The sequence below is a fragment of the Nocardia alni genome (assembly GCF_019038435.1).
In the GTDB taxonomy this organism is placed as follows: Bacteria; Actinomycetota; Actinomycetes; order Mycobacteriales; family Mycobacteriaceae; genus Nocardia; species Nocardia alni.
The window spans coordinates 1-54913 of the sequence record NZ_JAGPOX010000057.1 but is presented as its reverse complement, the minus strand read 5'-3'; the positions used below and the strand labels follow the sequence as shown (position 1 = coordinate 54913).

The 54913-nt window shown below is 66.4% G+C and carries 45 protein-coding genes; 24 read left to right on the top strand and 21 right to left on the bottom strand.

Going from position 1 to position 54913, the window contains the following annotated elements; genetic code table 11:
* The first annotated feature begins 183 nt into the window (after positions 1-183).
* Entirely contained in the window at positions 184-1089 is a 906-nt protein-coding gene (locus JZ791_RS22085) for a UTP--glucose-1-phosphate uridylyltransferase (RefSeq protein ID WP_216897088.1), read from the top strand.
* A 10-nt stretch (positions 1090-1099) separates the two neighbouring features.
* Here JZ791_RS22085 and JZ791_RS22080 read toward each other — a convergent pair whose 3' ends face one another.
* A complete protein-coding gene (locus JZ791_RS22080; protein WP_216897087.1) occupies positions 1100-2941 on the bottom strand; it encodes a KAP family P-loop NTPase fold protein in 1842 nt (613 codons plus the stop codon).
* A 142-nt stretch (positions 2942-3083) separates the two neighbouring features.
* Positions 3084-4004, bottom strand: a complete 921-nt coding sequence (locus JZ791_RS22075; RefSeq protein WP_216897086.1) for a MerR family transcriptional regulator — start codon at positions 4002-4004, stop codon at positions 3084-3086.
* Between the two features lie 108 nt (positions 4005-4112).
* On the opposite strand from JZ791_RS22075, the gene acpM reads away from it, so the two are divergent.
* On the top strand, positions 4113-4418 hold the full coding sequence (gene acpM, locus JZ791_RS22070; protein ID WP_216897085.1) for a meromycolate extension acyl carrier protein AcpM: 306 nt from the start codon (positions 4113-4115) through the stop codon (positions 4416-4418).
* Between the two features lie 51 nt (positions 4419-4469).
* On the opposite strand, the gene JZ791_RS22065 is transcribed toward acpM, so the two are convergent.
* Positions 4470-5354 (bottom strand): class I SAM-dependent methyltransferase, encoded by an 885-nt coding sequence (locus tag JZ791_RS22065; protein ID WP_216897084.1) that lies wholly within the window; start codon positions 5352-5354, stop codon positions 4470-4472.
* A gap of 385 nt (positions 5355-5739) precedes the next feature.
* Here JZ791_RS22065 and JZ791_RS22060 point away from each other — a divergent pair, with 385 nt between their 5' ends.
* Positions 5740-6237 carry a hypothetical protein gene (locus JZ791_RS22060; RefSeq protein WP_216897083.1) on the top strand — a complete coding sequence of 166 codons (498 nt, stop codon included), beginning with the start codon at positions 5740-5742 and terminating at the stop codon, positions 6235-6237.
* Here JZ791_RS22060 and JZ791_RS22055 read toward each other — a convergent pair.
* A complete protein-coding gene (locus JZ791_RS22055) occupies positions 6180-7622 on the bottom strand; it encodes a metallophosphoesterase (protein WP_216897082.1) in 1443 nt (480 codons plus the stop codon). The two genes, JZ791_RS22060 and JZ791_RS22055, sit on opposite strands and share 58 nt — an antisense overlap.
* A gap of 254 nt (positions 7623-7876) precedes the next feature.
* Here JZ791_RS22055 and JZ791_RS22050 point away from each other — a divergent pair, with 254 nt between their 5' ends.
* Positions 7877-8800, top strand: a complete 924-nt coding sequence (locus tag JZ791_RS22050; RefSeq protein ID WP_216897081.1) for a TIGR03564 family F420-dependent LLM class oxidoreductase — start codon at positions 7877-7879, stop codon at positions 8798-8800.
* Between the two features lie 18 nt (positions 8801-8818).
* Here the strand turns inward: JZ791_RS22050 and JZ791_RS22045 are convergent, their stop codons facing one another.
* Positions 8819-9478, bottom strand: a complete 660-nt coding sequence (locus tag JZ791_RS22045; RefSeq protein ID WP_216897080.1) for a Clp protease N-terminal domain-containing protein — start codon at positions 9476-9478, stop codon at positions 8819-8821.
* A 292-nt stretch (positions 9479-9770) separates the two neighbouring features.
* On the opposite strand from JZ791_RS22045, the gene car reads away from it, so the two are divergent.
* The 5 genes from car to JZ791_RS22020 all read left to right on the top strand — a co-directional run bounded on the left by car (position 9771) and on the right by JZ791_RS22020 (position 18500).
* A complete protein-coding gene (car, locus tag JZ791_RS22040; RefSeq protein WP_216897079.1) occupies positions 9771-13307 on the top strand; it encodes a carboxylic acid reductase in 3537 nt (1178 codons plus the stop codon).
* 326 nt (positions 13308-13633) lie between these two features.
* The gene (lpdA, locus tag JZ791_RS22035; RefSeq protein WP_216897078.1) at positions 13634-15091 is read left to right on the top strand and encodes a dihydrolipoyl dehydrogenase; all 1458 of its coding nucleotides are present in this window, start codon (positions 13634-13636) and stop codon (positions 15089-15091) included.
* Between the two features lie 10 nt (positions 15092-15101).
* Positions 15102-16196, top strand: coding sequence for a pyruvate dehydrogenase (acetyl-transferring) E1 component subunit alpha (gene pdhA, locus JZ791_RS22030; protein ID WP_216897077.1), 1095 nt, complete (start codon positions 15102-15104; stop codon positions 16194-16196).
* A gap of 18 nt (positions 16197-16214) precedes the next feature.
* Positions 16215-17207 (top strand): alpha-ketoacid dehydrogenase subunit beta, encoded by a 993-nt coding sequence (locus JZ791_RS22025; protein WP_216897092.1) that lies wholly within the window; start codon positions 16215-16217, stop codon positions 17205-17207.
* 12 nt (positions 17208-17219) lie between these two features.
* Positions 17220-18500, top strand: a complete 1281-nt coding sequence (locus JZ791_RS22020) for a dihydrolipoamide acetyltransferase family protein (protein WP_216897076.1) — start codon at positions 17220-17222, stop codon at positions 18498-18500.
* Positions 18501-18566: 66 nt separating this feature from the next.
* Here the strand turns inward: JZ791_RS22020 and JZ791_RS22015 are convergent, their stop codons facing one another.
* Positions 18567-19568 carry a GlxA family transcriptional regulator gene (locus JZ791_RS22015; protein ID WP_216897075.1) on the bottom strand — a complete coding sequence of 334 codons (1002 nt, stop codon included), beginning with the start codon at positions 19566-19568 and terminating at the stop codon, positions 18567-18569.
* 53 nt (positions 19569-19621) lie between these two features.
* Between JZ791_RS22015 and JZ791_RS22010 the strand changes: the two genes are divergently transcribed.
* Complete coding sequence (locus JZ791_RS22010; RefSeq protein ID WP_216897074.1) at positions 19622-20920, top strand: APC family permease; 1299 nt, start codon at positions 19622-19624, stop codon at positions 20918-20920.
* Positions 20921-20949: 29 nt separating this feature from the next.
* Here JZ791_RS22010 and JZ791_RS22005 read toward each other — a convergent pair whose 3' ends face one another.
* From JZ791_RS22005 to JZ791_RS21960, 10 genes are all read right to left on the bottom strand, one after another.
* Positions 20950-21903, bottom strand: coding sequence for a hypothetical protein (locus tag JZ791_RS22005; RefSeq protein WP_216897073.1), 954 nt, complete (start codon positions 21901-21903; stop codon positions 20950-20952).
* Positions 21875-23431, bottom strand: a complete 1557-nt coding sequence (locus JZ791_RS22000; RefSeq protein ID WP_216897072.1) for a class I tRNA ligase family protein — start codon at positions 23429-23431, stop codon at positions 21875-21877. The genes JZ791_RS22005 and JZ791_RS22000 overlap by 29 nt, the downstream gene beginning before the upstream one ends.
* A 17-nt stretch (positions 23432-23448) precedes the next feature.
* Positions 23449-23949 (bottom strand): serine O-acetyltransferase, encoded by a 501-nt coding sequence (locus JZ791_RS46565; RefSeq protein WP_216897071.1) that lies wholly within the window; start codon positions 23947-23949, stop codon positions 23449-23451.
* A gap of 67 nt (positions 23950-24016) precedes the next feature.
* Positions 24017-25174, bottom strand: a complete 1158-nt coding sequence (locus JZ791_RS21990; protein ID WP_216897070.1) for an NAD(P)/FAD-dependent oxidoreductase — start codon at positions 25172-25174, stop codon at positions 24017-24019.
* Complete coding sequence (locus JZ791_RS21985; protein ID WP_216897069.1) at positions 25171-25521, bottom strand: cupin domain-containing protein; 351 nt, start codon at positions 25519-25521, stop codon at positions 25171-25173. The genes JZ791_RS21990 and JZ791_RS21985 overlap by 4 nt, the downstream gene beginning before the upstream one ends.
* A gap of 20 nt (positions 25522-25541) precedes the next feature.
* A complete protein-coding gene (locus JZ791_RS21980) occupies positions 25542-26870 on the bottom strand; it encodes a SidA/IucD/PvdA family monooxygenase (protein WP_216897068.1) in 1329 nt (442 codons plus the stop codon).
* Positions 26867-28258 (bottom strand): aspartate aminotransferase family protein, encoded by a 1392-nt coding sequence (locus JZ791_RS21975; RefSeq protein WP_216897067.1) that lies wholly within the window; start codon positions 28256-28258, stop codon positions 26867-26869. The genes JZ791_RS21980 and JZ791_RS21975 overlap by 4 nt, the downstream gene beginning before the upstream one ends.
* Before the next feature lie 13 nt (positions 28259-28271).
* Positions 28272-29582 carry a SidA/IucD/PvdA family monooxygenase gene (locus JZ791_RS21970; protein WP_216897066.1) on the bottom strand — a complete coding sequence of 437 codons (1311 nt, stop codon included), beginning with the start codon at positions 29580-29582 and terminating at the stop codon, positions 28272-28274.
* A 970-nt stretch (positions 29583-30552) separates the two neighbouring features.
* Complete coding sequence (locus tag JZ791_RS21965; protein WP_216897065.1) at positions 30553-31764, bottom strand: PucR family transcriptional regulator; 1212 nt, start codon at positions 31762-31764, stop codon at positions 30553-30555.
* Positions 31765-32102: 338 nt separating this feature from the next.
* Positions 32103-33086: a sigma-70 family RNA polymerase sigma factor gene (locus JZ791_RS21960; RefSeq protein WP_308163031.1), complete on the bottom strand. Its 984-nt coding sequence runs from the start codon at positions 33084-33086 to the stop codon at positions 32103-32105.
* Between the two features lie 119 nt (positions 33087-33205).
* Here JZ791_RS21960 and JZ791_RS21955 point away from each other — a divergent pair, with 119 nt between their 5' ends.
* Positions 33206-33598 (top strand): PPOX class F420-dependent oxidoreductase, encoded by a 393-nt coding sequence (locus tag JZ791_RS21955; protein ID WP_216897063.1) that lies wholly within the window; start codon positions 33206-33208, stop codon positions 33596-33598.
* A gap of 9 nt (positions 33599-33607) precedes the next feature.
* Here the strand turns inward: JZ791_RS21955 and JZ791_RS21950 are convergent, their stop codons facing one another.
* Positions 33608-35107, bottom strand: coding sequence for a PucR family transcriptional regulator (locus JZ791_RS21950; RefSeq protein WP_216897062.1), 1500 nt, complete (start codon positions 35105-35107; stop codon positions 33608-33610).
* Between the two features lie 266 nt (positions 35108-35373).
* On the opposite strand from JZ791_RS21950, the gene JZ791_RS21945 reads away from it, so the two are divergent.
* The 6 genes from JZ791_RS21945 (at position 35374) to JZ791_RS21920 (ending at position 43254) form a co-directional block, all read left to right on the top strand.
* Positions 35374-36246, top strand: a complete 873-nt coding sequence (locus tag JZ791_RS21945) for an FAD binding domain-containing protein (RefSeq protein ID WP_216897061.1) — start codon at positions 35374-35376, stop codon at positions 36244-36246.
* A complete protein-coding gene (locus JZ791_RS21940; RefSeq protein ID WP_216897060.1) occupies positions 36246-36719 on the top strand; it encodes a (2Fe-2S)-binding protein in 474 nt (157 codons plus the stop codon). The genes JZ791_RS21945 and JZ791_RS21940 overlap by 1 nt, the downstream gene beginning before the upstream one ends.
* Positions 36716-38080: an 8-oxoguanine deaminase gene (locus JZ791_RS21935; protein ID WP_216897059.1), complete on the top strand. Its 1365-nt coding sequence runs from the start codon at positions 36716-36718 to the stop codon at positions 38078-38080. Before JZ791_RS21940 ends, JZ791_RS21935 begins: the two co-directional genes overlap by 4 nt.
* Position 38081: 1 nt before the next feature.
* Positions 38082-40406, top strand: coding sequence for a molybdopterin cofactor-binding domain-containing protein (locus JZ791_RS21930; protein ID WP_254206094.1), 2325 nt, complete (start codon positions 38082-38084; stop codon positions 40404-40406).
* A gap of 96 nt (positions 40407-40502) precedes the next feature.
* Positions 40503-41942 (top strand): NCS2 family permease, encoded by a 1440-nt coding sequence (locus tag JZ791_RS21925; RefSeq protein ID WP_216897058.1) that lies wholly within the window; start codon positions 40503-40505, stop codon positions 41940-41942.
* 10 nt (positions 41943-41952) lie between these two features.
* The gene (locus JZ791_RS21920; protein ID WP_254206093.1) at positions 41953-43254 is read left to right on the top strand and encodes an XdhC family protein; all 1302 of its coding nucleotides are present in this window, start codon (positions 41953-41955) and stop codon (positions 43252-43254) included.
* Positions 43255-43323: 69 nt separating this feature from the next.
* Here the strand turns inward: JZ791_RS21920 and JZ791_RS21915 are convergent, their stop codons facing one another.
* Positions 43324-43809, bottom strand: a complete 486-nt coding sequence (locus JZ791_RS21915; protein WP_216897057.1) for a MarR family winged helix-turn-helix transcriptional regulator — start codon at positions 43807-43809, stop codon at positions 43324-43326.
* A gap of 87 nt (positions 43810-43896) precedes the next feature.
* Here JZ791_RS21915 and JZ791_RS21910 point away from each other — a divergent pair, with 87 nt between their 5' ends.
* Positions 43897-45660, top strand: coding sequence for an ABC transporter ATP-binding protein (locus tag JZ791_RS21910; RefSeq protein ID WP_216897056.1), 1764 nt, complete (start codon positions 43897-43899; stop codon positions 45658-45660).
* A gap of 163 nt (positions 45661-45823) precedes the next feature.
* Here JZ791_RS21910 and JZ791_RS21905 read toward each other — a convergent pair whose 3' ends face one another.
* On the bottom strand, positions 45824-46798 hold the full coding sequence (locus JZ791_RS21905) for an FAD-dependent oxidoreductase (protein ID WP_216897055.1): 975 nt from the start codon (positions 46796-46798) through the stop codon (positions 45824-45826).
* A 386-nt stretch (positions 46799-47184) separates the two neighbouring features.
* Between JZ791_RS21905 and JZ791_RS21900 the strand changes: the two genes are divergently transcribed.
* From JZ791_RS21900 to JZ791_RS21880, 5 genes are all read left to right on the top strand, one after another.
* Positions 47185-47640, top strand: a complete 456-nt coding sequence (locus JZ791_RS21900; protein WP_216897054.1) for a hypothetical protein — start codon at positions 47185-47187, stop codon at positions 47638-47640.
* A gap of 111 nt (positions 47641-47751) precedes the next feature.
* A complete protein-coding gene (locus JZ791_RS21895) occupies positions 47752-48711 on the top strand; it encodes a metal-dependent hydrolase (RefSeq protein ID WP_216897053.1) in 960 nt (319 codons plus the stop codon).
* Positions 48711-49811: a PDR/VanB family oxidoreductase gene (locus tag JZ791_RS21890; RefSeq protein ID WP_216897052.1), complete on the top strand. Its 1101-nt coding sequence runs from the start codon at positions 48711-48713 to the stop codon at positions 49809-49811. The genes JZ791_RS21895 and JZ791_RS21890 overlap by 1 nt, the downstream gene beginning before the upstream one ends.
* A 30-nt stretch (positions 49812-49841) precedes the next feature.
* Positions 49842-51608 (top strand): SDR family oxidoreductase, encoded by a 1767-nt coding sequence (locus JZ791_RS21885; protein WP_216897051.1) that lies wholly within the window; start codon positions 49842-49844, stop codon positions 51606-51608.
* A gap of 155 nt (positions 51609-51763) precedes the next feature.
* On the top strand, positions 51764-51985 hold the full coding sequence (locus JZ791_RS21880; protein WP_216897050.1) for a hypothetical protein: 222 nt from the start codon (positions 51764-51766) through the stop codon (positions 51983-51985).
* A gap of 13 nt (positions 51986-51998) precedes the next feature.
* Here JZ791_RS21880 and JZ791_RS21875 read toward each other — a convergent pair whose 3' ends face one another.
* Complete coding sequence (locus JZ791_RS21875) at positions 51999-52988, bottom strand: TerC/Alx family metal homeostasis membrane protein (protein ID WP_256461931.1); 990 nt, start codon at positions 52986-52988, stop codon at positions 51999-52001.
* 260 nt (positions 52989-53248) lie between these two features.
* Here JZ791_RS21875 and JZ791_RS21870 point away from each other — a divergent pair, with 260 nt between their 5' ends.
* Complete coding sequence (locus tag JZ791_RS21870; protein ID WP_308163030.1) at positions 53249-54274, top strand: zinc-binding dehydrogenase; 1026 nt, start codon at positions 53249-53251, stop codon at positions 54272-54274.
* Between the two features lie 19 nt (positions 54275-54293).
* Here JZ791_RS21870 and JZ791_RS21865 read toward each other — a convergent pair whose 3' ends face one another.
* A complete protein-coding gene (locus JZ791_RS21865; RefSeq protein ID WP_216897048.1) occupies positions 54294-54722 on the bottom strand; it encodes a nitroreductase family deazaflavin-dependent oxidoreductase in 429 nt (142 codons plus the stop codon).
* Between the last annotated feature and the right edge of the window lie 191 nt (positions 54723-54913).

Genomic DNA, 54913 nt, shown 5'->3' with positions numbered 1-54913 from the left:
CCTACTGGCCCGGATCGAGCGGCACGAACAGAAAGAGCACTCCCAACAGCCCACCGACCGCACTCACCAGACTGCCGCATCACCGGCAGCCGCGTGAACCCCCGAAGAACTTGCGGGCGGGACCACTTAGCGTCGACCACGAAGATCACGACAAGCATCGGGCACTCGTGAAGGAGATCGACGGTGGACAGCACTCAGACCATTCCCCGCCAGTTCCGTACGGCGGTGGTTCCGGCCGCGGGGCTGGGGACTCGGTTCCTACCGGCCACCAAGTCGGTCCCCAAGGAACTGCTCCCGGTTGTGGACACGCCCGGCATCGAATTGGTGGCCGAGGAGGCCGCCGACGCCGGAGCGGATCGCATGATCATCGTCACCTCACCCGAAAAGCAGAGCGTAGCGGAGCATTTCGCCGAATGCCCGGAGCTGGAGGACACCCTCGCCCGGCGCGGTAAATTCGACCTGCTCGAGCGGGTGCGCCGCGCACCCAAACTGCTGGAGGTGGAAACGGCCCTGCAGCCGCGTCCGCTGGGACTCGGACACGCTGTGCTGCAAGCGGAGTCGTCCCTCGCGGCCGACGAGACCGCGATCGCCGTCCTGCTGCCCGACGACCTGGTCGGCTCCGGCGTCCTCGAGACCATGGCCGAGGTCCGCCGCCGCTGGGGCGGCAGCGTCCTGTGCGCGATCGAGGTCCCCCACAATCAGGTCAGCGCCTACGGCATCTTCGACGTGGCCGCAGCCACCGATACCCCGGATGTACTGCGCGTCAACGGCATGGTGGAAAAACCCGCCGTAGAGGACGCCCCCTCCAACCTGGCCGCCGCAGGCCGATACCTCCTGGACCGCGCCATCTTCGACGCCCTGCGCCGCATAACCCCCGGCGCAGGCGGCGAATACCAACTAACCGACGCCATAGCCCTCCTGATCGCCGAGAACCACCCCGTCCACGTAGTAATCCACCGCGGCCCCCGCCACGACATAGGCACCCCCACCGGCCACCTCCGCGCCGCAGTAGATTTCGCCCTCCAACGCGAGGAATACGCAGGCCCTCTACGTGATTGGTTGTTGCAGCGGCTCGGGGTGGGGGAGTAGGCCAGAGCCTCTATCGGCTACCCCGGTCATACGGGAGACGGTCCGGTAGAGAAGCCGCAATCAACTGCATTACCCGTGAGGGGTCGTTGGTGATTGTGGCCGACCCGAGTTCCGACACGCGTGTTCGTCGTGCAGGAGTGATCGCACCGGTGTAGAAGACGACCGGGCCGGTAAAGCCGTACTTGGAACGAAAGTACTCCATATCATCCAGGCCTGCGTTGGGGTCATCGAATCTGGTGATATCCGAAACTATGATATCCGGATTCGACTTTTCGAGAACCAGGGATGCCGAAGATCGGTCGACGGCGTGGTTGACGTGTGCGCCGAGATCCTCCAACTCTCGATTCAATCCAGAGTCAGGACTCGATTGGTCATCGATTCGCAGAATGTGTAGTCCCTGAAATGCATCCGCTTCTAAACTCTCCGGAAGAGCGCTGTGCAAATATGTGGAATCCGGGAAATCGGACACCGGCGGCGCGACGTGATACGAGAATGGTCTGCGTAGAATGTATCGCAATCTGTAGGATTTCGCCGGAAAATCCAGGCTCTTGATCAGCGACGTGAACTCTCTGTCGGTGGCCAATTCCGGAAAATAGAGCGGGAGATTCTGCTCCAGTTCCTTCAGATGCTGCTCTAATTTCTCGCCGTCCAGTTTTGGTGGCGGCGGCCTGACGTCCTTATTTTCGCATAGTTTGTGTAGGGATTCGTAATCTATCTCGGTTCCCTGCTTTGTTGCCATGCGAAAGCTGTAATACGCCAGAAAGTCTTGAATCGGATCTCCGTCGTCAGGGCTGACGAGGCTTCGATAGAAGTCCGGATAGAACTGTTGTAGAAGTACCACGCGAATAAGGTTCTCGATTCCCGCCCCTGCCCAGTCCGGGTTCAGTCCGTACTCCACGACGAAACTGTTGATGAGCCGTTTGATCCGCCGAGGGTTGTGTCCGCTGCCGCGAGCTACCAAACTCTTCATCGTTTCGTCGAAGTAGCTGCCCGCGCCTGAACGGGCCAGGTATCCGTTGATGAGGTTTTTGACATCCGACGTGCTCGGAGCAGGAATTCGATAGTTTATCTGGATTATCTTCTCCAGATACGCCAGGGTGCGTGTCGCGTTACTGTCCGTATCCGAGGCGTGAACGGTCTTCAAGAGCACCGACTGATCGCATGCCATGACGAATACTATTCCCGGCACGTCGAGGTAGAGTTTGATCGCTTGGCATATCTCGATTATCCGTTCACTTGCGCACCGATCTAGATCATCGATGAACACAACCAGGAGCTGCCCGCCGTCCAACCGATCGCCGCGGTGCATCCATGTGTCGAGCGCATCGCGAAGTACGCTCTTGATCGCATTACGGGATTTCGCATCTGTCGACAGAATCTTCCAGATCTGGTCCACCACGCCACCGAGTCCGAAGAAGCTCGCTACAAGCATGAACGCTACTCGTATTCCGTTGAGCAGCTGGGTGTTCTTGGACAATGAACGGACCGTGCGACGAATTACACTCGGATCGAGGCTCAGCAGTACGGATTTGATCAGCCCTTCCAGAATGTCGGTCGATCCGGCTGTCCACGCGTTGAACCATACGCTCGTCACCCCTGGCGCGGCATCGAGTACGGCCTGGAGTTGCCGCATCAGACTGCTCTTGCCCATACCCCAGTCGGCATCGATCGCGAGGGTGAAGGGTGCGGCGGATCGCGACGCAACGATCAGATCCCCCAGCCGCCGGGCGCTGGCCGCGAGATCCAGCAAGTCCTCGTTGCCGCTGTCTCCGACGGGAGCGTCGTTCAGGACGACGAAACGTTCGAACTTGCTATCCCGTTCGGATATGGCGATACCAGTTACATCAGACACCCGCGTGCCCCCCTCTTCCCGACCAGCCCCCATCGTATGTGTGAGTGAGGTGATTCACCACTGAGGCTGGACAAGTGTTCTCACGCAGATGAGTTCGAGGCCCCAGGGGCGCGCACGGTGGGGTGCGTGCGCGCTGCGGCGGTTACTTCGTGGACTGGGCCAGCGCCTCGTATAGCCAATGATGGGCTCGCCCTACGGTGATGCGAGATCCGATGAGTTGTGCTGTCAGCGCCCAGTATCGGTGGATCCTGCGGTCGGTGTCGGTCGCGTCGAGCAGCAATCGCTCGCGGAAGCGTGGGGAATCGCGCTCTCCGCGTGCGTCGGCGTGGGCGTTGACGAATCGGTCGAGTTCGCGGCCACGGCGTGGCCGCACGTCTTGCGAAATGAGAGGGACCACGTCCGTCATGAGGTTGCCCATTTCGGCGTACAACCCTCGGCGGTCGCGGATCAGTTCTGGCTGCTGTCGCCAGAACTGCTGTCGTACAAGACTGTTCATTGCGGGCTCGGTGGCGAGTTCGGTCAACTCGGCATAGGCCACTACGTCGTCGACCGATGGTGCATCGGGTGGCTCCGGGACGTTCCAGTACACCCAGAGATCGACCTCGCTTCGGGCTATCGGTGCCAGGGCGCGCCGCCAGAATTGCGCGAGGCAATCGTGTGCCGCACCACCGTCTTGCGCTGCGGCCAGCAACACGAGCCGCTCGGTCCGCTGCGTCGGGGGCGCCGTCTCGACCGCCCGAAGCGAAGCTCGTCGCCAGGCCAACGATTTGAGTTCGATAGCGACTCGCGCACTTTCGGCGGCGATGACCTCGTCGACCGACCGTTTTCCATGCAGCACATCGGCAATCGAGCCGAGCCCGAGACCGAACGCACGCAATCGCCGGACCAGCAGCAGGCGTTCGGTGGCGGCGTCGCCGTCGAACATCCGATGCCCGCCTGCGCTGCGATGGGGCTCCAGAATGCCCTCGTCACAGTAGAACCGGATCGTTCGTACCGCGAGCCCGGTACGGCGCGCCAACTCCCCGATGCCCACCAGCGAGTGTGCCTGTGTGTCGTCCGTCACAACCTGTTGAACCTCCACCCCGGTGGAGCTTCTAGCGTACTGACACCGCCGTTCGACCACACGCGTGGCGTACGGCGGATATGTGATCGCATCCCAGGAGAGTGATTCGTGGCTATCACGCAGGAAGAAATCGTCGCCGGCATCGCGGAGATCATCGAGGAGGTAACAGGTATCGACGCCGCCGAGGTAGCGATGGAGAAGTCTTTCGTGAACGATCTGGACATCGACTCGTTGTCGCTGGTCGAGATCGCCGTACAGCTGGAGGACAAGTACGGCGTACGGGTCCCGGACGAGGACATGGCGGGTCTGAGAACCGTCGGTGACGCAGTCGTCTATGTGCAGAGGATGGAGGCCGAACGGCCGGAGCTCGCCTCGGATGTTCAGGCGAAACTCGGGGAAGGCCAGGGGAAGTGAAATCGGGACCGGTGGGCGCGCACGGGGGTGGTGCGTGCGCGCCGCGGCGGGTTACTTGGTGGCGGTGAGGTAGGCCGCCATGTTCATCATGTCGACCATTTCCTCGGGGATTTCGGGGAGGGGGCAGTTGTAGTGGGTGGCGAGGTCGGCGATGCGTTGGGCGCCGACCTGCCAGCCGCGGTCGGTGAGCCATTGGGTGGGGTCGGAGCGGTCGTCGTCGTAGAACAGCTCGCTGACGTCGAGGTTGCCGAAGGGGGTTCGGTCGAGGTGCTGCGAGGTCTGCTCGGTGAAGCGTTTCATGTCGAGGGCGCCGATGAAGCCCTCGACCGAGAGGCGGCTGCCGGGTGCGGAGAGGGTGTCGATCCGCTCGAACAGCGAATCCTGTGCCGCGCCGGGCAGATACGGGAGGAGGCCCTCGGCGGACCAGGCTGTGGGCAGGTCGGGGTCGAAGCCCGCGGTGCACAGGGCGGCGGGCCAATCGTCGCGGAGATCGACTGCTACCTCGCGCAATTGGGCGCGTGGGGCGATGTCGTTCGCGGCGAGCACTTTCCTCTTGAACTCCAGCACCTTCGGCTGATCGATCTCGAAAACCGAGGTGCCCGAGGGCCAGTCGAGCCGGTAGGTGCGCGCGTCCAGACCGGCGGCGACGATCACCGCCTGCCGGATGCCCGCCGCCGCGGCCGACAGGAAGAACTCGTCGAAGAACCGCGAGCGCAGGCCCATCACGCGGCCGAACGGCACGCCCTCGAAAATATCCGGACCGTCCAGTGTCTCCAGGAAACTCGGTTCGTCCGCGGCCTCGACGAACAGGCGCGCGCAGGGGTCTTGGATCAGGGCGTCGGGTCGGGCCGACTCCATCGCCCGGAATGTCGCCACGCCCAGGGCGGTGAGGCCGACACTGCTGACGATATCCCAGGTATCTCCATCGGTACGCATAACTACTCTCCTCAATCACAGTGGTGCACTGAGTCATTCGTGGTGATTCTCAGCGACCGGCGACCGGTCGGTACTAGCTCCCGGAAACAGCCTAGGCCCAAAGTTGATCGAGAGGTGGAGTTGACGGCGTCGATCCAGAGAGTCGGAAGGATCGGCAACTGGTCGGTTGATTGCCCTTCGCGCCGGGGTATCGCCAAGTCGGCGTGGCTATATGGACGTGCGTCCAGTGGTCGGGCCCGGGTGCGAGCGCTGTATTGCGAAACCAATGTCTCGCCGATACCTACGGGCAATGTTGCGGCAATGTCCAAGCCACGACCCCGAAATCCGCGTCTGTTGAGATGGTCTTCGTCCTTTGACGTATCGCGGCGCTTACAGGAGGTGCGGGATGTTCGAATCGTGTTACACACCAGACGATGTCGCGCATGTGCTGCGGAATCGGCACGGACTTCCGGTCGAACTGGAAGCCTATCGCCCGACGATCGTCTCCGGAAGCCGCATCGGGGCGATCAGCCTGCCGATGGAACTGGGCTACCGCGTCCTGAATCTGCTGCCTGACCGGCCCGTTCCCGTGGTGGGCAATCCACCCGACACGATCTGGACCTTCCTGGTCGGATCCGTCTTCCCGCCGCTGCTGGCCCGGACCGTGCGACGGTGGGCCGCGCGCGGGGTCACCGTGCACGCGCGTGGCCATCGGGTGCTCATGCCGATGTCCGACAGCGGTCTCGGCTGGCGTTGGGCCTGCGCGCCCGAGGCCGGTCCGCTGCGCCTGCCCTCGCGTGGTCAGGTGCTCGACGCCGCCGAACTACTGCTGGCGATGGGCCCGGTTCAGACCTGCCGCGAGGTCGCCGGGGCGACGCCCGACAGGTCCCGCAGCACGACGTGATTGCGGTCGGCCAAGCTGCCGAGCGCATGGTCGGGGTGCAGGCCGAGATACTGCCGCCGGGTGCGGGTGCTCCAGCAGCGGGCGGCCTCGGTACGGGTCTTGTAGAAGTTCACCATGTAGCCGCCGCTGTGGATGCTCAGCCGCACGTAGCCGCCGGGATATTCCTTCACCGCGGCGCCCTCCAGGAACTCCACGGGGATATCGGCGTCCGGCCGTCCGACGCGGTTGCGGTGGGTGTGGCCGGTGTGATGCAGGAATACGCCCGGTGCGTTCCGGTACAGGTGGTGCAGTGCGGCGGCGGTCACGCGGTCCAGCACGAATCCCGGGCCGGCGGGATTGCTCACCGCTGCCGACGAGGTCACCGGATGGTGGCCGAAGACCAGTGTCGGACGGTCCGGATCGGCGCTCAGCAGCCCACGCAGCCGGGCCAGCTGCGGTGCGCCCACCGAGCCGCCCGCACTCCGTAGCCGCGCGGTGTCCAGGCCCAGGATGCGCAGTCCGGCCACGTCGTCGGCGGAGACATGCCCGAGCGGATGGAAAACGGCGCCCCAGTCGTCGCGCCGCGGGTCGCGGGGAACGTCGTGGTTGCCCCGGCACACGAAGTAGTCCCGGCCCAGCGTGCCCCAGCCGTCCAGGCGCTGCCGGACCGCCCTGGACTGTTCCAGGGTGCCCGAATCGGTGAGGTCGCCCGCGACGATCAGGTGATCGACCGTTCGGTCCGGATGGCGCAGATCCGTCAGCAGCGCGTCCAGCATGATCTCCGGATGCTGGTCGGTCTCGTGCCGCAGTCCTGGGGTGAGCCCAGCGATCAGCAGGCCGCTGATGCGCTCGCCGTAGTGCACGTCGTTGGCCAGCGCGATCGTGCGCAGCAGCGGCCCGGGCGGCGGTGTCAGCGTGGTGAACATGCCCGTGGATTCGGGAGTCCCGGCGCGCCGGGTCACCAGGGTGCGAGCGGGGCCGGCGCGGTGACCGCCGGAGTATGCCTCGAACCGATACCGACGGCCCGGTTCCAGCCCCGTGATCTCGGCATAGTGGTAGGCGGTCCGCTGCGAGTCGAGGTAGCGCGTCGGGGCCGGGCCGATCGAATCGGCGGGTGCGATGCGGACCTCGGTGTCGGCGTCGACGGGCCGCAGCCGTCCGGACGATTCGCGTGCCCGCGTCGTCCACGTGAGGATCACCGACCTGTCGGTCACGGTCACCACTTCGAGATCCGACGCGACGATCGAATCCTTCCGCACCGCAACGCGATCCGGGCGGTAGAGGGTGAATGCCGGGGACGGCAGCACCACCGCGCCCGAGGCGGTGTTCACCGCGCCCGAGGCCACGTGCACGGCGCCGGTGGCGACTTTGGCCATCCAGATGGCTCGCAGGCGTGCATTCGACATTGGGGACCTCCGCACCTGGTGGGCCGATATCCGCAACGGTAGGATGGCGGCCTGAACGGCCCGGCTCGCTCACATAGACGTTTGGCTTCCAATGCGCGATATTTCCCGGTTCCCCTGGTGCGGTTGCCGCCAGATCTGGTGTGTGAAGGGATAACGTCCGGCACTCCGTTCGGGTTCGACCGAGTGCGGGCGATTCGTTCGAGCGCGGAATTTCCGGGGGATTTCAGCCGTTGGTCGTGTCCGTGGAGACTCGAGTGCCCATCGGAATATCGGTCTGGCCGCAGGCCGGCGCCACCAACGATGTCGCGGACGTGATCGAAAAGGTGCGGTCCGCGCGCGATCTGGGGTTGTCGTCGGTGTGGTTCGGGCAGCGATTCGATCTGGATTCGCTGGTGCTGGCCGGGATTGTGGCGCAGGCGGTCGACGGGATCGGGGTCGGCACGTCGGTGGTCCCGATCAATCCGCGGCATCCGGTGGTCGTCGGCTCGCAGGCGCAGACCGTGCAGGCCGCATCGCGGGGACGATTCCGTCTGGGTCTCGGATTGGGTTCTACCACGCTGGAATCCGCGGCGTTCGGGATCACCGAGGACAGGCCGGTGCTGCGGCTGCGGGAGTACCTGACGGCATTGCGGTCGCTGATCGAAGAGGGTGGGGCCGATATAGCGGGTGAGCGAGTGCGGGCCCGTCCGCCCATGCCGACAAGGGTGCACGGCGGCGCGGACGTGCCGCTGCTGGTGGCGGCGATGGGACCGCAGGCGCTGCGGGTCACCGGCGAGCTGGCCGACGGCGTCATTCCCAACCTCGCGGGTCCTCGCACTCTCGCCACCCAGATCATCCCAGCCTTCGAGCGGGCTCGCCCGGCTCGGCCGCCGCGTCCGGGACAGGTCGTCGTCTGCGTGGCGGCGGTGGTGACGGATCGTCCCGATGAGGTCCGCGCTCGCGCCGCGCAGGACATGGCGTTCTACGACGCCAGTCCCTCCTACCGCGCGGTGATGGATCGCGAGGGGGTCGCTCGGGCCGCCGAACTGGCCCTGATCGGCGACGAGGAGGAGGTCAGCCGTGGCCTGAGCCGGTACATCGAGGCGGGCGCCACCGAACTGCTGGTCACTCAGACGGATATGGGCGGTCCCGAGGACCAGTCGCGCACCTGGAAGCTCCTGGGCGAGTTGTCGGCCTGAACCTGCCTGCGGCGCGCCCTACTCCTTCGGCGCCAGGACCGCGTCCAGTTCGGCGCGGACGCGCTCGGGATCGGCTCCGGCGGCATCGAAGACGCGCCGGCACAGATCGGGATCGGTGGCCAGCAGGGCCAGCAGCAGGTGCGGGGTGTCGATCTCGGTGTCGTCGCAGCGGCGGGCTTCCATACCGGCGCGCGTGAGGGTCTTGGTGGCTCGCTGGGACAGCGCGACCTTGGTCCGGCCGAGAACTTCCCGGATCGGGTCGGCGGTGATGCGCAGGTTCGCGACAACCTGTCCGGCAACGGAATCGGCGGTACCGCGCGCGGCGCGGATGACGCCGATGAGCAGGTGATCGGGGGTGATCAGACTGTCGCCCAGTGCGATCGACTCCCGCAGCGAATGCTCCAGGACCGTCTTCGCCTCGGTGGTGAACGGGATATGGCCGTACTCAGCGTGATTCGCCTGCCCCCGGGTGAGCGTGACCGTGGCGAGAGCGGCCTGCGGGGTGAACCCCTGCCGGTCCAGCAGTGCGCGGGTGGCCGGTGCGCGGCCCTGTTCTGCGGCCTCGAACACGGCCAGTAGCAGATGCTCCGCGCCGATGTAGTCGTGTTCGTGTTCGCGTGCGACCTCCTGTGCCCGCACTACCGCCCAGCGTGCCGAATCGGAGAACCGTTCGAACATCGGGGGCTCCTTCCGCCGATCGTGCGGTGCTTGATATCCAGCGTAGACGCTTTTCGCCACCCGCCTGGTGACCTGCTATTTCTTTGACAGAAGGTCGCGCAGCAGACATTCGAGCGGCGGTCGCGGTGCGACGAGGTGGGAAATCCGATGCGGTTTCGATCTTGACATCGACCGGGGGAGAGGAGAAGGCTCACCTTTAGTTAGCGTGACAAACTAGTTGCAGCATACATGTACTATGCGGTCATGCGGTCGACCGCCGGTGCTCGGTGGAAATCCATTGGGAGGCAGGGGCATGGACGAGGCACGGCAACAGCAACTCGAGGCACGGCAGCAGGAGTTCGCGCGGCGGCTGACCGGCCTGGTCGCGCGCGATGAGCAGGTTCGCGCGGCGATACCGGACGTGGCGGTCACGAGGGCGATGGCTCGCACGGATATCCCACTGGCGCAGTCGATTTCCGATCTGATGCGGGGATATGCCGACCGCCCGGCGCTCGGCATGCGCGCGGTGGAGTACGTGACCGACGCGGCGGGCCATACCAGGGGGCGGCTGCTGCCCCGGTACGACACCATCACCTACGGCGAGTTGTGGCGGCGCATCTCCGCTCTCGTGGCGGCCTGGCACAATGACACCGAACGGCCCACGCGCGCTGGTGATTTCGTTGCCACGATCGGGTTCACGAGTATCGACTACACGGTGATCGATCTGGCGTGCACCGCGCTGGGCACGGTATCGGTGCCGCTGCAGGCCGGTGCGCCGATGGCTCAACTCGCGCCGATCGTCGCCGAGACGGAGCCGCGCGTGCTGGCGACGAATGTCGAACAGATCGATATGGCAGTGGATCTGGCGGTGGACAACGATTCGGTGCGCTGGGTGATCGTGTTCGACTACCACGCGCAGGACGACGATCACCGCGCCGCGGTCGAACTAGCCCGGGCCCGGCTGGCCGGCGGCCCGGTGATCGTCGAACTGCTGGACGAGGTGATCGAGCGCGGGAGCCTGCTGCCCGAGGCGCCGCTGCACACCGGCGCGGGCCCGGATGCCTTGGCGCTGCTCATCTACACCTCGGGGAGCACCGGAACACCCAAGGGCGCAATGTATCCCGAGCGTCTCGTCGCGCAGGTCTGGCGCGGTGGGCTGATGCGCCAGGACACGGTCGTGCAGTTGCCGATGATCGCCTTCAGCTTCATGCCGATGAGCCACGTGGCCGGGCGCGGTTCGCTGCTGCACGCCCTGGGACGCGGCGGCACAGTGTATTTCGCGGCGCGCAGCGATATGTCGACGCTGTTCGACGATCTGGCACTGGCCCGTCCGACGATGCTGTTCTTCGTGCCGCGGGTGTCCGAGATGCTGTTCCAGCGCTACCGCAGCGAGGTCGATCGCCAGGTGGCCGCCGGTGGCGACCCGCAGACCGTCGAGGGTGAGGTGAAGGCGCACCTGCGCGATGAGATTCTGGGCGGGCGGTTCATCATGGCCATCACCGGTAGTGCCCCGCTGTCCGCGCAGCTGCGCGAATTCATGGGTTCGGTGCTGGGATTCGAGCTGATCGACGGGTACGGCTCCACCGAATCCGCGGGCGGAGTCCTGGTCGACAACATCATCACCCGGCCGCCGATCACCGACTACAAGCTGGCGGACGTCCCGGAACTCGGCTACTTCGGCACCGACAAGCCCTATCCGCGTGGGGAACTGCTGATCAAGTCCGAGACCTTGATCCCCGGCTACTACAAGCGGCCCGAGCTGAGCGACGAGGTCTTCGACGCCGACGGCTTCTACCGCACCGGTGACGTCATGGCCGAACTCGGCCCCGACAATCTGGTCTACGTCGATCGCCGCAACAACGTGCTCAAGCTCTCGCAGGGCGAGTTCGTGACGCTGGCCAAGCTCGAGGCCGTCTACGGGGGCAGCCCGCTGGTGCGGCAGATCTTCGTGTACGGCAGCAGTGAGCGATCGTATCTGCTGGCGGTCGTCGTGCCGACCACCGATGCGCTTGCCGCACACCCGGATACCGACGCCCTGAGCGCCGCGATCGCCGCGTCGCTGCAGCGGTTGGCCCGGGACAACGAGTTGGGGTCCTACGAGATACCGCGCGCGTTCCTGGTCGAAACCGAGCCGTTCACCATGGAGAACGGCCTGCTGTCCGGCATCGCGAAAATCCTGCGCCCCAAGTTGAAAGCGCATTACGGCCGGCGGCTGGAGCAGCTCTACGAGGATCTGGCCCGGGAGCAGGACGACGAGCTGGCGGCGCTGCGCCGCGAGGCCGGGAGTCTGCCGGTACTGCAGACGGTCGGACGGGCGGCGCGGGCGATGCTGGGTTGCGCGGAGAGCGATGTGCGCCCGGATGTGCATTTCGCCGATCTGGGTGGCGATTCCCTATCGGCGCTGTCGTATTCCGCGCTGCTGCACGAGATCCTCGGTGTCGAGGTTCCGGTTGGTGTGATCGTCAGCGCCGCAACGGATCTGAGGCGGCTGGCCGCCTATATCGAGACCGAGCGCAGTTCCGGCGGGAAACGCCCGACGCCGGATACCGTGCACGGCGAAGGCTCCCAGATTCATGCGGCGGATCTGACCCTCGACAAGTTCCTCGACGCGGCGACGCTCGCCGCGGCCGCGACAGCGCCGCGTGTCACGGGCACGCCGAAGACCGTGTTGCTGACCGGCGCCAACGGTTATCTGGGCCGGTTCCTGTGCCTGGAATGGCTGGAACGGCTACATGATTCGGGCGGCAGGCTGATCTGTGTGGTACGCGGCAGTGACGCCGTCGCGGCCCGCGCCCGGCTGGACGAGGTCTTCGACAGCGGCGATCCGGACCTGCTGCGGCACTATCGTGCGCTGGCCGAGGGCACCCTCGAGGTGCTGTCCGGTGATATCGGCGACCCGAACCTCGGTCTGGGCGAGCCGGATTGGCATCGTCTGGCCGAGACGGTGGATCTGATCGTGCATCCCGCGGCGTTGGTCAACCATGTGCTGCCGTACGGGCAGTTGTTCGGTCCCAACGTGGTCGGCACCGCGGAGGTGATCCGGTTGGCGCTGAGCGTGCGGATCAAGCCGGTCACCTATCTGTCCACGGTGGGTGTGGCTGATCAGGTGGCGCCCGAGAAGTTCACCGAGGACGGTGACATCCGCGAGATCAGCGCGGTGCGTTCGCTGGGCGACGGGTACGCCAACGGGTATGGCAACAGTAAGTGGGCCGGTGAGGTGCTGCTGCGGGAAGCGCACGATGTGTGCGGCTTGCCGGTGGCGGTGTTCCGGTCGGACATGATCCTGGCCCACTCGCGTTACGCGGGTCAGCTCAATGTGCCGGACATGTTCACCCGGCTGCTGCTGAGCCTGCTGGCCACGGGCGTGGCTCCGAAGTCGTTCGCTGTGCTCGACGCTCTGGGCAACCGCCAGCGCGCCCATTACGACGGGCTGCCGGGCGATTTCACCGCCGAGGCGATCACCGTGCTCGGTACCCAGGTGGGCGATGGCTTCGAAACCTACGACGTGATCAACCCGCACGACGATGATCTGTCCCTGGATCAGTTCGTGGACTGGCTGATCGAGGCGGGCCATCCGATCGAGCGGATCTCGGACTACGGAGAATGGTTCTCCCGCTTCGAGACCGCGCTGCGCGCTCTGCCCGAACGGCAACGTCAGCACTCGGTGCTGCCATTGCTGCACGCCTACCGGCGTCCCGGACGGCCGATGCGGGGCGGGACGATTCCAGCCAAGCGATTCCAATCCGCCGTCCAGGCCGCGAAACTCGGCCCCGATCACGACATCCCGCATGTGACAAGGGAACTCATCGAGAAGTATGCCAGCGATCTGAAACTGCGAAACCTGGTGTAGTACTCCGATATTCGTCCCGCTCGACGATGCGCGGGTTTGCTGTGACCCTTCGGTCACAGCAGGACAGCCGCCCCCGGCCTTCGACCTTCGCCGGGGGCGGTTGCGTGTGTTTTCGCGCCGCCCGCATACCGCCTCCCCGGATCGGTGTGACGAGGGCAAACCTGCCCTACTGATGAGTACAGATTGGGCGCTGCGCACAATCTGGTGATTCGATTGCTGGGCTGGTAGGGCATTGTTTGTGCGCACGGCCGCGAGAAGACTCGGTGACGATGGCCCAAGCCACAACCGTGCGGGGTCGTGATCGTTCGAGATGAGGAGCACCACGAGTGCCGGAATTCGATCTGTTGGTGATCGGTGGCGGTCCCGGTGGCTATGTGGCCGCCATTCGTGCCGCGCAGCGCGGGTTGTCGGTGGGGTTGGTGGAGAAGGAGCGCCCGGGTGGCGTCTGCCTGAACTGGGGCTGCATTCCCACCAAGGCCATGCTGCGCTCTGCGGAGGTCTTTCAGACCGTCACCGCAGCAGCCGATTTCGGTGTGTATGCCGATAACGTTCGCTTCGACTTCGGTGTCGTGCGGCAGCGCAAGGACGGCATCGTCAAGGAGCTGACCGACGGTGTCGCGGGCCTGTTGAAGGCCAACGGCGTCACCGTGATCGAGGGCCACGCCCGCTTCACCGGCCCGACCACCGTGCAGGTCTTCCAGGCCGGAACCTCACCGATCTTCCCGGGCGGTCCCCGCTACGCCGCCGCGCCGACCGAGACCCGGGTCCGCGAGGTCAGCGCCGCCGACGTGATCGTCGCGACCGGCTCGGTTCCGGCGCTGCTGCCCGTTCCGGGGGCGGATCTGCCGGGCGTGATCACCTCCGACGGCGCGTTCGGTCTGACCGAGGCGCCGCGCCGGATCGTCGTCATCGGCGGCAGCGCGGTGGGCGCGGAATGGGCCAGCCTGTTCCACACCTTCGGCAGCGAAGTGACCGTGGTGGAGATGCAGGATCGCCTGGTTCCCCTGGAGGACAAGGAGATCGGCACCGCACTGGGCCGCTCGTTCAGCAAGCGCGGTATCACCGTGCTGACCGGTTCGACGGTTACCGGGATCGCCGAGGCCGATAACGCGTTGCGCGTGAACGTCGGTGGCCCGCAGGCCCGCGAGATCGACGCGGACGTGGTGCTGGTCGGCGTCGGCCGCCGCCCCAACACCGCCGATCTCGGCCTGGACATCGCCGGAATCGACACCGACGCCCGGGGTTTCATCCCGGTCGACGAGCAGTTGCGCACCGGCGTCGAGCACGTCTACGCGATCGGCGACGTCACCGGTAAGGCGCTGCTGGCGCATGTCGCCTCGCATCAGGGGCTGACCGCCGCGGACGTGATCGCCGGTCACCCCGCGCATATCGACTACGCGGTGATTCCCGCCGCGACCTTCACCCACCCCGAGATCGCCAGTGTCGGGCTGTCCGAGGACGCCGCCCGTGCGGCCGGTCACGAGGTCATCACCGCGAAATTCCCGTTCGCGGCGCTGGGCCGGGCCAAGACCTTCGGCGAGACCGAGGGGTTCGTGAAGATCGTCGCCGGAAAGCAGCACTCCGAGGTGCTCGGCGTGCACATCTTCGGCCCGTCGGCCAGCGACCTGATCGCCGAAGGCGCCCTGGCGATTTCGCTGGAGGCCACCCTCGACGAGCTGGCCGACACCATTCACGCCCACCCCACCCTCGGCGAGATCGGCATGGAGGCGGCCCTGGCCGGACTCGGCCTGCCGGTCCACATCGCGCCGCCCCGCAAGCGTTGAGGAGAACGTCGTGACCACCACTACCGCGCCCCGTAAGACCACGCGTAAGCCGAAGCCCGCCACCGGATCCGATCACGCCGAACCGCCGTTCGGCGGCGAGAGCCCGGATCGCCTGCGCGAGCTGTACCGCGACATGCTGTTCGTGCGCCGCTTCGAGGAGCGCACCGCCCAGGCCTACCAGCAGGCCAAGATCGGCGGCTACTGCCACCTGAACCTCGGCGAGGAGGCCACCGTCGTGGGCCTCGGCGCGGCCATGCGGCCCACGGACTACCTGTTCACCAACTACCGCGAGCACGGCTACGCGCTGGCCAAGGGCATCGAGCCCGGCCGGGTCATGGCCGAGTTGTACGGCCGCTCCACCGGCACCTCCAAGGGCTGGGGCGGCTCGATGCACATGTACGACACCACCACCCGGCTGCTGGGCGGCTATGCCATTGTGGGCGGCCAGGTTCCGCTCGCGATCGGCGCCGCGCTGGCCATCGACTACCGCGGTGACGACGACGTCGTGGTGTGCCAGATGGGCGAGGGGACAACCAATATCGGTGCGTTCCACGAGTCGCTGAACATCGCGGCGCTGTGGAATCTGCCCGTGGTGTTCCTGGTGATCAACAACCAGACCGGTATGGGCACCACGGTCGAGAAGTCCTCGGCCGAACCGGATCTGTGGAAGCGCGCGGCCGCCTATCGCCTGCGCGGCGAGCGCGTGGACGGCACCGACGTGCTGGCCGTGCGGGATGCGGCCGGCGAGCTCATCGAGGCCGCCCGGCGCGAGGGCAAACCGGCGCTGCTGGAGGCGGTCAGCTATCGGCTCAAGGGCCACTCGGTGGTGGACCCGGCCAAGTACCGCACCAGCGAGGCGGTGGAGGTCGCGCGCGAGCACGACCCGATCACGCTGTGGCACAACCGGCTTCTGGAGGCCGGTGTGCTGACCGAGTCCTCGGCCGCGGGGATCGAGGCCGAGGTGACCGAGAGCGTCGCCGCCGCGGTGGAATTCGCGGACTCGAGCCCGCATCCCGACCCGTCGAGCCTGTTCGACTACACCTACGCGACCCCGGTGCCCGGTGAACAGCGCCGCCTGCCCGCCGACCCGGTCTTCGCCGTCTAAGGAAAAACCTTGCCTGTCATCACTTACCGCGAAGCGCTTCGCGAGACCCTGCGCCAGCAGATGCGGCGCGACGACGATGTCTTCCTGATCGGGGAGGAGATCGGCGTCTTCGAGGGTTCCTACAAGATCACCGCCGGTCTGCTGGCCGAATTCGGCGAGAAGCGGGTGCGCGACACACCGATCGCCGAGGAGGGTTTCGTCGGCGCCGCCATCGGCGCGGCCATGCTCGGGCTGCGCCCGGTCGTGGAACTCATGACGATCAACTTCTCGTTGCTGGCCCTGGACCAGATCGTCAACCACGCGGCGAAGATCTACGGCATGTTCGGCGGTCAGACCAACGTGCCGATGGTCATCCGCACGCCCGGGGGCGGCGGTCAGCAGCTGGGTGCGACCCATTCGCAGAACATCGAGCTGTACTACGCGTTCGTGCCGGGCCTGAAGGTCGTCGCGCCGAGCACGCCCGCCGATGCGGCCGCGCTGCTGCGTGCCTCGATCCAGGACGACGATCCGGTCCTGTTCCTGGAGAACCTGGCGCTGTACAACTCCAAGGGCGAGGTGCCCGAGAACCTCGATGATCTGCCGCCCGTGCAGATCGGCAAGGCGGCGGTGACCCGCGAGGGCTCCGACATCACCCTGATCGGCTACTCCCGCATGGCGACCGTCTGCACTCAGGTCGCCGAACGACTTGCCGGCGAGGGCATCTCGGCCGAGGTCATCGATCTGCGCAGCCTGCGCCCGCTGGACCGCGAGACGCTGGTCGCCTCGGTGCGCAAGACCGGATGCGCGGTGATCGGCGAGGACGACTGGCTGACCTACGGCATCGGCGCGGAGCTGGCCGCCTCCATCTCCGACGGCGCGTTCGACTACCTGGACGCCCCGGTGCGGCGCGTGGCGATGGCCGAGGTGCCGCTGCCCTATGCCAAGCCGCTGGAGCGGATCGCCCTGCCGTCCGCCGACTCGCTGTACACCGCCGCGGTGGAAACCCTTGCGGCCGTGGGCGCCCGACGTTGAGAGAAGACGACCATGCCTGAAATCACTATGCCCCGGCTCTCGGACACCATGGAGGACGGCGTCATCGCCTCCTGGCTCAAGCAGGTGGGCGACCAGGTGACCCGCGGCGAGGTCATCGCCGAGATCGAGACCGACAAGGCGCTCATGGAGCTGGAGGCCTACGACGACGGGGTGCTGGAACGCATCCTCGCCGACGCGGGTTCTCGGGTGCCGATCGGTGAACCGATCGCACTGGTCGGGGATGGCAGCGGGGCCGCGAGCGCCACAAGCGCCGCGCCGCAAGGGACTTCGGCCGCTACCGGCGGATCCGTAAGTGCTCCCGCTGCGTCCCCGGCCGACACCGGCGCCGCCGCGACGACCCAGGCCGCACCCGCCCCTGCCGCGAATGACGTCCCGACGGCAGGTGGGCGCTACAAGTCCTCCCCGCTGGCCCGCAAGATCGCCCGTGAACTCGGCGTCGACCTGGCGGCCGTAGCCGGAACCGGTCCGGGCGGCAGGATTACTCGTCGCGATGTCGAATCGGCCCATACTACGGTGGAACCCGCGCCCGTGACGGTTCCCGCCGACGCGGCCGCAACGCCCGCCATCCTTTCCGCCGGTGACTACGACGAGATCCCGCTGACCCGAATCCAACAGGTCTCGGCCACTCGCCTCACCGAGAGCAAGCAGCAGGCCCCGCACATCTACCTGACCAGCGCGATCGACGTCACCGACCTGCTGGCCTTCCGCGCGCAGATCAACGGCACGCTGGAGTCCGCAGGCAAGGGCAAGGTCAGCGTGAATGACCTGCTCGTCAAGGCGGTGGCCACCACCCTGCGCACCGACCCGTCGGTGAACGTGAGCTTCGCCGGCGACAAACTCCTGCGGCACAAGGCGATCAACCTCGGCGTCGCGGTAGCCACCCCCGCGGGCCTGCTGGTCCCGGTGATCCACGACGCCGACCGCAAGAGCGTCTCGGAAATCGCCGCCGAGTCCCGCGACAAGGCCGTGCGCGCCCGCGACCGCAAGCTCCGCGCCGAGGAAATGTCCGGCGGCACCTTCACCATCTCCAACCTGGGCATGTTCGGCATCGAACAGTTCACCGCCGTCATCAACCCGCCGGAGTCCGCCATCCTGGCCGTCGGCGGCGCGACCGACGAACTGCGCCTGGATGATTCGGGCACGGTGATCTCCCGCAAGATCCTGCGCGTCACCCTGTCCGCCGACCACCGCGCCATCGACGGCGCGGTCGCTGCGACATTCCTGCAGCAGCTGAAGGACCTGATCGAGCACCCGCTGCGGATCGTCACGTAGAATCTGGGCGTGAAAAGCCCCCTCGCGCAACGTTGTTCGCGGGGTGGCTGCCTGGATGATCGGTGATCACCTCGATGCTGCCGCCGCGAAGGATGATCGGTATTGCTGCGGCGAGCACTCGAGGTGTTTCCTGAAGTGCTGCCGCAGATTTTGCGCCGTGCCGAAGCCGGATTCGCGGGCGACGACGGAGATGTCGTAGTCGATTCTGGTCTCGAGTAGCACACATGCGAGCTTGATCTTCTCGGCCAGAATCCATTGCTGGGGTGTCGCTTTGTAGTGCTGGTGAAATCGCCGGGTGAGTGTCCGGTGGCTGACATTGGCGCGGGCGGCCAGGTCTGTGACGTTCAGGCCGTGTGGTAGCCGTCCGCGCGCCCAGATGAGGATGTCCTCGGGCAGGGGGTCCGGGATGCCGCGGTTCGTGCCGAGGGCCCGGCGATGGTAGTACTGGGCCTGGCTCCCGGATCGGTGTGGCGCGGTGACCATGCGGCAGGCGACCTCGTTGGCGACGGCGGCGCCGAAGTCCTCGCGGACCAGCGCCAGACACAGGTCTATCCCTGCAGCGGACCCGGCGGAAGTCCATACGTTTCCCGCCCGCACGTAGATGATGGATGGATCGACCGATACCTCGGGGTATCGGCTGCGCAGCGTATCGGTGTACATCCAGTGGGTGGTGGCGGGCCCGCCGTCGAGCAGACCGGCTTGCGCGAGGATGAACGCTCCGTCGCACAGCGAGACGATCCGTGCGCCGTTACCCGCGGCGGCGGCCAGAGCGTCGGTGTAGGCGCGCGGGACCGTCTGCTCGATCGCGTGACATCCGGGGACGATCACCGTATGCGCACGGGTGATCTCCTCGAGCGGAGATGTGGGTATCGAAAAGCCTTGCTGTAGACAGACTGTCGGCTGTTCCAGCGAATGTGTGCTCAGCTGGTACCAGTGTGGGCCGGCGATGTCGCGCCGATCCAGGCCGAACACCTCGTAGGGGATGGAGGCCTCGAAGACGGGGCAACCGGGAACGAGCACGACGGCGACGCGCGGCCGCCCGGACGTCATGGCCGATTCGTTTCGCATCGTGGCGAGCTTTCTGCTTTCGGTGTCACATGGAAATCGCAAATACTGTGTGCATGACTGTCGAACGGGATCGCGCGGACAAGACCGCCGCCACCGGACTGCGCCGCAGTATCGGTGTGGGACAAGGTGTTGCGCTGTACACGAGCGCGATTCTGGGGGCGGGCGTGCTGATTCTGCCCGGACAGGCCGCGGCCATGGCGGGACCGGCGTCCATTCTCGCGTGGATATTCAGCTGTCTTCTCGGGATTCCGCTGGCATTCACGTTCGCACTCCTGGTCGGTGAAGTGGGCGACGCGGGTGGTGTCGCCACGTACGTCCGCCTGGCGTTCGGCTCCACCGTCGGCGGTATTGTCGGCTGGCTTTATTTCATCGCCGGGGCGGTCGGCCAGACGGTGGTCCCGTTGACCGGTGGTTACTACCTCGCCCACGCGATGGCGCTGCCGGGGGTGTGGGCCTATATATTCGGCGCCGCCATTCTGCTCGTCGCGTACGCGGCCAATATGCAGGGGATGAAACTGAGCGGACGAGTGCAGATCGTCTTGGCGGCAGCGGTGGCCGTCATACTTCTGGCCGCGATCTTCCTCGCGATTCCCGCTATTCGATGGAGCGCCTTCACGCCTTTCGCTCCGCACGGTATCGAAGGCGTGGGGAGCGCGGCCGTACTTCTTTTCTTCGCCTTCGCGGGCTGGGAGGCCATCGCGCATCTCGCCGAGGAATTCCACGATGCCAAACGAGGAGTCTGGCTCTCGACGGTGATCACCATCGGCGTGGTGTCCGTGCTGTACATCGGAGCGTCGATTTCGGTGATCGGCACTCGCACATACGGTGACGCGCAGACCAATCGGCTGTCGATCGGGCTGATCGTGCACGACCGTCTGGGATTCTCGGCGGCCGTCGCCACCGCGGTGGTAGCCCTGATCATCTGCCTCGGCACCACCAACGCGTTCATCGCGGGGATCTCGCGCCTGGGTTACGCGCTCGCCCGGGAGGGCTGGCTGCCGCGCCCGATCGCCCGGCTGGGTCGCAATGACCAGCCGCGGATGGCGATCACCGCCGTCACTGCCGTGGGTGGCGCCGGGATATTCGTCGGCTACCTGTTCGGCTATGGCGCGGAGACCATCGTCATCATCCCGTCGACATTGTGTGTCTACGTCTACCTGGTCGCGATGGCGGCCGCCATCGCGATTCTCCCCAGACGGGCGAAGTGGCTTCCGATAGTGGGCCTTGTCCTCACGGCCGTCGCCGTCCCGTTCACGATCGTCCATGCCTGGATCCCCGTCACCGTTGCCGTCGTCGCGCTCGTCGTGCGCCGGCTGTCGCGGCGCCCGGAAACCCTCACGGCCGGGACCTGATTCGTGATGTCCAGGCATGGTTCTCGAATTCACCGCGAAGGTCCGTTTTCTCGGTAGCGGGCACATCTGTCCGAACCGATTATCACCGGGATGTACAGGCACGCCGTCGCTATCGCCGGAAAGACGAGCGGCAGCAATGTCAGGCCTGGCATGTTCGCCGCGATGGTGGCCGCGAGTGCGGTGTACCCGGTGGCTACACAGAACCTCGTCAGCCGGATCCCCCTTCTCACCCGAAGCAGGTTCGTCATCGTCGCGATATTCCGCCCGGCATAGCCGGCGACGGCGATCGTCACGAGTATCGCCGACGCGCGGCTCACCTCGTGCCGATGGCCGGGAACACCTGCGCCGCCCCAGAAGGCAACGGCGGTGACCGCCATGGTGATCGCGAGGCAGACAGCAGTCCGCCGCCTGCCGGAGGCGCCGAGCCCGAGCCGTTCCCAGCCGACGACCGTCAGTGCGACGGGTAAGCACGCGTATATCGTCGCGAGCAGACCGTGCGAGAGAAAGGCGCTGTGCCCCAATACGATTTCCGTGATCGATAGGTGCGTGCCGACCATGGCCGCGAGGGATATCCCGAGCATTCCGGTCGTCACAACGGCGGGAAGCTCGAGTTGCGCGGCGACAGCGACGGTGAGTAAAACGACCAACCAGTGGACCGGAGACGGGACCTGCGCCAGCGTTATCAGAATCGCCGGAACAATGGTGAGCGTCAATGTTCCGCCGGCTATGCCGAAGACGTACAGTCCGGTGCGAATGGTCGGCGACCAGAAATCGACTCGCGGCCGACGGGCGAAACCTACAGCCACCGCGATGGTGGCCACCGCGTAGAGCAAGGCCACGACCGACCGCTCGGCTACCGCGAGCCCAGGTGTCCACAAGCCGATCAGGAGTGTTCCCGATCCGAGCACCGAGGCGACGACCGCCCGCGGTGCCGGATCGTCCGCCGCCTCCGCGTCAGATGACGAGCGTTCTGTTCGAGTCATATCGACTGGCGAGAGTCTGTGCCGTCGCGGGGCGCACCAGGCCGTCCAGGGCGACAGCGGACGCCTGCCCTTCTTGGACGAGTTGATGCGTGGTCCAGTACGGCGAGAGCGGATGGAAGGCTTCTACCAGCGTGTCGAACGCGGCACGCCGAACCTCGGCGGTGCTTGCTTCGAGCTGTTCGAGCAGCGCACGGTCGTCTATGACATGTTCGGTGAGAACCGTCGCTGCCGCGCGAGCGCTGAATGTATGCGGGAGGTAGGCGTCACGGCATTGTTTGGCGACTCGTTCCACCAGCGGCGGCATGTCGACAGCGCGGGGCGCCGCGCCCGCGGTTTCATCGCCGTCGGTAGCGATCTGAAACAGCTCTTGTATCGCTGTCCTGTACCTGCCCGAGAATTCGTCGTAGTCGGCTTCGTTGAACGAGGTCTGTTCGATCTCGGGGCCAGTGAGCGCCATGTAGAAGCGCAGGATGTCCGACGATGTGGTCGGAAGATAGTCGGCTCCCCAGATGGCGTGCCCACGGCTGGTGGAGAACTTGAGCCCATCGAGTTGATAGAACTCGTTGCTGAGATAGTTCAGGCGAACGGGCCAGTGCAACCAGATGGCGATGGCGTTCCACAGGATCATGTGGGAAAACGAGCAGTCGAATCCGAATGCCTCGACGACGTCCACGCTCTCGTCCTGCCACGGGACGTCGCTGCTGAATCGTCGCCTGCGGCGATTGTCGAGGTCGGCGGCGTTGGCATATCCGAACACCCCGCTGAACCAGGTATCGAGGAAATGTCCCTGCCACTGCGGCAGCGGCACCGGCACGCCGTAGTCGCCGATCCTGCTGATGGGTACCGGCGCCAGCGGGCGCGCGAGTTGTTCCTGCAGGTACCGCAGCGTGCGTGGGCGCGGAGTGACCGCTTCGAGGATCTCGCGCAACTGCGGGCGCAGACGTTCGATGTCGAGGATCAGCCGAGGATGATGGGCAGTGGCGATGTCGGTCCCATCGCAGCGTGTACATCGCGGATGGATCAAGCCGGTCGGCGTCTGGGGAGTTCCACATTGCTCGCAGTAGATCCCGTCCGAAGGGGCGTCGCAGAACGAGCAGGCGCCGCGAACCTCGCATTCGTACAGGTACCGAGAACAATTCGTGCACCGGAGTACCGCCGAATCCGGGTCGGTCGTGATATGGCCGCTGCGCCACAGGGTTTCGAACCCGGCGTGTACCCGGGCGTCGTGCGACGGGTCACGCAGCGGCCGGACCACGGTGGCGGGGCGCATGTTCGCCTGCGCGAGGGTGGTCTCGATGCGATCTCCGAGAAGGGCTGCGGCGGTGTAGGGATCGGTGGACAGCTCGCGAGCGCGCCGGACGACGTACGACGAGTGCTCGTCGATGTATCCGACATGGCTGACGCTGTTGCCGGCGAGTGCCAAGGCTCGCGCGGCGATGTCGGCAGTGAGGAAGGGCCCGGCGAGATGTCCGAGGTGGAGATCGCCGTTCGGGTTCGGGGGTGCGGCGGTGACTATGAAATTCGACATGATGTTCTTTCTGTCGGTCAGAAGGCGCTCAGGGTGTGCGGCCGGCTGTCGGGATCTTCCGAGGCGCCGCGATGTTCGGCACGGGCCCAGACGCTTCCGGCGGGAACGTGTGTGTCATCGGGGACGTCGGCGAGCACCACGGCGTGCGCTCCGACGATGACGTTGGCCCCGACCGTGACCGGCCCGAGAACCGACGAACCCACGCAGAGAATCGAATTGGCGCCGATGGTGGGGTGCCGGACGGAGAACCCCTTGTCCTTCCACCATCCGACCGACCCGAGGGTGACATGGTGGTACAGCATGGCGTTCTGCTCGACGACGGCCGTCTCTCCGATCACGACACCGAGTGCGTGGTCGATGAACACCGTGGGATGTATGGTGGCGCCGGGATGAGCGTCGAGGCCGGTGACGATTCGAGCAAGCATCGCGACCACTCGCGCCGAGGCGCAGTGCCCCGCGGTGAACAGCCGGTGCGCGAGTTGATGGGCGAGAATGGCCTGCACACCCGGATGGATCACGGCCTCCAGCACCGTGTTGGTTGCCGGGTCCTTGGCGTGTGCGACGCCGATAATCCGTCTTACTGTGTCAGAGATACGAGAAGACCGGTGTGGCATGGGCATCGTCCTGGGAGTGGGCGTAACGGGACAGGAGTTCGGGGCGAGCGCCGGTAAGCACCCACTGGGCTGTCAGGCGGCCGATCTCGGGCGCGATTTTCGCGCCGCCGCCCGAAAAGCCGCTGCAGACGAACAGATTCGGCTCCAGCTGTTCGATGAGCGGTCGTCCGTCGCTGGTCGTGGCGTCGGTTCCGACCCGGGTACCCGCGGTCGGGGCGGCGTGTAGTGCGGGCAGCCGGATATTCACGGTGTCGCGGATCGCATCCTGTTCACCGTCGGTGAGTGTGCTCTGCGAGTCCGTCGGCGACACTCGGCCGTTCGCCCCGAGATAGGTGATCTCGGGGCGGGAGATCGCGTAGCCGCCGGTGATGTCATCGATGAACGACAACCCGTGCGGGATACCGCCGCGGCTGTGCTCGGACGCGATCTCCACCACGCCCAGTCGTGTCGGGGTCGCGGGCAGCTCGTGATGACGTGTCGTGCGCAGCAATTCGGTGGTGTGCGGGCCGGCCGCGATCACTACCGTCGTGGCGTGGTATTCGTTCTCATCGTCTGTGGTTACGACCCAGTGACCGTCCGCCGCCGGTGCGAAACCTGTGACCGTCTCCGGGGTCACCTCGCCCCCGTGGGCGATCAGGCTGTGCTGGAAGGCCGTGAGCGCGCCGCTCACATCGATGGATCCGGATGCCGGTTCGAACAAGGCGATATCGTTTGTCCGCCAAGAGATCTCGGGCCATCGCCGACCAAGTTGCATGGCATCCAGCAATTCAGCGGGATAGTCCAGGGACCTCATCAATGCGATTCGGTCCAGCACCGCCCGTCGATGGCTGTGGTCGGTGATGAAGGCGAATCCGGCCTCGGTGTACGAGACGGCTCCGCCGAGTGTGGCGTCGATATGGCGGTAGGCGCGTGACGACGCGATGGTCAGCATCGTCTCCTCGGGTCTGCTGTGGACCGCGCGGATGATCCCGCCCGAGTTGGCGCTGGCCGAATGATGCGCCCGCCGAGCGGGTTCGATGCTGTCGAAGGCGATGGTCGTCGTCTGCTGGATTTGCAGGTGGTGGGCGATGCTCGACCCGATCACCCCCGCCCCGACCACCGCGACGTCGACCAGGCCGGCCGCCGTCACGACGGCACCTCTTGGTCGTCGGTCCACCAGACGGCCAGGAAAAGTAGGTCGTCGGCGCCGATGTTGGTGAGCGAATGCTCGACGCCAGGTGTCATGACGGCGGTCGTTCCCGAGCGGACGTCGACCCTTTCGGATCCGTGCGTGAGATACCCGCTGCCGGCGATGATGAAGAACATCTCCTTCTCGTCGTGTGAATGGGGCGTCGTGGTCTCCCCGGGCCGGACCTTGACCCATGAACCGCCCCAGTTGATCTCGCGGAGACCGGCCCACGGGAACAGGCGTCGTGAGAGGGTGTTGAACGCGGGTTCTTCGGCCCAAGGCTCGTCGTCGAGGTCGAATGTCAGCATCGTGTTCTCCGTTCCTTCCGCTATACGGACGTGGTCGCGGCGAGTGGGTGAGTAGCGGTGAGCAGCGATTCGGCGATGTCGCCGGATCGGACGGCCAGCAGACTGAACGAGGCCGCGCTACCGATCCCTTGCTGTCGTTCCGCGACGCCGTGCAGGTAGATGCCCGACCCGGGATTGCCGGCGTCGCGGTTCTGGATCTCGCCGGTCGCATCGACGACGAGATCACCATGGGGATCGACGGCGAATCCGTCGGCGACCGGCGTGAGGACCTCGGGGACCGCGGGTTGGCGGTAACCGGTGCACAGGATCACCGCGTCGACGCCGAGGCGTTCTCGATGGTGGCCGGTGTGACGGTCGGTGATCATGAGACTCAGTCGATCGCCGTCGAGACCGAGGAGCCGGGTAGTGGATCGGATGTGGATGTGGAACTTCTGGTCGCCGAGCACCTGCCCGCGATACCAGTCGTTGTAGAGCGCGGTCGATACGTCCGGGTCTACCGCGGCGTAGTTCGTCCTGGCTTGACCGGCGTAAACCTCCGCTCGCGCGGCGGCGGGGTAGGTGGCGAACGCGGCCCTTTCCTGGGGCCAGTACGCGCGATTCACGAAGTGCCCGAGGTCGTACATGCTGAACCCGTTGTTGCGGACGATCGAATGCACTGTCGCGCCGGGGAAGCGGCCACGCAGATCCAGGATGATCTCGCCGGCCGTCTGCGCGGCCCCGACAACCGCGATGGAACGCGGTGAGTCGAGAGCGGCGACGCTGGTCAGGTAGCGCTCCGAGTGGAATACGCGCGGATCGGCGGTGTCGAATTCGGGTGGGACGTAAGCGGTGTAGCCCGTCGCGACGACTACAGCCGGTGTGACGATCGCGCGGTTCGAACCGGCGGCCTCGTCGCGATATTCGACGCGATACGCCGGGCCGCTCCCGTCGGACAGGGCGTCCTCGCGGACGGCTTGCACGCTGGTCTGGTAATACCGGCGGCCGTCGGCGCTGCGAGCGACCCACCGGCAGTAGTCGTCCCACTCGACGCGTTCCGGATATCCGCTGCGCTGGGTGAACTCGTAGAACCGGTTGTGCGCGTGCAGATAGTTGATGAAACCGAAGCGTGTGTGCGGGTCTCGGGGCGTGCCGAAGTCACGAAGGTAGTGATGCTGGATATCGGTCCCCGCGAGCATCAACTCCGGCTGCCAGCCCGCCTCCGGTTGCCGCTCCAGATATACCGCCTGCTCGGCGAGTTTCGCCGCCTGCTTTCGCTGGTAGCCCAGATCGGTCAGTGCGGCCGCGAGCCCGACTCCCGCGGGCCCGTAGCCGATGCACACCACGGGCGCTTGGTCGACGTCGGCGGTCATTGCGCTACTCCTGTCGTGAGGACCTCGTCGATGGCGGTCGTGATGACGGTGCAGGCATCGGCGAGCAGATCGAGATCGATGTTCAGCGGGGGAAGCAGGCGCAGGACGCTATCGTTGCGGCCGCCGACCTCGGTCACGACACCGCGGCGGACGCAGAGGCTCTGCACGGCCTTGGCGATGACGCCACCGGTATCGCGGTGGTCGGGTGTCGCGGCGAATTCGATACCCCACATGGCGCCGATGCCTCTGACGTCGTGCACTTCGAGATATCTGTCCCGCACAGGGCTCAGACTCGAATCGATGGCGCGCTCGATGGCGGCGACGTGGTCGAGGATTCCGTCGCGGTCGAGCAGATCGAGGAAGGCGCTGCCGGTGGCGAAGGCGATCTGATTGCCACGGAAGGTGCCGGTGTGGCTTCCGGGCTGCCATACATCGTGCTCGCTGCGGTACAGCAGCACCGAGACCGGAGTCCCGATGCCGGACAGTGCCTTGGAAAGGCAGACGATGTCGGGTCGAATTCCATGACGTTCGTAGGCGAAGAACGTTCCGGTCCGACCGCATCCGGTCTGGATCTCGTCGATGATCAGCAGGGCTCCGAGGCGATGAGCCAGATCGGCCACGGTGGTGAGGAAATTGTGGTCGCCCAGGACCACGCCGCCTTCGCCTTGGACGATCTCGAGAATGATCGCCGCCGGCTCCGGAATACCGCCGTTGGGATCGGTCAGCAGGCTTTCGATCAGCGTCGTGTGGAACCGATGATCTGCCCCGCGCTGATCGGGGTAGTTGCGATTGTCGCTATAGGGAAGGAAAGTGACGCCGTCACCGATACCGGCCAGGCCCGCACGGTGCGCGAGCAGCCCGGTCAGGCCCATCGTCAGGTGAGTCGTTCCGTGGAACCCGCCTTGGAAGCTGACGACGCCGTGCCTGCCCGTGGCGACCCGAGCGAGTTTGACCGCGGCGTCGACGGCGTTGGCGCCGGTGGGACCGCAAAAGTGAATTTTCCAATTGTCCGACCCGGAGTCGTAGCCCGGCACCCGGCGCAGCAGTTTATCGGTGAATTCGGCCTTGGCGGGAGTCGGCATATCGAGCCCGTGCACGAACAATTCGAGTTGCCGCTGTGCGATAGCGGTCAGCTCGGGGTGCGAATGGCCCAGTGCCAGCACCCCGGCGCCGGACAGGAGGTCGACGTAGCGGTGGCCGTCGACATCGGTGATGATCGAGCCGCGCGCCGAGGCGATCCCGAACGGTAGACGGCGCGGATAGGTTCGAGCGTTCGACTCCTGTCGCTCCTGGTCCGCCAGTAACCTGGCCGACCGCGGTCCCGGCAATGTGCGCGTGCTGAACAGTTCGAGGTTGTCGTGACGTGACGCACCGACGGTGGTTGTCATGAAATACCTGTTTCTATGCGGAGGCGGAGGTTCCGGCCCGAGAGCGGTCGTGGCAATCGAGGATCGAGCGGGCGATCAGTTCGGCTCGCAGGCTCAGCAGGCTGAACGATCCCGCGTCGCCGATGCCGTGGGTGCTCTCGCACAGCCCGTTCAGATAGATCGGCGCCGTACCGGAGACCGGGCGGACGCTGTAGTCGCGCTCGACGAGCAGGTCGCCGTCGCTGTCCGAGCGCAGACAGCGATGGACACCACCGAGCAGGGGGTGGTGGTGCTCATCGTCCTGTCCGCCACCCATATCGCGGAACCCGGTCGCCAGCACGACGCGGTCGAAGACGAGCTCGTCGTGGTGACCGGTGGTGGCGTTCCGTGTCGTCAGAGTCAATGCCTCATGCGGCCCGGAGGCGACGGCGACGATCTCGGAGTCGCCATATATCAGGGTCCGGGATCTGCCGTGCAGCCTGTCTTCGTACATTTCCGCGTAGAGCCGCTCGAGGACATCCAGATCGGCCGCGGAGTAGTTGGTGGGTCTGGTGAAAAGGTCCAGCCGCCGCCGCGCGGCCTTCGACGACCGGTGGTAGTAGTCGGTGAATTGCGGAAAGTAGATCTCTTCGCTGAACGGACTGTGATCCTTCGCGCGCAACGACCACGAGCGAGTGATGATGCCGACGTCGATCGCCGGAAATCGGCGCCGGATGTCCAGTGCCAGCTCGACGGCCGACTGGCTGCCGCCGACGATGCCGATCCGGCGGTCGGTGGCCGGGTCGAACGTGCCGGCCGCCGACAGGTAATCGGTCAGATGCACGACCCGGCGCGAATCGAGTGTGCCGACGAACTCATCCGGGATGAGCGGGGTACGACCGGGGCCGAGCGAGACCTGCGGCGCGGTCAGCAGGTCGCCGTCGCTCGTGGTCACCGTGTAGAGATCCGTCTCGGGATCGAACTCGATGCCGATGACGGCCGTTCCGTAGATGACGGGCGCGCTCAGGGTTCTGCGTACCCAGGATATGTAATCCGCATACTCGATCCGCAGCGGAAATGGGGTCGGTAGATTGAGATGCTCGATCAGGCGCTGGTTTTCGAACAGGTAATTGGTGAAGGAGTATCGGCTGCGGGGGTTGCGCAGTGATACCAGATCTCGTAGTGGGTGATGTTGAATGTCGGAGCCGCCGAGCAGCATGTTCTCCTGCCATTGCGGTACGGGAGACTTTTCCACGAACACCGTTCTCAGTTCGGTGTCCGGGTCTTCCTCCAGCGCTATCGCCAACGCGATATTGGCCGGGCCGAAACCTATTCCGATCAGGTCATATTCTCTGGGATCAGTCATAATATTGATGGACCACCGTTACTTCCGATGCGATGTGATCTCATGATGTGAATCGGCTGTACCGCCCGCCGACCAGCAGACAAAATTCACTGCGCTGAAGCAGCACTCCAGACACGGCTCGAGAAGGCTTCGATCGTAGTGATTTCAGGTTCCTCGGTTGATGCATATTTCGGATAAATAAGAATTACCCGCCGGTGCTCTCTGGATGTAGACGCACCGATAAACGGGGTTTATGGGCCAATGTCGCTGAAGATGCCAACAGCATCGAGTCCTCCTATCGAGCGTCACGGCTGTGACCAGCGACGACCTCGGAGACCTTGCACTTGTTTGGCGGTACATCGGAGAGCGTACCGTCCTCTGACGGTGCATGCAAGGGGTGCTGAGGGAAATCCTCGTGCCGTGTTTTGCTGTCAGCGCCGGACGGGTTGCCGACCATCGGCACGGCAGGAGACCGTGAGCGGTGGGGGATCCGGTCTGGATGGTGAACGGTCTGCCTGCCGGGGGAGCGGGGTGAGAACTCGTGGTGTTGGGTGCTTGAAAGATGCTGTCTTTCAATACAATTAGGACATATTGCCCGGGGCTATCGGGTGCGACGAGCTTGATTGCGTCACAGATCGTAGTGGGTTACTTCGGGCAATCGCAATACCATTGCGGCTTGGGGCCGTGATTTACGTTGCAGGCCAGGCTGTTCGGCTGTCGCTCGAGATGTTTCCCGAGCTTTGCCATGCTGCGGGATCATGACGCGACAAGTGTTGAATCCGAGGGTGCCGCTAGTGCTTTCGTGCTGATGAGTGTGCTTTTGCTGATCGCCGGTGGTGCCCACCACTCTCGATGGGCGCGTTAACGAGTTCGCTGCCGTCGTGTTGCTCGTCGACTCCGCACCCTTCGCATGCGCCTTTGCTGTGGATCGGCGCGTGTCTCGCGTGGGTGATTGTCGCGAGCTGCTCGCTGTGCGATTCGTGTCGCCGGGTCAGTTGGTTGTGGCGCCGAGGCCGAGGGCGGCGAGCGCGAGGGATAGTTCGAGGTGGATGCGTGGGCCGTCCAGTGGTCGTCCGAGCAGGGTGGAGATGCGGGCCAGGCGGTTGATGACGGTGTTGCGGTGGCAGTGCAGGCGGGGGGCGGCGTTGGCGGCGGAGCAGTTTTCGGCCAGCCAGATCGCGAGGGTGTGCAGCAGGGTGTCGCGGTCTCGGGCGGGGAGGTCCAGGACGGGGCCGAGGGTGTGGGTGAGCAGGAGGTCGGTGAGGTCGGGGGAGCGGACCAGGAGGGCCTCGGGGTAGCGGTCGTCCAGGGAGACCAGGCCGGTGGCGTCGGCGGGCAGGGTTTGCAGGGCGATCAGGGCCAGGGCGTGCGCCGAATCCACGTGTGCCAGATCGGGAACGGCGGGGGAGACGCCGGCGCGGCCGCGGACCTGTGGGCGAAGTTGTTGCAGGACAACGTCTTCGGTGCGGTGTTCCAGGGCGACCAGGCCGATGGTGGTGTCGACCCGGTCGTGCCAGACCGAGCGGACGCCCGAGGCGGAAAGAGCGGTGTCCACGCCGGCGTGCAGTGGGCGTCCGTTGGCCCGGGCCGCCACGACCAGGTAGGAGCCCTGCGCGGGGAGGTTCAGTTCGCGGGCGGCGCGGGCTGCGAAGGCGGCGTCGTGGGCGCGCCCGGCCAGGAGGTCCTCGATGAGGGCGTGGCGGCGGCGTTCGTCGCGGCGGACCTGGTCGAGTTCGGTGTTGCGGTAGGAGGTGACCAGCGCGGAGGACAACCCGTCGATCACGGTCCACATGGCGGTTCCGGCCTGCCGAATCTCCTGCGGCCCAACACTATCGGCCTCTTCGGTCAGATCCGCCTTGTCCAGCAACGCTTCCCACACGATGCCGCCGCCGAGCCGGAAGGTACGCAGCATCGCCTCGAGCGGCACGCCCTGTTCGGCGCGGTGCTTGCCGATGGCCGCGGCCACATCGTCGTGCTCGGGATCGGTGCTGGTACCGCTCAGCAGATCCAGGATCCGCGTCAGATACCGCCGGCATCCGTCGCGCAGATCCGCGCGCGGCACCGAGGTGTAGTCGGTCCACTCCGGGTTGTCGGTGAAGATCGCCGCCAGCAGCCGACGCGTCATCGCCGTGACATCGGCCCGGCACGCCTGCGCCAGGGTGCGCGTGCCGGGCGTCGACAGGGTGGGGTGCGGCGCCGCCATGAACGACACGCTACCGGTGTGCCGGGCGGGCCGAATCTCGGTGTCCGCAGCCTGGCGGCACTTGGGCGGATCGCGTCCGCCCTGCCGGTGCGTTGTGCGTTCGACGCAGGAATCGGTCGCCGAGCAACTCGGCTGCATCTCGCCGCTCGGTGGATAACCGCCGGGGATCTTGGTCCGCCGGCGCGATCGGCTCGTCATCAGCGACCCGGCGCTCCAACCGGCTCGTCGTGCTGTCCGGTCGCCGCTACCGGGTCGGCGTGACCGCTCGCGACAAGCGAGCGGGCGCGCGACCACAGAGAGTAGCTGGTGTCTCGTCGGCGGCGGTCGGCCCGTGCACTTCAGCGCGGGGGTGGGGCGTCGCCGAAGCCGCAGCGGCGCACCAGTTCCGGATCGCCGAACACCGAGATGCAGGTGATCGCATCGGGTGTCGTGGACAGTACCGCGACTCCGTAAGGGATGTGGACACCGTTCGCATCGCGGTGATAGGCGGCGGCGGCCGGTTGGCCGTTGACCGAGGTCGGCAGCATCAGCCAGTCGCCGGGTTCGCCGACTGCCTGCTCCGCCAGGAACACCGCACAGATTCGCTTGCCGGAGAACCAGGTTCGCGACGGTGGCATCTCGATGACGGCGTCGCGATGAAGGATCCGCTCCAGTGCCGCGGCGTCCGAGTTCTCGAACGCGGCGATGTACTCCGCAAGCAGGGCGTGCGCCTCGGTGGTCGTCGGCCGGGCCGGACCCCGGGCGGTCGTAGCGAGTTCGTCCAGATGTGCGCGGGCGCGCTGCAGCGTGCTCTTCACCGCGGCGGTACTGGTGTCGAGCAGATCGGCCACCTCCGGGGCCGAGAAGTTCAGCACGTCGCGCAGCAGCAGGACCGCGCGCTGGCGGCCGGACAGGTGCTGTAGTGCGGCGATCAGCGCCAGGCGCAGGCTGTCTCGGGTGGCGGCGACCGCCGCGGGATCGTCGGATTCGGAGGTGATCAGCGAATCCGGCAGCGGGCCCAGCCATTCGACGTCGCCATCCGTGTCCGTGCTTACGGCATAAGGGTTTTCACTCGCCGCGTCCAGGCCGGACGGCAGCACCCGCCGACCGCGTCGCCGCAAAGCGGTGAGGCAGGCGTTGGTGGCGATCCGGTAGAGCCAGGTTCGCATCGAGGACCGTTCCTCGAACCCGTCGTAGGAACGCCAGGCGCGCAGGTAGGTCTCCTGGACCAGATCCTCGGCGTCGTCGAGGGAGCCGAGCATGCGGTAGCAGTGCGCGAGCAATTCACGCCGGTACTGCTCGGTGCGCCCGGTGAAGTCGGTCTGCGATGGTTCGCTCTGCACGGCGGGACTGTAACTCGAGTGGCGAGGTCCTCGGCGGCGATATCGGGCGGACCCGATTCCTTTCCCGGACGGTGCTGGTCTACCCCAACGTAGGCGAACACAAGGAAAGGACCACATCCATGACCACGCAGCTTGCCGGCCTGGTACACGAGCTGATCGACGGCCCGCACCACGCGATTCTCTCGACCGTCGGCCCCGACGGACGTCCGCAATCGTCGGTGATCTTCGTCAAGGACGAGGGTGACACCTTCGCGTTCAGCACCATCAAGGGCCGGGTGAAAACCCGCAACATGACGCGTGACCCCCGGGTGAGCCTCGTGGTGGCGAGCACGTCGGACGGACGGTACGTCGAGATCCGGGGCCATGTGCAGATCACCGACGATCCGCGGAACACACTCGGGCAGGAGATGTACGACCGGTACATGGGCGGTGCGTCCCACCCGGACGAACCGGGTGCCGAACGGCTGATCGTCCGTGTCGTCCCGGACAAGTTCACCACATTCGTGCCGTGACGGGCCGGATCAGGTCAGCGCCAAGGCCAGGAAGAAGTCGACCCGATCCTCCAGCCGGGACAGATCGCGCCCGGTCAGCTCCTCGATCCGGGCGACCCGGTACCGCAGTGTGTTCACGTGCACGTGCAGTAGCTCCGCGCTGCGGGTCCAGGAGCCGTTGGTCTGCAGGAACACCTTCAGGGTGTGCACCAGATCCGCGCCGTTGTCCTGGTCGTAGCTGACCAGCGGGTCCAGCAGGCGCAGCCGGAACATGCGGCGGACCTCGTCGGGCACGCTGGCCAGCAGCATCATGTGGGTGGCGAGTTCGTCGTGGCCGACCACGCTCGCCGCACGGCCGCGTCCGGCGGCCATGCGGCGGGCGTAGCGGGCCTCCTCGACCGCGCCGCGCAGGCCCTCGCCGTCCACGATGCCGCTGACCCCGACCGACAGGCGGCTGCCGGCCAGCCCGGGTTCGAGGGTGTCCAGTGCGTGACCGATCGTCTCCAGGGCCGAAGGGTTCGCCGGGATGAGCGCGATCGCCTCGCCGTCCACCACACCCGCCGCCGGGCTGGAGCCGTAAAGGATTTCGCGCAACAGGGCACGTAATTCCCTGGGCCGCAACCCATCCTCCGCGGCCGCGGCCACGGCGATGTAGCTGTCGGTGACACCGAGTCCGGTCAGCTCGAGACGCGAAATGATATCCGCCGGTTTGGCATCCGACACGATCAGCTGGATCAGCTCCTCGGCCAAGCGGCCCTCGGCACTCTGCCGGTCGTCATGGCGCACGCGTTCCAGCGAGACGATCGCGGCCAGTTCCCCGGCCAGCGCGCGTCGCTCCTCGGGCCAGTCCGAACAGTCCGAGTCGAAGACCAGCAGCCAGTCCGCGGCGCGTGAGGTGCCGAACTCGTCGACGGCGAACAGCGAATACGGTCGCTGCTCGGTGCGGATCACGCAGGGCAGCCGCCGTGCGGACAGGAATGTGGTGACAGTCTGTGCCGGTGGCGGGGTCTGCGGTCCGTCCACGACCCGGCCGGTCGTGGTCATCACCCAGCAGCGCATATCCAGATCGCGTTCGATCAGCTCGAGCACCGAGCCGAGGCCGGTCCCGGCCACCAGCTGGCGGTGCCGGTCCAGGATCGAGGTCAGATCCGCGGCCCGTCCGGTGGACAACAGCCGGGTGATCCGCTCGGTGACGCTGGCGAATGCCACCTGTTCGGGCACTCGGAACAGCGGGATCCGGTATTTGTGGCAGGCCTCGATCACATCTTCGGGCGGCGCCCCGTAGCGGGCATCGCCAGTGGCCAGCGCGGCGACCTTGGCGCGGGCCAGCGCCCCGACGAAGGCGTCGCTGTCCTCGGGGCCGGAGCGCCACTGCATGCCGGTGAGCACGAGTTCACCGCCCGACAGGTACCGGCTGGGGTCCGGCAGATCCTGGGTGACCACCCAGCGCACGAAGCGGTCGAGCTCCTCTTCCCCCGTGACGAGTTCCAGTCCCAAGTCCGTCATGGCGAGCAGAGAACGTAGACGCATGATCTCGAACGCTAACAGTCTCGAAGGCGGCTTGTCCCCGAACCACGGGTAACGCGGTTGTCACATCACCTGACAGGGGTAACACGGCCGTCATGGCGATTGGAGGTAAATACAAACACCCCGCTGTGAAGCAGCGCACAGTTCGGAGTTCTGGTCGTGGCCGGGGAGGGGCACGGCCGGGTGTACTGGCTTGACACGTTTAATGCCGATGGAGGTCAGATGACGGTGCGGCGGTGCACACCTGCTCGAGCCCGGGGAGAAGTGAGATGGAATTCCTGAGACCCGGCGGTTGGGCCGAAGCGCTCGAATTGCGGGCCGCCCATCCCGGCGCCCACCCGATACAGGGTGGTACCGATGTGATGGTCGAGCTGAATTTCGACAAGGGCCGCCCGGCGGCGCTGCTGGATCTGAATCCGTGCCGCGAGTTGCAGCGCGTGGAGCGGATCGACGGGAAACTGCGCGTCGGCGCGGGGGTGCCCTATGTGAAGGTCATCCGTGAGCTGGGCCTCGAGCTGCCCGGCCTGGCGCAGGCCGCGCGCACGGTCGGCTCGCCGCAGATCCGCAATCGCGGTTCCGTGGGCGGTAATCTGGGCGCCGCGTCACCTGCGGGCGACAGCCATCCGGCATTACTGGCCGCATATGCGGAGATCGAGGTGGAATCGGCGGCGCGCGGATCCCGGATAATCCCGATCGACGATTTCTACGTCTGGGTGAAGAAGAATGCGCTCGAGGCCGATGAATTGATTCGGGCGATCTGGCTCGAACCGGCCACGGGACCGCAGTATTTCTCGAAGGTCGGCACCCGCAACGCGATGGTGATCGCGGTGTGCGCCTTCGCGGTCGCGCTGCATCCGCACACTCGCACGGCAGGCACGGGAATTGGTTCCTCCGGGCCGACTCCGCTGCGCGCCCGCCCGGCCGAGGAATTTCTCGCGCACGTCTTGCCGTGGGATGATCCCGCGCCATTGAGCGATGAGATTTTGCGCGAATTCGGGGCCCTGGTCGCGGCGTCGGCCAAACCCATCGACGATGTGCGCGGCACCGCGGACTATCGCAGACATGCCCTCTCGGTGATGGCGCGCCGCACCCTCACCTGGGCCTGGAACGATCTTGCGGCAGTGAATGGGAGGGCTGCCTGATGCGGGTGAGCTTCCAGGTCAACGGGGCGCAGGAGAGCGTCGACGACGTATGGGAGGGCGAGAGCCTGCTCTACATGCTGCGCGAGCGGATGGGGCTGCCGGGCTCCAAGAACGCCTGCGAGCAGGGTGAATGTGGTTCGTGCACAATCTATTTGGACGGTATCCCGGCATGTTCGTGCCTCGTCGCGGCGGGACAGGTGCACGGGCGATCCGTACGCACGGTGGAAGGTTTGGCGCAGGGGGACATGCTCGATCCGGTGCAGCAGGCGTTCGTCGACGCGGGTGCGGTGCAGTGTGGTTTCTGCACCCCGGGGCTGCTGGTGCAGACCCACGATCTGATCGACCGCATTCCGGACCCGTCGGATGTGGAGATCCGAGAGGCGTTGTCCGGAAACCTGTGCCGGTGCACCGGCTACGAAAAGATCCTGGACGCCGTATATCTGGCGGTTGAGCGGAAGGATGCGATCAAGTGAGCAAGACGCCCATCGGTCGGATCATCATCGAGAATGCCTATATCGCACCGGTTGTCGGTGAAGAGATCGCGAACGGTCACCTGGTGATCGAGCACGGCCGCATCGTCTCGCTGGGTGCCGGCCGCGCGCCGATATCGGGTGACCGCGCCGAGCGCATCGACGCCGCCGGCTGCCTGGTCACACCGGGCATGGTCAACACCCACCACCACCTGTACCAGTGGGCCACCCAGGGCCTGTACCAGGACGCGACGCTGTTCGAATGGCTGACCGGCCTGTACAGCACCTGGGCGCGGATCGACGCCGAGGTCACCTACGGCGCCGCCGCGGCGGGACTGGGCTGGCTCGCGCTGACCGGAACCACCACCTCCACCGACCACCACTACGTATTCCCTTCCGGCCGTGGCGATCTGTTCGAGGCCGAGGTGCGCGCGGCGGCCGAGCTGGGCATCCGGTTCCATCCGTGCCGCGGCTCGATGGACCGCGGGCAGTCCGACGGCGGTCTGCCGCCGGACGAGGTGGTGGAGCGGACCGACGAGATCCTGGCCAACACCGCCGAGACGATCGACAAGTACCACGACCCGTCGTTCGATTCGATGCTGCGCGTGGCGGTAGCACCGTGCTCGCCATTCTCGGTGAGCGAGACCCTGATGCGTGAATCGGCCGTCCTGGCCCGCGACAAGGGTGTGCGCCTGCACACCCACCTCGCCGAGACCCTGGACGAGGAGCACCACTGCATCGAACAGATGGGCTGCACCCCGGTCGAATATATGGACAAGATCGGCTGGCTGGGTGACGACGTGTGGTTCGCACACGCGGTTCACCTGCACGACAAGGATATTCGGCGATTCGCCGAGACCGGCTCCGGCTCCGCGCACTGTCCAAGCTCCAACGCCCGTCTCGGCGCCGGAATAGCCCGGGTGAAGGATCTGCTGGCCGCCGGAGCTCCGGTCGGTCTCGGCGTGGACGGCACCGCCTCCTCCGAACTGACCTCGATGGCCGGAGAAATGCGCCAGGCCATGCTTTTCCAGCGCGCGGTGCACGGCCCGACCGCGCTGACCGCCCGCCAGGCGCTGGAGATCGGCACGCTCGGTGGTGCGCGAAACCTGGGCCGCCACACCGAGATCGGCAGCCTCGAACCGGGCAAGCTGGCCGATATCGCGATCTGGCGGGTGGACGGATTCCGATCGGCCATCACCGATCCGGTCTGCACGCTGGTCTTCGGACCGACCCCGCCGCTGGCGCGGCTGCTGGTGGGCGGGCGCACCGTCGTCGAGAACGACGAACTGCGCACGGTTTCCCAGGACGCGGTCGCCGCCGCGGGTGTCAACGCGCGCAAACGGCTGCTGCGAGAGGAGGTCTGAGATGGAACGCACTGCTCAGTTTCCCGCCCAGGTCGCCGCGCCCGGCCGGGACGGCATCGGCTCCAGCCCCTTGCGCCCGGACGGCATCCTGAAGGTCAAGGGCGACTTCGCCTACTCCTCGGACATGTGGATCGACGGCATGCTCTGGGGCATGACACTGCGCAGCCCGCACCCGCGGGCGCGCATACTGTCCATCGACATCACCGAGGCGGTGAAACTGCCTGGCGTCGAGGCGATCCTGACCCATGAGGACGTGCCCGGGCGCAAGGTCTATGGTCTGGACCACACCTGGGACCAGCCGGTGCTGGCCTTCGACGAGGTGCGTCATCACGGTGAGCCGGTGCTGCTGGTGGCCGCCGATCATCCCGAGACCTGCCGCCGGGCGATGGACAAGATCGTCATCGAATGGGACGTGCTCGAGCCGATCACCGATGCCGTTGCGGTGGTGGACAATCCGGACACCATGAAGGTGCAGGAACGCGGCGGTGTCGCCCGGCATCAGCCGGTGCGCGTCGGCGATCTGGAGGTCGGGCGCGCCCTCGCCGAGATCGTGGTCAGCCAGCACTACGAGGTGGGCATCCAGGACCAGGCGTTCCTGGGGCCGGAATCCGGCCTGGTCGTCCCGGGCGAGGACGGCGGCCTGGAGTTCTACGTCGCCACGCAGTGGATGCACAACGACCTGTCCCAGATCGGCCCGTGCCTGGGCCTGCCGGACGAGAAGATCCGGATGACCATGGCCGGTATCGGCGGCGCGTTCGGCGGCCGCGAGGACCTGTCCATGCAGATCCACGGCGGCATGCTGGCGCTGCGCACCGGTAAGCCGATCAAGATGGTGTACAACCGCGAGGAGTCGTTCTTCGGTCACGTGCACCGGCATCCAGCGCAGATGTGGTACGAGTACGGCGCCACCACGGCGGGCAAACTGGTCTTCGCCAAGGTGAAGATCGTGCTGGACGGCGGGGCGTACACCTCGGCCACGCTGAACGTGACGGGCAACGCCGCGTCGCTGGCCATCGGCCCGTACAAGATCCCGCACGTCGAGGTGGACGCCTACGGCGTCTACACCAACAACCCGCCGTGTGGCGCGATGCGCGGATTCGGCGGCGTGCAAGCCTGTTTCGCGCACGAGTCGATGATGGACAAGTTGGCCGACGCACTGGGCATGGATCCGATCGTGGTGCGTCAGCTCAACGTCACCGAACAGGGCGACACCCTGGTCACCGGCCAGGTACTGCACGCGCCGACCCCGCTGGTGTCGATGCTCGAGCAGATCCGGGAATTGAAACTTCCCGGGGCGCTGGATACTTCGGATATCCGGAACATGCCTGGTGCGCTGTCGCAGACCACCCACGGCGAGGGCGTGGTGCGCGGTGTCGGGTACGGCGTCGGTATCAAGAACATCTGCTTCTCCGAGGGCTACGACGATCTGTCCACCGCGCGGGTGCGGCTGGAGGTCATCGGCGGGGAGCCGGTCGCGCTGGTGCACACCGCCGCCGCCGAGGTCGGCCAGGGTCTGGTGACCGTCGAGGCGCAGATCGCGCGCACCGAACTCGGCATCGAGCGGGTGACGATCCACCCGGCGGACAACGGGGTCGGCAACTCCGGCTCGTCCTCGGCGTCGCGGCAGACGTACATGACCGGCGGTGCCGTGATGATCGCGTGCCGGGCGGTGAAGGACGCCGTGATTCTCCGGGCGCGCGCCAAGGGGTTGACCGCCGCGGCGGATCTCGTTGGCGGCAAGGTCGTTTCGAACGCCGGCGAGGTGCTCGCCGCACTCGTGGACGTGCTCGACGACGGATTGGTCGAGGAGACAAGGGAATACCACCATCACCCGACCACCGGCATGGATCCGGTGACGGGGCAGGGCAACAGCCACACTCAGCTCGCCGTGTGCGTGCACCGCGCCGTGGTCGACGTCGACGTCGAACTCGGCCTGGTGAAGGTCGTCAGCCTGGACGCGGTCCAGGACGTCGGCAAGATCATGAACCGCCTCCAGCTCGAGGGCCAGATCCACGGCGGGTCCGTGCAGGGCGTCGGCCTGGCGGTCATGGAAGAGATCCTCGTCACCGGCGGAAAGGTACGCAATCCCTCGTTCACCGACTATCTGATTCCCACCATTCTCGATGTGCCCCACCAGGAGTTGGTCATCCTCGAGAACCCCGATCCGCGTGCCCCATACGGGTTGCGTGGCGCCGGAGAGCCGCCAACGCTCTCCTCGACCCCGGCTGTCGCTTCCGCGATCCGTGACGCCATCCGGGCCGCCGGGGGCACCGGATACCTGAACCGGGTTCCGGTCCGTCCGACGGACATCATCGAAAGCTGTTGATCAACAGGGATTCACTTCTCCCACAACCGCACATCCGCACCAAAGTCCGAAAGACGGCACGGACCGCAGGTCGGCTATGCCCAAAGGAGGGCAGCCATGACCCAAGTACAGATCCGACCCACCGAGACCGAACCCGGTGGAGGTAGACCACCGCTCGAGCGCCTGTTCCGCATCAAGGAGCGGGGCAGCACCGTATCGCGCGAAGTGCGTGGCGGTATAACCACTTTCCTGGCGATGGCATACGTCATTCTGTTGGTTCCGCTGATTCTGAGCAGCGCGACCGACAGTGCGGGCGCACACCTCGACAAGGCCCAGATCACCACGGCCACAGCGTTTGCCGCGGGTCTGTCCACCATTCTCATGGGTGTGATCGGCAATGTTCCACTGTCGCTGGCCGCGGGGCTGGGCGTGGTTCCGGTGGTGGCCTATCAGGCCGCACCCCATATGACCTGGCCGGAGACCATGGGCCTGGTGGTGCTGATGGGCGTGATCATCGTGATCATGGCCGCCACTGGCCTGCGCACGATGATCATCAACGCCATACCGCTGGCGATGAAGAACGCCATCGGCGTCGGCATCGGCATGTTCATCGCGATGATCGGCCTGGTGTCGGCCGGGGTGGTGGGTCACGGATCCTCCGACGGGCCGCCGGTGACCCTCGGGGTCGGCGGGCATCTGGCCGGATGGCCGGTGGTGATCTTCGGATTCAGCCTGCTGCTCATGCTGGCCCTGTACATCCGCAAGGTGCCGGGTGCGATCCTGATCAGCATCGCGGCGTCCACGGTGCTGGCGGTCATCGTCAACTCCGTCGCCAAGATCCCCGACAAGGATTGGGGCACAGCGGTTCCCCGGCTGCCGCACAATTTCTTCGCGGCGCCGAACTTCGGGCTGATGATGCATGTCAACCCGATCGGCGGATTCCACACCGCCGGGCCGCTCACCGCCGGTGTGGTGCTGTTCACGCTGGTGCTGACAGGTTTCTTCGATGCGATGGGCACCGTGTTCGGGGTCTGCGACGAGGCGAAGCTGCTCGACGAGACCGGCAATATGCCGGGCATGGGCAAGGTGCTGACCCTGGACGGCATCGCCCAGGTGATCGGCGGCGCGTCCGGCGGCGCCGGCGCGACGGTCTACGTCGAATCGGCGACGGGTGTCGGCGAGGGCGCTCGGACCGGCCTGACCAGCCTGGTCAGTGGCGGGCTGTTCGCGATCGTCATGTTCTTCACCCCGATCGCCGGGGTCGTGCCGATCCAGGCGGCCTCGCCCGCGCTGGTGCTGGTGGGCGCGTTGATGATGACGCAGGCCCGCAAGATCGACTGGAGTGACCTCGAGGTGGCCATCCCCGCCTTCGTGACGATCGCGCTGATGCCGTTCACCTACTCGATCACCAACGGCGTGGGCGCCGGTCTGGTGGCCTACACGGTGATCAAGGCGGCACGCGGCAAGTTCCGCGAGATCCACTGGCTGGTCTGGGTCGTGAGTGCGGTGTTCGTCTGCTACTTCGGCGTGAACGCCATAGAGATGTTGTTCAGGTAAGGACGGGATGATGCGCGAGTTGACCGCGGAACTTCTGGCGTGGCAGGCGGCGGGCAAAAGCTTTGCCGTGGCGAGCATTATCGGTATCACCGGTAGTGCACCGCGACCACTGGGCGCGGCGATGGCCGTCGATAATGAGGGGACGGTCATCGGCAGCGTGTCCGGTGGATGTGTGGAGGGTGCGGTATATGAGCTGTGCCGCGAGGCCATGCGCACCGGGCAGACCCAGCGGGAGACGTTCGGCTACAGCGATTCCGACGCATTCGCGGTCGGATTGACCTGTGGTGGTGTGCTCGAGGTTTTCGTGCACCCGGTCGACTCGCGTGATCATCGTGTTCTGGAGACGGCGCTGCGTGCGGAGGGGGCCGTCGCGCTGGTGCGGGATATGAATTCCGGCGCGGTACTGGCGGTCGGCCCGGACTGGGTACATGCCGAGTCCGGGCGCTCGGAGCCTGTTCTCGTGCAGGGGATTACGGGCAATCGTCCAGGGGATGCCGCCCGTGGCTCGGGCGCCGCCGAGCAGATGCGGGAGGTCGGCGAGCGGGGTGTCGCGCAGAACGGCGAAGATCGGGTTGCCACGCAGGGCGACCCGATCCGCCGACCGCCCGACCCGGTGGCCGCCGCCGACCCGAAGGTGGTTTCGGAAGCGCGGGCCATGCTCGACCTGGGCGCCACCGGCGTCCGGGTGATCGGTTGCGGCTCCGAGGAAGTCACTGTCTTCATCGAATCCTCGGTGCCACCGCCGCGCATGATCGTGTTCGGCGCCATCGACTTCGCGGCCGCGGTGGCGCGAATCGGCAAATTCCTGGGCTACCACGTCACCGTGTGCGACGCCCGCCCGATCTTCGCTACCAGGGCACGCTTCCCCGAGGCCGACGAGGTCGTCGTCGACTGGCCGCACCGCTATCTCGAAGGCACACAACTCGATTCACGCACCGTGATCTGCGTCCTGACACACGACGCGAAATTCGACGTGCCCGTGCTCGAGGTGGCCCTGCGCCGCCGCGTCGCCTACGTCGGCGCGATGGGCTCGCGTCGCACCCACCGCGACCGCACGGTCCGTCTGCTCGCCGCCGGACTCACCGAAGACGAACTGTCCCAGCTGCACTCGCCGATCGGCCTGGACCTGGGCGGCCACACCCCGGAGGAGACGGCTGTGGCCGTAGCCGCCGAGATCGTCGCGGTCCGCCGCGGCGGATCCGGCGCGGAACTCCGCGCCACCGATGCCTCCATCCATCGCTTGTCTCCGGGCGAGACCCTCGGTCCGCCGCCGATGGAGTCCACGGATCATAGGTCCCTCCAAAAGCTCTGAAAGCGTATTCGTTGGGGATCGGTGACATGGCACGCATGGGTCGCCGCGTCGCGCAGTCGACGCTGAGACCTACCCGTGCGGTGCGCATTCGCCTTCCTCGATACTCGCCGAGTCGGGTGCCGCCGTGTTCAGCGCGGCCAGCAGTTCTCGCAACGTCTCACGCTGCTGCGGCGACAGCGCCGCGAATGTCTCCGCGGCTGCCTCACGGCGGGCCTCGGACATCCGGCTGAGCGTCTGCCGCCCCCCTTCGGTGGGGGAGACGAGGGTGGAGCGGCGGTTGGTGGGGTCGGTGGTGCGGGTGATCAGGCCCGCGGCGACGAGGGCGTCGACGACCGTGGTGGCCGAGCGGGGGACGATGCCGAGGCGCTCGGCCAGGACGGACATGCGCAGTGGTTCCGGATCGCGGCCGATGATGCGCAACGCGCGGCTCTGGGCCGGAGTGAGTCCCAGCGGGGCCAGCCGGGCTGTTTGACTACGCCGGATACGCTTGCTGACCTGCAAGAAAAGCTCCGGCAGGTCGGTCTCGACGGTGGTGGATCGGGTGGCGTCGCCCATAATCCTGAGCTTAGCTCATCGTTGTATGGAATAATTGTGAGTCAAGCTCAGTTTTAGGGCTGTAGTCACCCTCGGAAGGAGGCGCCTATGGCTGCCCGATCCCCCCATCAGCTGCGCCGGATAATCCGGCTGTTCCATCCCTATCGCATGCGCCTGGGCCTGGTCGCCGCCCTGGTCGGCCTGTCGTCTGTGGTCTCGCTCGCCTCGCCGTTCATGCTGCGCGCGATCCTCGACGACGCGCTGCCGCACGGCCGCACCGGCCTGCTCACCCTGCTCGCCGCGGGCATGATCGTCGTGGTCGTACTGACCAGCGTGTTCGGCGTGTTGCAGACCTATATCTCCACCGCCGTCGGCCAGCGGGTCATGCACGATCTGCGCGCGCGGGTGTACGCGCGGCTGCAGAGCATGCCGCTGGCCTTCTTCACCACCACCCGCACCGGCGAGGTGCAGTCGCGCATCGCCAACGACATCGGCGGCATGCAGTCCACGGTCACCTCCACCGCGACCTCACTGGTCTCGAACTTCACCTCGGTCGTCGCCGCGATCATCGCGATGATCGCGCTGGACTGGCGGCTCACCGCGGTCTCGTTGCTCATGTTGCCCTTCTTCGTCTGGATCAGCCGCCGCGTGGGCGACGAGCGCCGCAGGATCACCGCCGAGCGGCAGCGCAAGCTCGCGGGAATGTCGGCGATCGTGGAGGAGTCGCTCTCGGTGAGCGGAATTCTCCTGGGTCACACCATGGGTCGAGCCCCGGCCCTTGTCGACGACTTCTCGCGGGAGTCACGCGGACTGGTCGATCTGGAGATCCGCTCCAGCATGGCCGGACGCTGGCGGCAGGCGACGATCCAGATCGTCATGTCGGCCATGCCCGCGCTGATCTACTGGGCCGCCGGGCTCACCGTCGCCTCCGGTCATCAGCTGGTGTCGATCGGGACCCTCGTGGCCTTCACGACGTTGCAGACCGGTCTGTTGCGGCCCGCGGTGCAACTGCTGTCCACGGGCGTGGACATGCAGAGCTCGATGGCGCTGTTCGGCAGGATCTTCGAATACCTGGACCTGCGGCCCGACATCGAGGAACCGGTCGATGCGGTCCCGCTGCCCGAGAACGCCTCGGGTGAGGTGCGATTCGACCGGGTCGGCTTCGCCTACGAGCAGGGCCGTCCGGTGCTCGAGGATATCGACCTCACCGTCCCCGCCGGCACATCGCTCGCGATCGTCGGCGAAACCGGCTCGGGTAAAACCACTCTCGGCTATCTCGTGGCGCGACTGTACGATCCGACCGCGGGCGCGGTCACGATCGACGGAATCGACGTGCGCGATCTGAGTTTCGCCGAACTGTCCGGCGCGGTCGGCGTGGTCTCCCAGGAGACCTACCTGCTGCACGCCTCGGTCGCGGACAACCTGCGCTTCGCCAAACCCGATGCGACGGACGAGGAATTGATCGCCGCCGCCCGCGCCGCGCAGATCCACGACCATATCGCCGATCTGCCCGACGGATACGACACCACGGTCGGCGAGCGCGGCTACCGCTTCTCCGGCGGTGAGAAACAGCGCCTGGCCGTGGCCCGCGCGATCCTGCGCAATCCACCGATCATGGTGCTGGACGAGGCGACCAGCGCACTGGACACCCGCACCGAACGCGAGGTCCAGGCCGCCATCGACGCGCTGTCCGCGGGTCGTACCACCATCACGATCGCGCACCGCCTGTCCACGATTCGCGACGCCGATCAGATCGTGGTGCTGGACGGCGGTCACGTCGTCGAGCGTGGTACGCATCGGGAGCTGGCGGAGCGCAACGGCTTCTACGCGCGGTTGCTGTCTCGGGACGAGGTTCTGGAACCGGCGGTGTGAACCGGGCGGGATCTACCGCTGGACGAAGTCTTACGAATTGACCAGCGCCGGAACCGAACTTGCTGAAGCGCTGACACCCCTGTGGGCGTGGTCCGAACAGTGGAGCGGCGTCCTGGGCGCCCAGGATTCGTTCGACGGCGACTGATTGTCCCGCCGAGCGCGATCAGTCGTCCTCAGCAAGTAATTCCGCACGGCGGCGCGCCATCGCCTCGGCGGGGTCCTGCCCGGCCACGAGCGCCTGGTAAAGGGCTGCCGCATCCTCGATGGCGTCGCGTGCGCCGGTGCCCCGGGTGAAGACGTGATCGGCGTCGCCGCAGAGGATTACCGGCAGGCGGGGCGGGAGGGCGCCGGCCAGCGGTACCGTACGAGCGTTGGACACGTGTGCCATGGCGGTGTGTTCCAGCAGGAAGTCCAGTAGGTACGGTATCGCGGGCAGGGCCGTACGGATCGGCTCGATCCATCGGGCCAGCGGATGGAATCCGGTGTAGCCCACCGGAATCGGGGGGCGGGAAAGCCGCACGAACCATACCGCGACGTGCTCGTTCCAGAAATGCCCGAAAGTGGCTGGGCTGTCCTGTGTCTGGTGATGCACGTGCAGCACCGATGCGGCGGTGTTGGGCCGCGTGCCGGGTGCGGCGGTCGCGTAGAGCACCACCTGCCCGGCATATTCGGTGACGCGCGTCGGTTCGAGCCGGATGCGGGCGATCGAGTCGATGCCGTCCGCGGCGATGATCAGTTCGGCCGAGTCGCCGCCGGGGTACAACACGCCGGTGTAGGGGTTGAGGTCGGAGATGGGTGTGCCGTAGCGAATGTCGGTCTTCGCGGTGTCGGCGAATTCGGTCAGCACCCGCATGAGGTCGGTGCGGTGGTAGAGCCGGTCGCCGTCGGCGGGGGTCTCGTCGATCCGGTCGGCGGCTGAACCGATCCGGAAGCCGTGCAGGGGATAGGACGCACGCTCTAGTCGATCGGCCGGAACACCCATGGCGGTCAGGGTCTTGTGCGCCCGTCCGTCCAGGAAGAGAAAGGCGTCGCCCCGGACATTGGGCCGCTGCTCATAGACCGTCACCGACTGGCCCGCCCGCGCCAACGCGCCCGCGAGCACCGTGCCTGCGATTCCACCCCCGACAATCGTCACCATATGCGGTGCCTCAGTCCGGAGGGGAGGCCGATGACACAACCCCGGCTATCCGGTACAGCCTCGTCAATATCTCTCCTGGCGCGGGCTTTTCGTCGACGTCGACAAATCCACCGTAGCGGTTCGAGATCGTGGATTCCAGCCGATTCTATGCCTTCCAATAACCGGCACCGGAAATATTTCTGTTCTCCAGGACTTCTCGGAACCCTCCGATGACCGAACGGGTAGTACGCGGGTCGGCCGGTAGCGTACATCTCGGTCGCCGCGCACATGCGATAGCCTGCCCGAAAGCGACCTGCTCGATGTCGGTGTAGTGCGCTACCCTGCGGGGCACGCCGACATGATCGACAACGCCGAGCAGGATCGGCAGACGGGTAGGGAACGGGAGAATGGCAGTGCTTCGATCGGATCACAGGCGCGCACGGGCCGCAGGCGTTCTGGCATTGGCGTGTATCGCCTCGTTCGTCACCGCGTGTGGCTCCAGCGGGTCGGCTCCGGCGGGCGCGAGCCCCCAGGTGTCCGGAGGGGCCAAGGCGCTGCCGCAGGTGATCGACTGCTCGTTCGACAAGGCCGCCGTGCGTCCGCAGAATCTGATTCTGGCCTGCGCAGATCTGGGCGCCGAGGTCGACAAGATCACCTGGAAGTCCTGGGCCGCGGACAAGGCCGAGGGCGACGGCACCGAGCGTCTCAACACCTGCACGCCCAACTGCGCCGCCGGGCACTACGCCACTAAACCCGTCCATGTCGTGCTGTCCGATCCGATCCAGCCCGCCAACCTCTACACCAAGGCCACCGCCACCGATGCTAGCGGTAAATCGCTGAGCGTCCCACTGTATAAGGGCTGATCAGAGGCCTGAGTCTTTAGATGTAACTCCTAGTCGCATATACACTCGAAATTTTGCTACGCTCGTGTAGCGACGGTGCTGCCGCCGTGTGTACGACGACCAGGAGTACCGATGAAGCTACTTCCCACGCCGAATCGTTGGCGCTCCTCAACCGGCCCATGGCGGCGACCGCAGTCGACCGACCTGGGGGAGGTGGCCCTGCACGCGCGTAACGTGCAGTTCGACTGGCGCGACACCCCGCTGCACTGGATGCCGGACGAGCCGGTCGCCTCGCACGTCATCAACGCGCTGAATCTGTTGCTTCCCGAGGGCGAGCGGATGTTCTGCCTGGCCTTCTCCGAGGCGCTCGAACTGATGCGCGACGACAAACTGCGCGAACAGATGCTCGGCTTCATCGGGCAGGAGTCGATGCACGCCGAAACCCACAACGGCGTGCTCGAGCAGGTGCTGACCGTGCACGGCATCGATGTGGACGCGTACACCCGGCAGATGGAATACCTGTTCCGCACCACGCTCGGCCCGCGCCCGGGGCGCGGCGCCGCCGCGGAGTGCATGGGCGGCGCCCCCGCGGAGTTCCAGACCCTCGTCGAACGCCTCGGCGTCATCGCCACCCTCGAGCATTTCTTCGCCTTCCTCGGCGACTGGGTGCTCAACGCGGAGCTCGAGCGCTTCGGCGCCGATCCGCGAGTGCTGGACCTGTTCCGGTGGCACGGCGCCGAGGAAGTCGAGCATCGGCACGTCGCGCACGATGTGGCGCGATACTTCGGCGTCGGCTACGTCCGTCGCTGCGCGTTGATGTTCTTCGTCTTTCCGATCTTCCTGTGCCTGATCGGACGAGGCATGAAATACCTTGTGCACCAGGATCCCACCTTGCCCAATATGCGCTATCCGCGGTTGCTGCTGCGGGTGTGCGGCGCGATGTGGCGCGGTGCGCTGCCGGGGGTGCCGTCGTTGCTGTGGAGTGCGGGATCCACGCTGCTGCCCGGCTACGACCCAGAATCGGTGGGCTCCACCGCGCAGGCGGTCGCCTACCTCGCCAAATCGCCTGCGGCGCAGGCGCTCGCGTCGTGATGCGACGGGCACCGGTCGTCGCCCCGGCGGACCTGTACGGGAAACGCCGCAGCGACAGGGCTATTCGCGTCATCGATGCGGCCGCGCGGGCGCGGCTGCGCTGGACGACGCTGATCAACCGCTACGCGACGGCCGGCGCGGCCGACGATCACCGGATAACGCTGCAGGTCACGCAGCGACGGGTGGAGGCGCACGACACCGACGTGATCAGTCTGCTGCTCACCGCGCCCGACGGTCGTGTGCTGCCGTCGTGGCGGCCCGGCGCGCATCTGGACCTGGAACTGCCCTCGGGCCGGTTGCGGCAGTACTCGCTGTGCGGCGATCCGGCCGACCGGCACGTGTATCGCATTGCGGTGCGGCGTATTCCGGATGGCGGCGGTGGTTCGCGCGAGGTGCACGACGCGCTGCCGGTCGGCAGTGCGGTGACCGTGCGCGGTCCGCGCAACGCCTTTCCGTTCGTACTGCCCGGATACGGATCCCATGCCGCTCGTGTGCATTTCGTGGCCGGTGGTATCGGCGTCACGCCGATCCTGCCGATGGTGCGCATGGCCCAGCGCCTCGGCGTGGACTGGTCGATGGTCTACACCGGGCGCAGCCGCGACACCATCCCGTTCCTCGACGAGCTCGAGGCGCTCGGCCCGCGCGTGCGGGTCCGCACCGACGACGAGTTCGGCCTGCCCGGCGCGGCGGATCTGCTCGCGGGCGTCGGCCCCGACACCGCGGTCTACTGCTGCGGGCCGGTGCCGATGACCGCCGCGATCGCGGCCGCCGTGCGCGATATGTCCGGGGTCGAGCTGCATTCCGAACGCTTCTCCGCCCCGCCCGTGGTCGCCGGCGCCGCCTTCGAGGTGGAACTGGCTCGTACCGGCGAGGTGATCGCGATACCGGCCGACCGCACGGTGCTCGAGGAGGTGCTGAAGGTTCGTCCGGATCGGCCGTACTCCTGCCGTCAGGGGTTCTGCCGCACCTGCCGCGTCACCGCGCTGTCCGGGAATGTGGATCACCGCGACACCGTGCTCACTGAGGCCGAGCGCGCCGACGGTGAGCTGCTCATCTGTGTATCCCGGTGTGCCGGTGAGCGACTCGTACTTGACCTGTAGTGCGGTACTGGATGCCCCAGAGGAGAGATCGTGAGTGACTCGACACCCGTTCCCGATGCCGAACGGACCGTGCGCAGCGGCGAATTCGACCTCGCCGTCTACGAATACGGCGATCCGACCGCCGAGACCATCGTGCTGGTGCACGGCTGGCCGGACGACCACCACCTGTGGGATCGCGTGATTCCTTTGCTGGCCCGTCGATTCCACGTCGTCGCGTACGACACCCGCGGGCACGGCCGTTCCACTCGCACCACCCGTACGCGGGACTACCGCCTGGACGCGTTCGCCGGGGACTTCTTCGCCGTCGCCGACGCGGTGAGCCCCGGTGAGCCCGTGCACGTGCTGGCGCACGACTGGGGTTCGGTGCAGATGTGGGAGGCGGTGTGCGATCCCCGCGCCGCCGCGCGGATCGCCTCGTTCACCTCCGTGTCCGGCCCGAACCTGGACCATCTGGGCCAATGGATGCGCGCCAAGCTGTCGCGCGGCGCGGCGTGGGGTCCGTTCACCCAGCTGCTGTCCTCGGCCTACACGTTCCTGTTCATGACCCCCGGCGTGCCGCGCGTGGTGCTGCGGCCGCTGTCGGCGGAGGCGGTGTGGCGGCGGTTCGTCGGGCTGATGAACGACACCGAACCGCGGAATGTGCGCCTGGGCCCCAACTTCCGCGAGGACTTCTTCGACGGGATGCGCATCTACCGCGCGAATATCGTGCAGCGCCTGGTCGATCCGCGTGAGCGCCGCACCGAGGTGCCGGTGCAGCTGGTGATCGCGCGGCGCGATGTGGCCGTGCGGCCCGCGGGCTATTCCGACGAGGCGCGATGGACCTCCCGGCTGTGGCGGCGTGAGGTGGCTGCGGGGCACTGGCTGCCGTTCTCACATCCGGAGCTGTTGGCCACGGCCACAGGCGAACTCGTCGATTCGATCACCACGGGTTCTGCCTCGCCGGCGCTGCGTCGTGCGGAGGTGGGTCGCGCCGCGCACCGTCCCTTCGACGATCAGCTGGTCGTGATCACCGGCGGCGGCAGTGGAATCGGTCGCGAGACCGCTCTGGCCTTCGCGCGGCTGGGCGCCCAGATCGTGGTGTCGGATCTGAATCTGGACGGGGCCAAGCAGACTGCCGCGCTGGTGGAGGGCGAAGGCGGTGTGGCACATGCCTATTCGCTGGACGTGTCGGACGGCGCCGCGGTCGCCGAGCACGCCGCCGCGGTGATCGCCACGCACGGTGTTCCTGATGTGCTGGTGAACAATGCGGGCATCGGCCAGGCGGGTGACTTCTTCGATACGTCCGCAACGGAATTCGACCGGGTGCTGCGGGTCAATCTGGGCGGGGTGGTCAACGGTTGCCGTACCTTCGGCTCGGCCATGGCCGAGCGCGGGCTCGGCGGGCATATCGTGAACCTGTCGAGTATGGCCGCCTACACCCCGCAGCGTGGGTTCAGCGCGTATTCGACGAGCAAGTCGGCGGTCTTCATGTTCTCCGATTGCCTGCGTGCGGAACTGGCGGGCAAGGGGATCGGTGTCCACACGATATGTCCCGGCATCGTGCATACGAATATCGTTGCCACAACCCGGTTCTCGGGGTTGTCGGACGAGGACGAGGCGGCCAAGCAGGCCAGGTACGACGAGCTGTACCGCAAACGCCACTACGGACCGGAGAAGGTCGCCGAGCAGATCGTGCGCGCGGTGCGGGATGATCGCGCCGTCGTGCCGGTTACTCCGGAGGCACACCTGCAATACCACTTCAACCGGTTCGCTCCGGCGATCGTGCGCTTCGTGGCCGCGCGGGTGAAGTTGACCTGACCGGCCGATCACACGACACCGGCCGCTCGTGGGCCGGATTCGCCGCGGCCGGTCCGGCATCAGCCCGATAACCTGCGCAAACAATGGAGGTTGCGCGGTCGGTTCGCGGCGGCGCACCATGGTTTATGGGCTCATCCGTCGGAGTTTTCTTCGCGATGCTGGTCGGTACCGCGGTGGTCGCCGCCGTGCTGGTGCTGTTCATCGATGGGATGTTGCATCTGGTCATCTTCCTGTCACCCCGGCATCTGGGGCAGTTGCGTGCCAACGGCTGGCGGGGCGAACCGCACGACCGGCCCTGGTACCGCCGGGTGCTGGGGGAGGTCGTACTGCTGTTCGACTTCCGCGCGCACGAGTCGGAGGCCCGCGGCGCCAAGTGATCGGGCCGAGGCGTTACGGCGCGGGCGTCGGGCGAGTAGCCCACAGGCTGGTCGCGGTGACCACCGCCAGCACCGCCACGATCACCCCGAGCGAGGCCGCGGTCGGGATCTCCGGCATGCCGTCCCAGATGCCGTGCGCCCAGTGCAACACCAGTTTCACCCCGATGAAAGCCAGGATCACAGCCAGCCCGTAGGCCAGGTGCACCAGTCGTCCCAGCGCGGCGTTCAGCACGAAGTACAGCGCCCGCAGGCCCAGCAGGGCGAAGGCGTTCGTGGCGAACACCAGGTAGGGGTCGCCGGTGACGCCGTAGACCGCGGGCACCGAGTCGACCGCGAATACCAGATCGGCGGTCATCACCGCGGTCACCACCAGCGCGAGCGGCGTCAGCGCGCGCCGGCCAGCCTCGCGCACGGTCATCCGGGGGCCGCGATAGTCGTCGGTTACCGGCCATACCCGGCGCATCAGCCGCACCGACCGCAGAGCGGAGATATCGACGTCGTACTCGTGTCCGCCGGCCGCGTCCACCAGGAGTTTCGCCGCGGTGATCAGCAGGATCGCGCCGAACAGCAGGAACGCCCAATCCAGTTCGGACAGTGCGGCGGCCCCGATCGCGATGAACACCCCGCGCAGCACCAGCGCACCGGCGATCCCGTAGAGCAGCACCCGCTGTGCCAGGCGCGCGGGCACCGCGAATCCCGCCAGCAACAGCATGAAGACGAACAGATTGTCCACCGACAGCGATTTCTCCAGCAGATAGCCGGTGAAGAACTCCGCACCCGGTACGGACCCGTACCCCGTCCAGATCGCGACGCCGAACCCGATCGGCAGCGCGAGATAGAACAGCGTCCATCCGATCGCCTCGCGCATCGACACCTCGTGCGGACGCCGGGTGATGGCGAAATCCAGGACGAGCAGCATGAGCACTCCGCCGATGGTCACCACCCACAACCAGGGCGAACCGATGGTGTGGAGCTGGGACGAAGCAAGGACGGTCGAACTCAATCGGACTCCTCGGGTACGGCACATCAACCCGAGGTCTCCTTCACCCGCTGCTCGGGTGGCCACCCGGGGATTCCGACGGCGGAATCCGTATTGACCGGAGTGACACTTGGGAAGTACTCCCCTCGCCGTCGAGAGTAGCGAAGTCCGCGTGCGATCAGCAAACTCTCGCGGCGCGTCGGGGTGAGTGTCGGCCGCACCGAGAGCGGATATCGCCGAGCGACTTGACCTCGAGTCATGTTGAGGTACGAGGCTGGGCCGCAGTGTTGAACAACGAAGGGATGTGGTCGGTCATGCGTGTGGTGCGCGCGGAGTCGTTCGGCGGTCCGGAAGTGCTGGTGCCTGGCGAGGCGCCCGATCCGGTCGCCGGCCCCGGTGAGGTGGTCGTCGAGGTGGCGGCGGCCGATGTGATGTTCCTTGACACGCGGCTGCGCAGCGGTTGGGGCCAGGATTTCTTCCCGGTGCAGACGCCGTATGTGCCAGGCGGGTCGGTGACCGGCGTCGTGTCGTCCGCGGGTTCCGGGGTCGACCCGGCCTGGGTAGGCAAGCGGGTGGCTACGCACACCGCCGCCAGCGGTATCGGCGGCGGGCTGCCGATCGGCGGGTACGCGGACAAAGCGCTGGCGCGGGACGATGCTCTGGTCGAGCTACCTGCCGGACTGGATTTCGTACGCGCTGCCGCCCTGGTCGCCGACGGCCGGACCGCCGTGGCGATCGCCGAATACACCGCACTGCAACCCGGGGAGTGGGTACTGATCACCGCGGCAGCGGGTGGGTTGGGCACGTTGCTGATCCAGTTGGCCCACAGCGCCGGAGCCAGGGTGATCGCGGCGGCCCGCGGTGCGTCGAAACTCGCCCTCGCCCGGCGGCTGGGCGCCGAGGAAGTGGTCGACTACGACGAATCTGGTTGGACAGAGAGGGTTCTCCAGGCAACCGGTGGTGAAGGCGTCGCGGTGGTGTTCGACGGCGCCGGCGGCCCGCTCGGGCGCGATGCGCTGGGCGCGATCGCATCCGGCGGTCGTTTCATCGGATATGGCAATGCTGCAGGAGGATTCGCGGATATTGATCCGGGAGCGGCTGCCGCGCAGGATATTACGGTGGTCATGCTGCCGGATCTACTGCAAGCCGATATCGACTGGCCCTCCGCAGGCCGCCGCGCACTAGATGAGGCCGCCGCAGAAAGATTGGAAGTTGTTGTCGGCCAGACCTTCCCGCTAGCGAAGGCGGCCGATGCCCACGCCGCCATCGAATCGCGTATCGCGGTAGGACGAACCATCCTTACGGTTTGATCCCAGGGCGGGCCGACCCTTACCGCGGACTCAATACCACCAGCGCGATGGGTCGGTCCGTCTTGGCCTGATACGCGGTGTACCGCCCCTTGTTGGCCGCGTCGACCATCGTCCACCGCCGCGCATAATCCGGATCATCCGGATAAGTCGCCCGCGCGCTCACCGGAATCCCCCGCCGCCCAACCTGAATCTCACACTCCGGCGCGGCCTTCACATTAGCCAGCCACCCCGGCGGCCTGGGCGACCCCCCATTGGACGCGGTCACCACATAGTCCCGCCCATCCCGCGCATACGTCAACGCACTGGTCCGAGCCTGCCCCGACTTCCGCCCCACAGTCCGCAACAACAACGTCGGATTCCCGAACAACAACCGATGCCCCACCAGCCCCCCACTGTTCTCATACACCCACTGATGCCCCCGCAACACCCGCGTGAACAGGCTAGCCACAACCACCCTCCGTCCAGTCCCGCGCGTCACCGCATCCGATGCCGCCCACTAATGTAAGCATGCGACACATTACACCGCCCCTTGATCCGCCGCCCCAACACCTGTCTCTTACACACATCTAAAAAAAAAAATACTTTTGACATGCACCTGACCTGTTCATTATACAAATGGTGCAGCCCATGAGACATGCG

Excerpts from the sequence above, each read along its gene's own strand:
- JZ791_RS22065 (WP_216897084.1), bottom strand. The coding sequence starts at position 5,354 with ATGCGTACCGATGGAGATACCTGGGATATCGTCAGCAGTGTCGGCCTC.
- JZ791_RS22060 (WP_216897083.1), top strand. The coding sequence starts at position 5,740 with ATGTTCGAATCGTGTTACACACCAGACGATGTCGCGCATGTGCTGCGG.
- JZ791_RS22055 (WP_216897082.1), bottom strand. The coding sequence starts at position 7,622 with ATGTCGAATGCACGCCTGCGAGCCATCTGGATGGCCAAAGTCGCCACC.
- JZ791_RS22045 (WP_216897080.1), bottom strand. The coding sequence starts at position 9,478 with ATGTTCGAACGGTTCTCCGATTCGGCACGCTGGGCGGTAGTGCGGGCA.
- car (WP_216897079.1), top strand. The coding sequence starts at position 9,771 with ATGGACGAGGCACGGCAACAGCAACTCGAGGCACGGCAGCAGGAGTTC.
- JZ791_RS22020 (WP_216897076.1), top strand. The coding sequence starts at position 17,220 with ATGCCTGAAATCACTATGCCCCGGCTCTCGGACACCATGGAGGACGGC.
- JZ791_RS22015 (WP_216897075.1), bottom strand. The coding sequence starts at position 19,568 with ATGCGAAACGAATCGGCCATGACGTCCGGGCGGCCGCGCGTCGCCGTC.
- JZ791_RS22010 (WP_216897074.1), top strand. The coding sequence starts at position 19,622 with ATGACTGTCGAACGGGATCGCGCGGACAAGACCGCCGCCACCGGACTG.
- JZ791_RS22005 (WP_216897073.1), bottom strand. The coding sequence starts at position 21,903 with ATGACTCGAACAGAACGCTCGTCATCTGACGCGGAGGCGGCGGACGAT.
- JZ791_RS22000 (WP_216897072.1), bottom strand. The coding sequence starts at position 23,431 with ATGTCGAATTTCATAGTCACCGCCGCACCCCCGAACCCGAACGGCGAT.
- JZ791_RS21985 (WP_216897069.1), bottom strand. The coding sequence starts at position 25,521 with ATGCTGACATTCGACCTCGACGACGAGCCTTGGGCCGAAGAACCCGCG.
- JZ791_RS21980 (WP_216897068.1), bottom strand. The coding sequence starts at position 26,870 with ATGACCGCCGACGTCGACCAAGCGCCCGTGGTGTGCATCGGCTACGGG.
- JZ791_RS21975 (WP_216897067.1), bottom strand. The coding sequence starts at position 28,258 with ATGACAACCACCGTCGGTGCGTCACGTCACGACAACCTCGAACTGTTC.
- JZ791_RS21970 (WP_216897066.1), bottom strand. The coding sequence starts at position 29,582 with ATGACTGATCCCAGAGAATATGACCTGATCGGAATAGGTTTCGGCCCG.
- JZ791_RS21965 (WP_216897065.1), bottom strand. The coding sequence starts at position 31,764 with ATGGCGGCGCCGCACCCCACCCTGTCGACGCCCGGCACGCGCACCCTG.
- JZ791_RS21955 (WP_216897063.1), top strand. The coding sequence starts at position 33,206 with ATGACCACGCAGCTTGCCGGCCTGGTACACGAGCTGATCGACGGCCCG.
- JZ791_RS21950 (WP_216897062.1), bottom strand. The coding sequence starts at position 35,107 with ATGCGTCTACGTTCTCTGCTCGCCATGACGGACTTGGGACTGGAACTC.
- JZ791_RS21945 (WP_216897061.1), top strand. The coding sequence starts at position 35,374 with ATGGAATTCCTGAGACCCGGCGGTTGGGCCGAAGCGCTCGAATTGCGG.
- JZ791_RS21940 (WP_216897060.1), top strand. The coding sequence starts at position 36,246 with ATGCGGGTGAGCTTCCAGGTCAACGGGGCGCAGGAGAGCGTCGACGAC.
- JZ791_RS21930 (WP_254206094.1), top strand. The coding sequence starts at position 38,082 with ATGGAACGCACTGCTCAGTTTCCCGCCCAGGTCGCCGCGCCCGGCCGG.
- JZ791_RS21925 (WP_216897058.1), top strand. The coding sequence starts at position 40,503 with ATGACCCAAGTACAGATCCGACCCACCGAGACCGAACCCGGTGGAGGT.
- JZ791_RS21920 (WP_254206093.1), top strand. The coding sequence starts at position 41,953 with ATGCGCGAGTTGACCGCGGAACTTCTGGCGTGGCAGGCGGCGGGCAAA.
- JZ791_RS21915 (WP_216897057.1), bottom strand. The coding sequence starts at position 43,809 with ATGGGCGACGCCACCCGATCCACCACCGTCGAGACCGACCTGCCGGAG.
- JZ791_RS21910 (WP_216897056.1), top strand. The coding sequence starts at position 43,897 with ATGGCTGCCCGATCCCCCCATCAGCTGCGCCGGATAATCCGGCTGTTC.
- JZ791_RS21905 (WP_216897055.1), bottom strand. The coding sequence starts at position 46,798 with ATGGTGACGATTGTCGGGGGTGGAATCGCAGGCACGGTGCTCGCGGGC.
- JZ791_RS21900 (WP_216897054.1), top strand. The coding sequence starts at position 47,185 with ATGGCAGTGCTTCGATCGGATCACAGGCGCGCACGGGCCGCAGGCGTT.
- JZ791_RS21895 (WP_216897053.1), top strand. The coding sequence starts at position 47,752 with ATGAAGCTACTTCCCACGCCGAATCGTTGGCGCTCCTCAACCGGCCCA.
- JZ791_RS21890 (WP_216897052.1), top strand. The coding sequence starts at position 48,711 with ATGCGACGGGCACCGGTCGTCGCCCCGGCGGACCTGTACGGGAAACGC.
- JZ791_RS21880 (WP_216897050.1), top strand. The coding sequence starts at position 51,764 with ATGCTGGTCGGTACCGCGGTGGTCGCCGCCGTGCTGGTGCTGTTCATC.